Source organism: Paenibacillus sp. Root52 (assembly GCF_001426865.1).
GTDB lineage: Bacteria > Bacillota > Bacilli > Paenibacillales > Paenibacillaceae > Paenibacillus.
In genome coordinates this window covers 807,398-865,068 of record NZ_LMFO01000001.1, presented here as the reverse complement: position 1 = coordinate 865,068, position 57,671 = coordinate 807,398, and the positions used below count along the sequence as shown (strand labels likewise).

Sequence of the window (57,671 nt, the reverse complement as noted above, 5' to 3'; positions counted from 1 at the left end):
TGATAATATTCAGGTTTATTTCGTAGAGACACCGGAGAACCCGATCCCCGAAATACGAGTTTAAGAGGTGAAATGTGAAAAGAAAATTTCATGTTGTAGCTATTTCGGTTCGTATTGTCGTAAATGACTTTGGAGATCACGACCCTGAAGGGAAAATGTATGTATTGAAAGAGAATGAGGATAAGGTTCGTAGGCTTATTGCTAAGAATCCTTTTACTACGGTTGATCTGGTACAGCCTTTAATCATTCGTGCCAATGCAGGAGACGATATTGAGATTTTGTTTGAAAATAAACTGCATTATCCTTCATCTATTCATATACAGGATGTTGAATATGACGTTACTACATCAGATGGCGCGGCAGTGGGCTTTAATCCTAATACAACGGTTCAACCAGGGGATTGCATAACGTATAGGTGGCATACAACCCTGGAAGGAATTTGTTATTTCACGGATTTTGGAAACACGCTCTCTAGTGAACTCGGTACACAAGTTCATGGGCTATTCGGAGCGCTGATTGTGGAGCCCCAAGGTTCCACATGGACTGATCCTAAGACAGGAAAGCCACTACTTTCTGGTGTGTACGCTGACATACATAATCCTTTCCTGCCTTCATTTCGTGAATATGCCTGGGTATTTCACGATGAAATGGAGATTAAAGACCTGACAGGTGATACACCTTTTAGTCCACATACGTTTCAACCCGAAGCAACGCATGCCATCAACTACCGATCTGAACCGATGAGGAATCGACATCGTCTCATATTAGAAGGCGTTGTATCTCCGGAAACGGAAGGTGAAGAAGTACATCATGACTCATGGATGTTTGGTGATCCCGCAATGCCTATTCTAAGAGCCTACGTAGGAGACCCTGTGAAGATAAGGGTTATTCACGGCGGAGTTAAGGAAACACATGTATTTCATTATCATGTGCATCAATGGCTATTTGAGACGACGGATCTAGACTCCGAAATTAAGGATTCACAAGCCATCTCTCCACAGGCTTCCTATACAGTCTCACCTCTCTATGGAGCAGGGAGCATGCAAGGTGCTTTTGGAGATATTATTGTTCATTGTCACCTATATCCGCACTTTGAAGAAGGCATGTGGGGAATGCAGCGAATTTTTAATACTTTGCAGGATGGAACGCAGAAATATCCTAACGGTAAACCAATTGATGCTCTGATTCCCCTTCCGGGTCAGCCTGTTCCTCCGAAGCCGACCAAACAAAAGCCAGGCTTCCCTAATTTTATACCTGGTATTATTGGCAAAAAAGCTCCTAGACCACCACTCGGCATTATTGGTGGGCGTGAATCAACTCCGCTGGAAATAAACCAATTTGCACCGAATGCTGTTCCTGGTGCGGTATTTGTAAACCCGTGTGACCCTTTAATCAATCCAATCCGAGAATTTCACATCGTAGCGATACAGCTTCCAATTGTCTATAACAATCAAGGGTGGCATGATCCTCAGGGCAGAATGTTTGTTTTGGCTGAGGATGAAGAAGCTGTGTGCTCTGGACGTAAAGCACCTGAACCGCTAACAATTCGAGCCAATGGCGGAGATTGTGTCAGACTTAAATTTACGAATAAGTTCCCTGAAGTTATAGGGGGCAATGCTTTTCAATTGGTCAACCGTACGTATGAGGCAGGACTTCATGTTCACTTTGTGAAATTCGATCCGCTTGTATCGGATGGAGCCAACGTCGGCTGGAATTATGATTCAGGTATACTTCCTGGGCAGACGATTGAATATCAATGGTTTGCCGATGCTGAACTAAAAGCTACTTTTTTTCATGATCATCTGTTTGCCAACCAACACCAACAACATGGGGTTTTTGCCGGAATTAATATACAACCGAGAGGCTCCAAATACTTATCTTCACATACTGGGGAAGAGATTAGATCGGGAACACAGGCGACAATAACGAATCCATTTATTCCTGATTTTAGAGAGTTCACTTTGCTTGTCCACGACTTTGCACTCTTGTTTGATTCGGATGGTAATCCATTAAACCAACCGCCTTTTCCAAGCTCCCATGACGATCCAGGGGGGATGGGAATTAACTATAGAAATGAACCGCTACAATTTCGCTTGAATGAACCTCATATGGATCCAGCCTATGTGTTTAGTTCATGGGTACACGGAGATCCGGTGACACCTCTACTGCAAACCTACAACGGTGACCCTGTGCGAATTCGGCTTCTTCAGGGTGCGCAGGAGGAATCCCACTCCTTTAATCTGCATGGGCAGCGTTGGAGGCGGGAAAGGGGAGACCTTGAATCAGATCTGGTCGATCAGCAGCACATCGGATTATCCGAGTCGTTCACACTGGAATTTGCTGTTGAAGGATCAGGAGATTTCGATCTGTTGTACCATTATGGCTCAATCGATGATCTTTGGATAGGGAATTGGGGGATTATGCGTTCTTATGAGAAGCTTGTACCCCACTTAATTCCCTTACCTGATCGAAAAGCACCTAAACCTAGAACAGAACCATTGCCTGTTCCTTCAGGGGAAAGGCCACCCAGAGCAATAGAGCGTAATTTGCCTGGCCCTAAGGGCGCGCCTATTCGAAGTTATGATATTGTCGCTATACAGACACCTGTGATCTATAATCACTTTGGTGATCAGGATCCGTACAGCATTATTTTTGCTTTGAAAGAAAATGTTAAGGATATACTCACTAAAAAAATGAATCCAGAGCCCTTGATTATAAGAGGCAATGTAGGTGAAATCGTTGAAGTTCGACTATCAAATCAGCTGCATCATTTGAAATTTCCTCCAGATGATCAATTCTACCCTGGATTACCTGTTAACTTTAAACATAGACCCTCCAAACGAATATCGTTACATGCACAACTGCTTGAATATGATGTTCTAAGTTCAGATGGAGCTACGGTTGGATTCAATCCGGATCAGACCATCGCACCTGGAGAACACATTACGTATCACTGGTATATTGATCAGCAGATTGGCAGCGTGGGACTTACCGATATGGCAGACATTCGTAACCATCGACATCATGGAGCATTTGGACTTTTGGTCACAGAACCTCAAGGCTCCGTCTACCTTGACCCTGTTACAAGAAAACCTACAAGCACAGGAAGTCAGGTCATTATAAGCAGTGGAGGTTTAAGTCTTAGAGAATATTGCGTGATTATGCATGACGGAGTTCGATTATATAATCAGGATGGTATGCTCATTATAGACCCTGAACCTGTCATAACGATAAATCAAGAGGTAGAAGAAGAAGAGACAGAGGATTTTGAGGATCAAGGATCGCGAGGTTTCAATTACCGTGCAGAACGTTTCAAAAATAGACTTGCGGTAAATCCGGATGTTTCCCTTATCTTCAGCTCTAAAGTTCATGGTGATCCTTCAACACCTGTATTTCTTGCGTATGCAGGCGACCCTGTTGTGATCCGAATGATGTTTATTTCTGATCGTGCTAGAGCTCATACCTTTGTGCTGCACGGTCACCAGTGGCTACGAAGTGATGATGACCTGAACTCATTGAGTGTATCCTTTCAAGGCCAGATAAGCGTGGGACATACAGACGACTTCTTGCTCTTATATGGTGCAGGTGGCTCACTTAGCATTCCTGGAGATTACTTGTATCGTTCAGGAAATATAAGATGGGACATTGAACTCGGCTTATGGGGGATTTTAAGAGTATTTGATCAACAGACTCCAGAGCTCGCGCCTTTGAATGTTAAACTTCCCAAACAGAATAAGAAGTGAAAAATAGAAAAGACACCTTCTCATAACATGATGAGGTGTCTTCCCCTTCGCATGATCTTATTATCATATCTATTTCAGATAAAACGTTGCTTTTCAATCCATAAAATATCAGTCCACGGTACTGAACGTTGGTGGTTTTTCTCTTTCAATAGGATTTCCTGAGCGTTGATATCTAACAATCTGCTTCGGATTCGAGCGGTACTTGTTTCGACGATTAATTTGTCGTTCTTTAGAGACTTGATATGACCAGCTAAAGTTTGCTCGAAAAATTGCTGTTTCAGAAAATCTTTTTGGCTTACGGTTTTACCGAATTTCAGAAGTATTTTTTGTTTAAGATCTTCATCATAAACAACCTGCTGATGTTGTTGGTGTGGAACATTCACTTGGTCATAAGGTTGTTCGGCGGTAACAATTGAGCGAAAGGGGATCCAATATTTGGTTAGGAGAGTAGTCAAGTTGACAAAATCTCGACCTACGGCCTCTGTTTTGGCCATCATTTCAGTGAACTGATTGCGACTATGAACCTTAAGTTTCACAGTTTGATTTTTGTGAGATTTGAAAAAGTTAGATAACATAATCTCTTTACGACGGAGAGGATTGATTTCACCAATGATTTGAACATTTTGATGATGAATGTATTCCTGAAGTATTCTCAATTCATGAGCAGGAAGCGGACTTGCAGGTGAGCTGAACTTGCTTGAGCCTGGATCCAGCATGAGTGTTCACCTCCATATGTATGATATACACCATCTTATGAGAAGCGCTCGTACCTTATTCAGTTGATAGGGGGAAAGTGATGGATATCGTCTTATTTATCATAACGAATGTAATGTTATGTGTAGGTATTTTTGCAGGATATATGCATTTGAGAAAGTTGAGGAACTTGATTGGCTATCATTTGGGCATGAATATTTCTATGACTGTTAGTACGGTAAGTGCTATCGCTTTTGGCGGATTATGGGGATTACAATTCCCTTACTATGCAACCTGGGTTACGATCATTGTCACCATCTTCGCCATGCTTGTGGGCATGATCTTTGGGGCGCTTGTGGATTATCAAACGATTGTTACCGGCGTATCCGGCGGAATTATGGCTGGTCTTATGTCTCCTATGATTGTAATGCATAGTCAGCATCCAGTACCTATCCTTATATTCTGTATATTTTTGTTTTTCTTCGCCATATTCATGCTATGTACTTCGGTCAAAGTATAAGAGTTGTGTAACTCCTCTGATTCAATTAAATTTGCCGTGTTTATGATATATATAACATTGCTTCGTTATGTGTATGATATGCCACTACGTTCATAAAAAAATAAAGAGTCTCTATTAAGAGTTATGTCATCTAACGATTCTGTTAAGCCGTTGATTAGAACAAAATCAACGGCTTATTATATGAGAGTCTGTTGGATATTAAGTGTCACACAGCGGAGTTTAATTGATCCTGTTTGGTAATAATCTCCTGTATTAGCTGCTTTGGTCATATGCTACAATTCTCAGATATGCCAATTATTATCCACGGTAAAGGTATATGAATACGAATAGAAATGGCAGATGAAGGATGAATAAAGCAATGATTAAACGGTATTTGATATTTATCGCCATACTGGTAATCGTGTTCTTTTATTATGAGCACCGATTAAACGAAGCCAAAGCAAACGAAGATATCCTAATGGAGCTATACCAATCCAAAAATAATAGTGGTTACATCACACTTCTAAAAGAAGGCCCCTCCTTCAAGCCAATGGCACAAACGCTGGAAGAACTTAGTCAGGTGACAAATCAGGAAGCACCAGCAAAGGTTCAGAAGCTGCTTGAACAAGCAAAGGTGCAGGCGAAGGATGCGACTCAATATCTAACGACACTTATTGAGTTCAGTGATGATTACATATCTACATCAAAACCTCGGTATATGAGCGATTACTCTGTTATGACGTCAGCGAAACAGGAGGAGGTGTATCAACTCGCCTACGGCAGTGGTCTATATGGATTAATGTATGGAATCAGTCATCATTATTGGAAGGATAAACCGAAATTAATTCCTCAGGCTACCCAAACCGCACTTGCATCGATCGCCAAAGAACTGCGTGCATTGGATAAGACACTTTCTTCATACAAGGAAGGTGTAGATCATCAATTACAATGGGGGGATGAGAGAAGTATGGAGCAGCTTAAATCCATCATTCTAAATGAAGTAAAGCCTCATTTTGAAAAGATCGAGGAGCTCAAAGATGAAATCAAGCTTTAACCTACGCTGAACCATTCTAATCGTAAGCCTTATTGTTCCCTGTATATGAAGCCTTCATATAGGTCAGATTAACTTTACTTGAACCATTTGGTCAGCCATGATGTAGAAATGCAGTTGTTAACATACGATCAGCTTTAGAAAACAATAAATACTTAAAATTTTATTTTCTCAATATAAAATAATATGTATAATGGGCAATATGTCTGACAAAAAAAGTGTAACACTGACACCAACTCCAATGAATACTAAAGATGATTCGGAGGAGACCGAGAAGAGGAGGACATATGAAAACAACGAAGGTCTCATTTTTTGTACTTACCCTGGTTTTGCTCCTAGTGACAGGGTTATCTGGATGGGCAGGGGGAGCATCCGCAACAGAAGCGAATTCAGGCAAAACTTATGTCATCGGTACAGACATTACATTTGCCCCATTTGAATTCCAGGATGCGAATGGTAATTTTGTAGGTATTGATATGGATCTAATGGCCGCCATTGCCAAGGATCAGAATTTCAAGTACGAGATCAAGGCTCTCGGATTTAACGCAGCCGTTCAAGCGCTTGAGTCGAATCAAGTTGATGGCGTCATCGCAGGGATGAGCATTACGGACGAAAGAAAGAAAGTATTTGATTTTTCGGAAGCTTATTATCCATCAGGTGTCGTTATGGGAATTAGCGCGAATAACGATACAGTGAAAAGTTATGAAGATCTCCGAGGACAAAAGGTTGCTGTAAAAACGGGAACGGCTGGATATAACTTTGCTGAATCCATCGCCTCCGAGTATGGATTTACCATCGTACCTTTTGAGGACTCTGCACAGATGTATCTGGACGTAATAACAGGTAATTCTATCGCATGTTTCGAGGATCAGCCTGTTCTTGCTTATGGGGTTAAACAAAATAATGGATTGAAAATTGTAACCAAGAAAGAAGAAGGAGACTCTTACGGATTTGCGGTAAGTAAGGGGAAGAATCAAGAATTGCTTCAGATGTTTGATGCAGGACTCGTGAACATTAAAGCAAGTGGTGAGTATGATCAAATTCTGGAGAAATATGTTGGTGACAATGCTCCAACTGCTGGAGAAACAAGCCGGTGGGAGAATGTTCAGAATTCACTGCCAGCTCTGTTTAAAGGGTTAGGTAATACATTGCTGTACACAATTGTATCTCTGTTCTTTGCCTTTATCATTGGTCTGATCTTTGGATTTATGAAGGTAGGACAGAATAAGATCCTTCGTGGAATTGCGACCGTTTTTGTTGACGTGTTCCGTGGTATTCCATTGATTGTTCTGGCTTTCTTTATTTACTTCGGGATTCCGCAAGCATTCGGCTTTACGATGCCACTGTTCCTCGCAGCCATCCTAACACTTAGTTTGAACGCAGGAGCTTACGTAACCGAAATTATTCGGGGCGGGATTCAATCAATTGATCCAGGACAGCTGGAAGCAGCTCGTTCATTAGGCCTGCCTTATCGTAAGGCAATGATGAAGATTGTTATTCCACAAGCAATTCGAGTGATGATTCCTTCATTTATCAACCAGATGGTAATCACATTGAAAGATACGTCGATCTTGTCTGTTATCGGTCTTGTTGAATTGACTCAGTCGGGCAAGATTGTTATCGCTAGAACGTTTACCTCTTTTGATATCTGGTTAACGGTTGCGGTTATGTATCTGATTGTTATTATCACATTGACCAAAGTTGCTGACTATCTGGAGGTGAGGGTTCGCCGTGGGTAAAATTAGAGTTGAAGGATTGAAGAAAAGCTTCGGAACGAATCATGTTCTGAAAGGAATTGATATGTCCGTCAATGAGGGTGAAGTGGTATGCGTCATTGGCCCCTCTGGATCAGGTAAAAGTACGTTTTTGCGTTGCATTAACCAGCTAGAAGAAATAACTGAGGGTCGAGTGATTGTGGATGATCAGGATCTCAATGATTCCAAAACAAACATTAATAAGGCGCGTGAAAATATCGGTATGGTATTTCAGCACTTTAACTTGTTCCCTCACTTTAATGTACTGAAAAACATTTCATTTGCACCAAAAGAACTTGGTTTGTTAAATGAAGCTCAGGCACGCGAAACTGCTCTTAAATTATTAGACCGTGTAGGTTTATCTGATAAAGCGAACAGCTTCCCGAGCCAGCTATCTGGAGGTCAGAAGCAACGTGTGGCAATTGCTCGTGCGCTTGCTATGACGCCAGATGTGATGTTGTTCGATGAACCAACTTCGGCGCTTGACCCTGAGATGGTTGGTGAGGTACTTGGTGTAATGAAGGATCTCGCTCGTGAAGGTATGACGATGATGATCGTTACGCATGAGATGGGATTCGCACGTGAAGTAGCCGATCGGGTGATCTTCATGGATGGTGGTTACATCGTAGAAGAAGGAAGCCCTGAAGAAGTGTTTGGGAATCCTAAGAATGAACGTACAATTAGCTTCTTGGAAAAAGTGCTCTAATAGAGGTTGTTCAAAAAGTCCGCTTTTGATTATGATAATGCTAAACCTTCAAGACATTGCTCTTGAAGGTTTTTTAATATGAAGATAACATAATGAAGGATAGGAGGCGCAAATCAGATGAACTTATTTTACATCCAATCCTCCATAAGGGGAATGAGTTATGTAGCTTCATTTTTAGAGGATAACTTTATTGGTATGACATGGCCTGGAACAGGAAATTTGGAAGAGATGTTACCAGAGGAATGGAATGAGCGGTTGAGGGGACATTACAAGTTAGAAGAAACAGAGCTAGCAGGTGTGATGAAGGATTTTGATGCGTTTGTACATACTATGCAGGACGGGGACTACGTCGTTATCAAGGATGATGAGTGGGCGTATGTAGGAGATCTGGGCGATTATTACTACGATGATTCCTTAGGAATAGAAGAAGACTTCATATGCCATCGGCGAGGTGTTACCTGGCTGGGAAGGATACCCTTGGAGGATTTAAACGACAAAGTACAAGCTTTAATTCATCAGACTGGTACACTGGCTAAATTTGAACATCCAGTATCACAAGCACAGTTAGATCGTTATCTCACAGGTATGAATGAACCAACGGAAGGAACGGAAGGGAAGAATTCTCCAGCTACGAAGGTCGATAAAGCTACAATTGATGCTGCCCTGCATGTGATGAGACAAGCTTTAGACAGTGAGGATATCAACATACGTGTTCGTGCAGCGGAGGCGATCTTACAATATGCCAGATCGCAATGATTGAACTTGTACAGACTGAATAAATATGGTCGTTTGGAGCAGTTCGTGTAACTATGCTGTAATTTAATGCGTTTATTACTTGTAGGGACGAGATATGACACGCATTATTAACCCAAACGTACAAGGAGAACCTCATTATATGAAGAAACTTTCCCGTGGTATTTTATCTATCTGTGTAAGTGGAGAATAACCCAGAGAAATTTAAGGAGAACCTGAATAAGGAATCTGCAGCAACCAATAAGTATTATTTCTACTACACAAGCGATAGTGAAGAAGGGCGAGAATTTATGTTTTACGATCTAGATATCCTTGAGAAAGTAAACATCAATCAGCGCGAACAGATCCGGGTAGGTGTACGATTTGCTCAGAAAGATCCGGATGGACGTGTCGACAACACAGGAATCACGTACTTTTTCACGAAGAATCCAGATGGTGAATGGGGGATCGAGAATATAGACTAATAGAGACCATGAACTGATTCATGGTCTCTCCATAATCTACTCAAGATTGAATGATAAATTAGTCTCGATTCAAATGACGTTGAGGTCAACCTTTAACTGCACCAGCCGTCAATCCGCTGACAATATATTTCTGGCCAAATAGATACAATATAAACACGGGCAGTGACGTAAGCACAAGATTAGCAAAAATTAAATTCCAATCTCGGCTGTACTTGCCATAGAAGTTATAAATCGACAGCGGCATCGTCCACGTCGAGCTGTCTGTCAGGAAGTATACAGGAATGGTAATATCATTCCACACCGACATAAACACCATAATAGCAACCGTAGCATTAACAGGTAGGATTAGCGGCGTGACGATGCGGAAGAACACACCGAACACACTTGCGCCTTCTAGAAAAGCGACCTCGTCCAGCGCCCTTGGAATTGTTTTGATAAAGCCACTGTACAAGAACACACTAAAGGCTGTATTTAAAGCAGCATAGATGAGAATAACGCTTGTGATACTGCCATAGAAGCCTAAGCCCTGCACCACTCGAATGGTTGTAATGATCGACATCGGTGCAATCAGACCCATGAAGAAATACATATAGAGCGTGCCTGATAATTTCGTTTCCCGACGTGCTAGAATGAATGCTGCTGCTGAAGAGGCAACGATGTTGATGATAGACGATATACCTGTAATCCAGATACTGTTAAGAAATGCCCGTGATAGACCGCCTTCTTGGAAGACTCGAACATAGTTCGAGAACTGCCAGGTGTCAGGTAAATGTAGAGAGAAGCTGAGCACTTCAGCGCTGGTTTTGAATGATCCTAGGATCAGAATGACAAGCGGCAACAATACGATGAGTGAGGCCAGAATGAGGAACCCTTCCACGATATAATTGCGGATGGCAAGTTTGCGTGTATAGCCCATTTTATTCCGTAACCTCCTTACGCCGCATGAAAATCAATAGCGGTATAGCGATAATGGTAACAACCACGAACAGCAGTGTATTCACTGCGGTACCCAGACCCCAGTTACCTTCACCGAAGGAACGCAGAATGATCGTACCTACAACCTGTGATGCATTACCTGGCCCGCCGCCTGTCATGACGTATACTTCGGAGAACACTTTCAGACCACCAATTAATGTCAACATTAGGTTAATGTTAATCGCTGGCAGGAGAAGAGGGAGTGTAATTTTGAAAAAACTTCTCCATGAGCTGGCTCCATCAATCTTGGCTGCCTCGTAATATTCCTGCGAGATAGACTGTAGACCAGCCAGATAGATGGCCATCTGAAATCCAGCGCTCTGCCAGATCGACACAATAGCAATGGTCCAGATAACAATGGATGGATTCGTTAACCATGCTTGGCTTAAGGAGTGCAAACCGACAGCTTCTAGCAGCTGATTAATTGTACCTTCGGTGCGAAGCATAGGGGTAAACAGAATGCTGATTACAAGTATGCTGAGTATGGAAGGCGAGTAGAAGATGGCACGTAGCAGATTTTTGGTTCGCAGTCGCATATTAAGGCCTACTGCGAGCAACAAACCAATAACGTTTTTGCCGACCACGGTAACAATGGCGAAGATCGCCGTATTTTGCAGTGCCAGTATAAGCGTTTTGTCAGAGAAAATTTTCTTGAAGTTATCCCAGCCGATGAAAGTCAGCTCTAATCGATCCAACCGCCAGTCTGTGAAGGAATAATAGAAGCCCGCAATGGCAGGTACAACGAAAAAGATAGAGTAGATGATCAGTGCGGGAAATATCATGTAGTACGAATATAAATTTTTGGTTCTTTTCATATCTCACGCTCCGTTATAGCCAGGCAGCATAACCTCTAATCGGTTTCATACGACCCTGTCATACTGCCTTATATTTCAACAATGGTGTATTTCTTAGAATCCAGCTACACCTTTATCCTGCATCAATTGGCTGAATTTCTCATCCCACGATTTAAGTACTTCTTCCGGCGTTAAGCCACCTGCGAATTGATCCTGCAACAAACGGTACAGTTCGCTGCGATCCACTAACATGTATGCATCTGTCGTCAGAACTGTTTTCTTCGGCGTAATATAGTTGTCTACAATATCTTGCTTGTATGCCGGCAGTTCCGGTGTTGTCACATCATTGAAGTTTGATACATAGCCTTTGGAATCTACGATCTGTTGAGCTACATCTTTGGAAGCGATAAAGTCGAGGAACTGTTTAGCCTCTTCCAGATGTTTGGATTTCTTCGGAATAAATAATTGTCCGCCCAGTGGACTTGCCCCTAGACTTGCGTCCTCGGTCGATGGAATCGGGAATACACCCAGCTCCATACTTGGATCCTGCTCAGCAACGCCTTCAATCAACCAATCGCCCATAAACATCATAGCCACTTCTTTGTTCAGGAATTTACCCACGGCCATATCATAGCTGTCGCTGAGCACATCGGTGTTGGTGTACCCCTTGGTGTACACTTCGTACTGCTGTTCCAAGAAGGTTTTGAATTCTGGAATGTCAGACCACTTCTTCTTGTTGCTATTCAGGTCATCAAAAAAGGTCGGTTCATTCTTCGTTACAAAATCAGCAAAAGCGGCAGCAGGCCAGATGTTGGCAGCCCAAGCATCCTTGTACGGCATGAATACAGGTGTAATGCCGCTAGCTTTGATTTTTTCGCAGACCGCGAGAAACTGCTCATAGGTGGTTGGGATTGTTATACCAAGTTCTTCAAAAATCTGTTTATTATAAACGACGCCTTGCATCCCCGTATCTTGGCTGACATGGAAGCTGTAGATATGACCACCAGCCGAAAGTACATCCTTATTTACAATACGGCTCGCCCATGGCTCGTCATCGAGAACCTCGAAATTGCGTTCAAGATTGAGATCGGTCACTGCACTGGCTAGATTGTATTGGATGATATCAGGCGTTTCGTCTACCGCAAGCTTTGTCTGAAGCACAGTAGTTGTCTGCTCTGCAGGGATTAATTGTAGATTGACGCGTACATTCGTCTGTTTCTCGAACTCATCAAGGATATCTTGTTGGATAAAAGCTGAATCCTGAGAGCTCTTGGAAATGGCTAATTCCAGTGTGACCTTTGCTTTATTGTCCCCACCCGACGAACTTCCCGTGCTGGAATCACCAGCTCCACAAGCGGTTAATGAGATGGTTAGTAAACTAGCCAGCATCACCGTAGCGATCTTTTTTCGTTTAAGTATCTTCAATGTAAATCCCCCTCGATTACTTATGATTGAATCCGTTTACATCCCCGATTATAAATTTTTCCTTCCCCCAGGTACATGTCTGTGCTTGAAGGTTGATGTGTAATATCCTGAACTTGAAATCGCTATCATTTCATATAATCCCATGATACAGTTAAGCGTGAACGAATGAAGGGACATCTAGATGTGAAAGGAGAATCGCAATGAAAATGACAAAATTCATACATAGATCCACGCAATTCAGTTTGCAAACCAAGGTTTTTCTAACTTTTTTGGCATTACTTTTGTTTGTTCTATGTTGTTTTCTTGTATATGTTAATGTCGTTGTCATTCGCCCGCTGAAACAAAAAACAGTCCAGGATACACTGGTGACTACGACTAAAGTGAGAGAACAAGTAGATCTATACATGGATCAACAGAATCAGCTCTCGCAGCGGATCTTGTCCAGCAAAGACATCTTTGCCACGATGGACAAGAGTTCTTCTGCACATAGTGATTACGAGCGGCTGAAACAAATTCGGAAGCTTAAAGATATTATTTTTCAAGCGATTGGGCCGAGTATGAATATTAAGGACATGTCCATATATGACAAGCAAGGTATACTTCTTACGTCATACTTAGGTTCAGGTCAACCGCCAGTATCTATTCACACATTGCTGGGAGATAGTAAGGTTGGACGAGGGTGGGTAGGAAGCGGTTTTGTTCTACTCCGCCAAGGAGATACGATCTCATTTGTTCGGACGGTAAATGATCAGAATGGTAAAGTCTACGGTTATCTGTGCATCCAGATGGATCAAAGGGTGATTCAGAGTTTTACCGAAGGCATCTCAGCCGGTGAAGTTTATATCATGAACCAGCAAGGGGAGCAGATGACAGGTATTGAGCTTGGAACCAAAGCGATGCAATGGACAAAGCCACAATTGGAGGAGGGACTGGAGGTGGATGAACGTAACAATTACATCACGTACTCCACATCTGCTAGCACCGGTTGGGTTACATATATTGTTACGCCTAGCAAGTCGGTATTTGGCTCGATCCAGAAGGTTCAGACCATCTCAATTATGTTGATTACAGCATTAATGCTTATTTCTTTCGTCTATATTTACTTATCTACTCGCAACCTGTTGCTTCCGATCCGTAAACTTCGCAGTCAAATTTGGCGTATCAATTACAGCAATCTCAATTTAAAGGTCGATGATCGGCCCAAAAACAATGATCTCCTGTTGCTGAATGAAGCATTCCAGGATCTAATGGAACGGCTACAACAATCGATTGACCGTGAGAAAACAGCGTTGCATGAAGAGGTAAAAGCAAGAAATTCAGCACTTCAGGCTCAAATAGCGCCACACTTTATCCATAACGTTCTTTATTTGATCAGCATTGCTGCTCAAGAGGGCAGAACAAAGGTGGTGTCGGATATGTGTAAACATCTCTCAGAGAGCCTGCGTTATATCGTATCTTCTCCTTACGCACATGTGACCTTATCCGAAGAACTTGAGCATACAAGACATTATCTATCACTGGTTCAGCAAAAATATGAAGACGACCTGGAGTGGAATATCGATGCGGATCTATTAGCGAAAGAAGTCCGTTTACCACGCCTGGTCATCCAGCCTTTTGTAGAGAATTGCATTGAACATGCCTTTTGCCATACATCTCCGCCATGGCATATCCAGATTACGGTGAAGCAATATAACGGATTATGGGCGCTAGAGATCAGAGACAATGGAGATGGCTTCACGCCTGAGAAGATTCAAGAGATTCTCGCGAATATTCAGCAATCCCGCTCGGGAACCAACATGATGAATAACCAAGAGACCGGACTCGGCAATATGGGTATTGTTAATAGCGTTAATCGGCTCAAACTGATGTATAGCAACCGGCTATTTTTTAATATTTTCAATAATCAAGGGCATGGAGCAAAGGGAGCAACGATTCAAATCATCGGCTCGTTAACCAAGGATTTTTATTAAATGGGGAGGGCAGACACCAATGTATAACGTTATGATTGTCGAGGATAGTAAACCGATATTGCGCAATATCAGAACACATCTCGACACATTGAATTTACCGCTTCAAGTGACGGCTACAGCAACTAACGGCGAGGAGGCACTGGCGATCATTCGGCAGGAACCGATTCATCTGTTGTTAACGGATATCAGAATGCCTAAGATGGATGGCTTATCGTTAATTGAGCAAGCCAAGCTTGCGAACCCCTATCTCAAGGTGGTGTTGATCAGCGGCTACAGCGATTTTGAGTATACACGCAAAGCATTGAACTTGCAGGTGTTCGACTATTTATTAAAACCTATAGAGCGAGAGGCATTGGAGGAAGTGATGGGAAGGATCGTGGAGCAACTTGATCGGCTCATATCCAGAAGCTTACAAGAGTTGCAAGAGATCGTTGACCCAGAATGTTATGCTGAACTTACGTTTGGCGAGGAATTCCCGCTATACTCTCATATGATAATCATTCTACGCAAGCAACCTTTCAGTCTGGGAATGGATCGTTGGACTTCGGAGACATTAGAGCGAAGTTTAGCGGAATTTTTCCGTGCTCAGCCATGCCGGGTACTACTCACACAAACTTCGTACCAATATATTATTTTGGCTAACAGAGGAGCACTGGATTGGTATTCTTCCATGCATGAATGTCTTGAATCATTACGGCGGCACCTGTATGAAGAGGGGCTGGATGGAATCATTGGGGGACAGCTGATATCCGCTGATGTGGATCAGTTACCAGAACTCTATTACCGGATCACTTCAATATTAACGACCCAGCAGCGATTAAAGCATGGGCTAGCGCTGGATACGGGAAATCCGGTCTCGATGGCAAGATCGGAAACAAGCTGTTTGGACTCCTTGTTAGAATCTACTTTTGTACACATGATACAAGCTTGTCGGAAGGAAGCATTTGCGCTCAAGCTGTCTGAACTGATGAATCGATGGGCTGAGGAGAATGCACACTGGACAGAGATTGAGCGTTTTGTAGCGCTCGTGGTGGACACCTTCGCACATCTCTATGAGGAACGAGGATCAGGCATGCGATTAGCTTTGGAGCTTAGAGCCAAACAATGTTTTGAAGTGAAGACGTATGAGGACTTTGGCCGTGAGCTACTTGAATGGACAGCTCAATGCTTCGACATGCTGCAATCCCAAGGGCGGAAGAGTGGTGAGCTGCTGTTCGAGCAGATTGACGAATACGTTAAAACCAATCGTTATGCCTCGTTATCCATTAGCGATATTTCAATGAAATTTCATGTCAGCCCTTCATATATCAGTAGGGTCATTAAACAGGTCACACAACGCACTTTCGTACAATATTATACCGAACTTCGAATGAAGGAAGCTTGCAGATTGATGGCCAGTCAACCCGACATGAAATTCAAAGAATTATCGGAGCTGTTGTCGTTCAGCGATCAGCATTATTTCTCCAAAGTATTCAAGGAATATACAGGCGTTAGTCCGACGGAATATAAGGAACGCTTGCTTAGCACGAATCCCGAATGACAATGCAGTGATGAATAAACAGGAGTATTTCGTGACCAAATGCCTTGAAATTTGGATAGAATGCCTTAATATTAAATAAGGTTCGATAATGAATATAGTTTAATAACTAAAAAAAGCAACCTGGTTAAGGGAGACTGGAATTATGCGAAATGCATTGGATCTAAAACGTTTTTATATGGGAGCTTGTTACTATCCTGAGCATTGGGATGAATCGTTATGGGCAGATGATCTAGGAAGAATGAAGGAAATGGGCTTTGATCTGATTCGAATCGGAGAGTTTGCATGGTCTATTTTTGAGCCACAGGAAGGGCAGTTTAGTTTCGAATTCTTCGACCGCTTTCTTGAGCAAGCGATTACATTGGATATGAAGGTGATTATGGGAACACCGACTGCTACGCCACCAGCATGGCTTACACATACGTATCCTGAAGTGTTAAACGTTTCAATGGAAGGCACTACATATCATCATGGACAGCGCAGACACTATAATTATAGTAGTCCTATATATCTAGAGCTTTGCGCGCGGATTACAAGAGAAATGGCTCAGCACTACAAGGATCATCCTGCGATTATTGGATGGCAGATTGATAATGAACTGAATTGTGAGACAAACGTATTTTATGCAGAAGCGGATCATCTTGCATTTCGGCGGTGGCTGCAACAAAAATACGGCACATTGGAAAGCCTGAATCAAGCGTGGGGCACAGTCTTTTGGAATCAGACGTATGATCATTGGGATCAGGTGCACCTCATTCGTCCAACTGTATCCGATTCACCTAATCCACATCAGGCATTGGACGAGAAACGCTTTATTTCGGATAATACGATTTCATTCGCAAAACTTCAAGGCGACATTCTAAGAGCAGAAGCACCTAACCAATGGGTTACAACCAACGGCCTCTTTGGGCATCTAGATAGCCACCGAATGTCCGATGAGATTTTGGATTTCATGTCGTATGACTCTTATCCGCAATTCAGCACCATCTATCCTGATTCGGGAGAACAGCCGTTGCTTGATCGGAAATGGAGCCTTTCCCTGAGTAATGTCAGAGATATATCGCCGAATTTTGCTGTACTAGAGCAGCAATCGGGTCCTGGTGGCTGGGTGAACCGAATGCAAATGCCATCCCCACATCCAGGGCAAATGCGTTTGTGGACGTATCAAAGTATTGCTCATGGTGCTGATATGGTATTGTACTTCCGCTGGAGAACGGCTACGATCGGTACCGAAATATATTGGCATGGAATTAATGACTACCATAATCAGCCGAATCGTCGGGTTGCAGAAGCTGGACTTGTGGGTAAGGAATTGCAAAAGGTGGGAGAACGTATTGTTGGCAAGCGTTATGTTGCGCAAGTAGCCATGCTGCGTGATTATGATAACGAATGGGACGGGGAGCTGGATCAATGGCACGGATCATTAACGAGACCAAGCGAGTTAAGTTGGTTTAAAGCGCTTCAATATGCACATATCCCAACAGACGTAGTGACCGTTCGTCCTGGAGCTGAAACAGAACAACTGCAGGATCTTACCAAATATCAACTGTTGATCTACCCTCATCCTGCCATTTTACGAGAGGATACAGCCGCAATGCTTCAGAAATATGTAGAGGGTGGTGGGTCGGTTGTATTTGGTTGCCGGACAGGGTATAAAAATGAGTCTGGTCATTGCCGTATGCAGCCGTTGCCAGGTCCCGTTGCAGAACTTAGTGGCATACAGGTTGAGGATTTTACAATGGTTAACGGTACAGCTAGTCCAGTTAGTGTACAGCTGAACCAACATACGAACCTGTTTGACGCTCCAAGCTTCAATGATATCCTGCGGGTACACGCAGATACAGTTAAAGTCTTAGGCACGTATGCTTCTAGTTATTATAAAGGTAAACCAGCACTAACGGTTAATCGGGTTGGCGAGGGCAAGGTTTATTATTGGGGAGCTGCCTTTGATCTGTCGATAGCTGCCCAGCTGTTAAGTGAGCTTCAGATTGTGTCTCCGCTCAAAAACTGGTGCGAGCTACCTGATACGGTTGAGGTCGCTATACGTGCAGATGATCAGGAAGAACTCGTATTCTTACTGAATTACAGTAGTGAAGAGGCCGAGATTAAACTCCATGTGCCAACAGAAGAGTTGCTTCAAGGCAGCCGGCTTCAGGGGACGGTTACACTGGAGCCTTATGGAGTATGGGTGCTGAAAAAATAAATATCTTAATACCTTGAAGCAGTTCAAGAGCATTTCTTATGATAAGAAATGCTCTTTTTGTGTTTTGGTGTGAATAGTGAGTGCAAGAGAATAACAACAATAATATAATGATGTATAATAAATATTTATTGTAAAACGATAAATTAGCTGTTACATTTAGAATATAATTATGTGTGAGGTGCTAAAGATGAAACGAGGTTCTACTTTTTTGTTGAAGATCGCTGTATTTTTTATTGGAATGCCGGCGCTTGCTCTATGTGTACTAGGCATACCTTGGTTAGCTAACCACCCTGTGAATCCAGTCTATGCCGGGTTACTGTATCCTATTGTAATCATCTTGTTCGTAACATTAGTTCCATTCTTTGTAGCGTTGTATCATGCATTCCGCCTTCTGATTTATATTGATAAAAATAATGCGTTCTCGAACAACTCTGTGCAGGCGTTGAAGAAAATAAAATTCTGTGCAACTATAATTACCGCATTGTACGTTGTCATACTACCATTCGTTTTTCTCGTAGCAGAGAAAGACGATGCTCCAGGACTCATTATTATGGGGATGGTACCGATTTTCGCTTCGATGGTCATTGCCATTTTTGCTGCAGTTCTACAAATGCTTTTACAAGAAGCGATCGAGATCAAATCAGAGAATGACTTAATTATTTGAGGTGAAATAGCATGGCCATTATAATCAACATTGATGTCATGTTGGCGAAAAGGAAAATGAGCGTAACAGAACTTTCTGAGAAGGTTGAAATTACCTTGGCTAATATGTCTATCTTAAAAAATGGTAAGGCAAAAGCGATTCGATTATCCACTTTAGAAGCCATTTGTAAGGCGCTTGATTGTCAGCCGGGTGATATATTAGAATACCAAGCTGATGAAGGCGAATGAGAAATGTGTGCAAATGGAAAATAGTGCTTTAAGTATTTGGAGGATGATGCCTATAATATTAGGAATCATCCTCTTTTTTTATTTACAGAAAAGCGATATATCACCTGAATGAAGTGTAAATCAATTAGACGCATCCTGTTTTATCCTCTATAGTAGTAGATAGTAAAGGCAAGCATTAAGGAGTCCTTATATGAGCAAACAAGCCATTCCTTTGAATTCGTTGACTGAGGTCACGAACGGGGGACATATTATTTATTTTTTCGAGGATTTCAATTGTTATATTGATAATGCGGTATCTTACATCATGACGGGGATCGATCAAGGTCATCATATATTGCTTATTGAGCAAACTGCCACATACCATAAGATTCTGCAAAAGCTTAAAGGCAGCGTACCTCATGAGCAGCTTCACTTTCTTCATTATGCTAACAATTTAGAGTACTATGGAGAACATGGTAATTTCGAATTCCAACACATTCTTGCTCATTTTGAAGATATCATGGGCGACATACAGGAGCAAAACAAGCCTGTGCGGACGTGGGCAAATGTGATGACATGGGGAGATCATCCGGAAAAGCAGATTCTAGATAATTTAGTCACCTATGAACGGCAAACGACATGCGTTGTTCAAGACTATGGAATGTTATCGGTCTGTGCGTACAATACGGAAATGATCTCTTCTTCTCTACAGACTAAATTGATGAGAGAACATGAATACATGATGACAGATCTGGAGTTCGTGAAGTCACCTCTGTATCATTATAAAGCTTCGGATGACGTGATTTTTCCGTCGTTATCGGTACAAAGTCAGTTGTTATATGAACAAAAGCATCTGATGATCGAAAAAGAAGCCGTTGAAACGGCTAGTCAAGTTAAAAGTGATTTCATAACAACGATGAATCATGAGATTAGAACACCAATGAATGGGCTGCTGGGCATCTCGGAGTTGTTAGCAGCTACAGATCTGAATGCAGAACAGAGAGAGTATGTCACCACGATACAAAGCAGCGGGAAGTCTCTACTTCGTTTCGTAAATGACATCTTGGATTTTAATAAGTTGGAATCAAGCTATGATCAATTACTGATTGAGCCTTTCAATCCTCGTGAATCCGTTAAAGAAACTTTGGATATCCTTCATACCGCCATCTCGGATAAAAATCTTCAAGTGAATATTTCCATGGATACTCGAATTCCGCAGATTGTTGTTGGAGATGATGGTCGATTCAGACAGGTATTGCTGAATTTATTAGGAAATGCCGTGAAATTTACACCGGCAGGAAGCATCGACATTGATGTTGTGCTTCTGAATACCGATGACAACAAGCTTAAAATGCAAGTCACCATACAGGATACGGGGACTGGAATCCCCCAGGACAAGCGAAGCCAGGTGTTTCTACCTTTTTCCCGAGTGGATAACAGTGTTACCCGACGAACAGAAGGAACAGGTCTTGGGTTAGCGATCTGCAAACGGATCATCGAACTGATGAATGGGGAAATACGCTTGGAAGACGAGCACAAGGACATCCCAGGTACCACAATCACGTTTACAGCGGAATTCAATGCATATCTTGAGGTTGATCTCTGAACTGGCATCACCATACTTTAAAATAACTAGTTACTTCGGAAAGTAGGATGCCAAATGTTGACTTTGCAGAAAACTGAGCTTCAGGGACACGATGTATTCGAACTCATGCAAAGGCGTCTTCAAGACACACATTGGTTAGAGAGTTCCATTTACTTAACGGAAGAAGTAATTAATGAGACTGAATTTGTAAAGTTATGTACCCATTGTTTAGTGAATTTTAACTATTACGGTCCTACGGAAGTCAACCGTGCTGAATGACAACAGATGAAACAAATGGCTGAATCATCCGAGTCCGTGAGAACTAGGCAATTGATAGCGGAAATGGATGCTTGGGCAATCGTATGCTTCCAAAATCATTCGTGCTTCACGATCTGCGGTATATAACTTGCGGAGATGACATTATATAGATATTTCATACTAGTTTAATAGAGGAAAGGCAGTCGTTCTTAGAGAACGAACTGCCTTTTTGTTTGGTGATGAGGCTCATTGCGACGCTAGTTAGGGTGTTCGTTTAAGATCAGCAAGTGTGATTTTCGGAAATATAGGAGGGTTGGCTGCACCTATTAAAATGGGATTCTGATATTAGATCAGACGGTAGCCAGGGGGCAAGTTGCCTGTACGTCTAATTTTGCGAATCTGAGCCAGTGTCAGTCGCTCATTGGATGCGATTAGAGATTCAACATCTCCTCTGCGCAGAAAGTCATCCAATTCTCGAATGCTGCGGTTGCCACGCAGTACAACAAAATTATCTCTGAAACTAGAACGATCGAATAAGACAAGAGTAGCGTTCGGATTGGTAGAGAAGAAGCGCAAACTCTCAATACCTGTCAGAACTGAATCAATATCTCTAATGCCAAGGTTGCCACGGTACACTCTTCTTAATCCCCTGAAATTCTCTTCACTAAACACGGTTAAGCGGGGATAGATGATCTGAGAGATTGATGCATTTTTGTTAGTCATATTGAATACCTCCTTAACATAGTAGGCACGCATCCTGGATATAGGAGATGCCATGAGACATCCTATGTAAGAGAGATGACAATCGCGTGGACTAATCTAACCTGTCAAAAGCATAGAGATAGATAGAGTAATAAACTTAGAATGATATTTGTTAACAACATAATTATTATGTAAACTAATATCAATTTTTTTATTATACCTTATAAAAAAATACTAGAGTGTGATTTTATGTAAAAATGTAAAATAGGAGGGTGAGATAGTTTGATTTTACATCTTGCCTATTTCAATTTTCCAACATACTCATAATCCGATTGATAGGTCATTGACCGCATCCCATTTGAGTTCTCATTTGAGTTCTCATTCCATTTCTCTAGGAGCTTACAGACAAACTAAGAATAACTTGTAGATATAAATAAGCTACTACAATCGCTTTAACACGATTGCAGCAGCTTATTTAATAGTGAGCCAGTAACTTCAATAACCTTAATAACTTCAATTAAGTCAACTCTAATCAGAGATCATGAAGGAAACAGCGGGTTACCTTCCATGCCAATCCAGATATCGGATGCCTCAAGTTGTCCAGCAAGATGCAACAGCCAGTCTTCACGGCCTTTGGTGGCCATTACCTGAACACCCATCGGTAAACCTTCAGGTGTCATATGAACAGGCACGCTCATAGCAGGCTGACCCGTTAGATTTGCAAGCTGGGTATAAGGAGTGTACGTAAGACTTGGTTCGAACATTTCATAGATCAATTGCTGCTGCTCTAGCTTGTCCAGATCGCTTATTCGCATTAGATGCTGAATCTGCTCCGCATGAGGCGTGAGCTCTCCAATCTGAGGTGCTGGATAAGCATTAACTGGCGTAACATAGAAGTCATAACGGGTGAACAGGTTAGACATTTGTGCCGCCGCAACATCCCATTCCGCTAAACTATGCACAAACTCCGCTGCAGATACTTTTTTGCCCGCTTCAGCGAGAACCCATGACTCGATCTCCATATCGTCTGCCGTGAGCTCTCTACCCATAGCGTGCTCCATAGAAGCGATCATCGCAGCCATTTCACCGCTGTTCATCATATAATAGTTTTCCATCAACCGTACGCCATTAACTGGACTTAACTTCTCTTCAACCTCATGACCTTGCTCCTCCAACCAACGAACGACCTTATATACGGCTTGTATGGCTTCCTCACTTACAGAAGTCCCTACTGGAGAATCGGTAGTATAAGCAATTTTTAATTTGCGTTGATGAGGATAATTCAGATCTGCCAAGTAACTGCCGGGAAAGAGGGGAGCATGAAATGCAGCTTCTGGTTGAATAACTTGCAACGTATCTAGCAGCGCAGCGCTGTCCCGGACAGTTCGAGATAATGCAAAATCAATCGAAGCGCCTTGCCATTGACGACCAACACCTGGTCCTACTGGAGTACGTCCACGTGTTGGCTTCAGACCAAACAACCCGCTGAAGGAAGCAGGGATGCGGATAGAACCACCTCCGTCACTGGCACCGGCTAGAGGTACAATTCCGGATGCTACTGCCGCAGCGGCGCCCCCGCTTGAACCTCCAGGAGAATGATTCGTATTCCATGGATTGCGTGTAGGTCCGTGTAAACGGGGCTCGGTAATATTTTTCAGCCCGAACTCTGGCGTGTTCGTATGTCCGATAATAATAAAACCAGCTTCACGTAATCGAGAGACAAAGTTAGAACTACGTAACGCTCGATGATCTTTAAGAAGACGGGAGCCTGAAGTTAGGATCTGACCCTCTAGGGATTGAGAGATGTCCTTAAGTAGCAAAGGCACACCAGCAAAAGGTTGCTCTCCTGGGCGAATCATGCTTGCTTCCTGACGAGCTTGTACTTCATATGTACGAATTACCGCATTAAGCTGTGGATTCACTTCTTCGAGTCGTGCATATGCTGCTTCAAGCAGTTCAATTGGAGATACTTCTCGGGAGCGTACAAGCTCTGCTAAACCAATAGCATCGTAAGATGTATATGAAAATGAAGACATTAAGCATCTTTCCTTTCTAAGATGGATATCTAGTGTTCCATATGTCATCGTACCATCGGATTGCTGAAAAAACAAAAGCACTGTTCATCCAGTGGGATAAACAGTGCTGCGTTCTTTTATATAATGTTTGAGAAGTTGACATATATGTTAGGAATGCATCCTGCGAGGTAATTATTCTGTACGAAGCTTAGGGGCAGCATCAGCAACACTTGCCGACCGCTCCTGCTGTCTGGAAATCGCAAAGAGTGCAATCCATATTAGGATAAAACCAACGAGCTGTTCCCATGTAATCAACGTACGGAAAGCGATCCAGTTCACCAGAACACCCGCCATCGGGAAACTAAGTTCCGCTAGCGTAGCGACAGAGGCTTTTGTAGAGGATAAGCCTTTATAATATAACAGCAAGCTCAATAGTCCAGGCAATAAAGCTTGACCCAATACATTAAGCACGACGGCCGCTTGTTCACCTGTTCCGGAGGGGAATGTCCATGCTGCTCCTTCATGCCATGTCATCAAGAAGAGGAGCGGCAGAGCGACTACGAACCGGAGAGAAGTAACGGTCTCATATCTTGCTTGCCCTAACATTAATCGTCCCATCACCGTAGATCCGCCCCAGAGAGCAGCTGCTCCCAAGGATAACAGGCTACCTGCATGAATCCAGGTGTTCCAGTTTCCGAGAGGAAGTGTGAATCCAAACGTGAGCAAATAGGTTCCTGCAAGTGCAATAAAGAAAAGTCCGCCGAAGCGACGTGGTAACGTTTCTTTCAAAAGCAGCTTCGCGAGCACAATGGCGAACAAGGGTTGCATTTTTTGCAACAAGAGAACGGTATTGGGATCGTTATTGGTGAGCGCCATGGTGAATAACACCGTTGCTAGTGCTGATCCTCCCCAGGAAATGAAGATTACAGCAACCCAGTGTCTAGCACGTAGATTTTTCAGGTCTGCGCGGAATTTCCATAAGACAGGAATGGCGACTAGACTTACAATGATGTGCTCAATAAGTACAATTTGAGTTGAGGTCATCGTCTGAAGCAAAATAATACGGAACAACGGATCTACGCCCCATAACGCAGCACCGATTACAACAAGCCAGAATCCAGTGTTACTTCGTTCTTTCCGATAGACCGTTGAGGCAGTTTGATTCTTTTCCATATTCAGGACTCCTTCGTCAGAACACGGAATCTTCAGTTGGCAAAATCGACAAAAGCCCCCGTTCTGGTGAATCACCAAATAAACGGGGGCTCATCCATGCATATGTCGTCAGAGAAGAGGACTTCCCGTAGAACGGCATGACATGTGTTGATCTTCTCTCATCCGGACTTTACCGTCGGCCTTGGAGTCTCACCAAGTCAGTCGCTGATAACTATATCAGTCAGCGAGTCGCGGGCTGGTTCCGAGGAACATCACCGCCGGTTGGGAATTGCACCCTACCCCGAAGATCCTATTCAATTGTTAGTGTGTTGAACAAGTTGTAACATCAATGATTTCATCTTAATCTTGTAAGCGCTAGCAGTTCAAGTGTTTTTTTAGAAGACGATATTCCAGTTTCCTTGCTGTCTGCGAAGAAGAACAATCTGCCCGGCATGATATGCATCATGTAGTATCCATTGGCTAAGGGTATGCCCCCAAGTATCCTCAGTATTCATATATTGTGCATCAAGATTAGACTGTTGCAAGGTTGCAAGCTGAGTTCGTAACTGTTCAGCAAGTTCTGTAGTGCTCCTCACTAAGTCGTTCCATCCTGCCTCGTCTGTTGCATCGCCCGTACCACCAAATGTCGCAACATTGCTCTCTGCGGCTGGATCAGAGGTTATACCCTGCATACGTTGGAAGATACGATGGTTGTAATAATGCATGTGGTTTACCAGTTGCCAGATGCTAAGTCCACCTGAAGGTGGAACCCAGGCAGCTTGTTCAGCAGAAAGCCCCTCCAGTGCTTTTGCTACAGGTACAATCCAATTACATTGATCCCATGTGTTATCCTTTTGCGTTAATAAAATGTCGATTGCAGATACACTCATATTTCGTTCCTCCTAGTTATCGTGGTCTCGCTAATCAATCTGGTTGAAAGCCAGCACACATCAAATATTGCCCTTTACGTAATTACACTTTCATTCATTATAGGAAACAATAGGATGAATATATCACAACAGAACGATGTTGTGATGATATGCCCTTCATAGACGGTGGCTTATCTGATTTTATCTGATTCTCTGGATGTCGTACGATTGCTCATGAAAAAAAGGCTTCAAACATCTTATGTATAATTATGTTAAAATTACAATGATACGTAGTAAACTTCTAACGAATTGGATCAAGCGAGCAACATTTATCGTTCGGGAAGCATTTAATATGTAGCATTCATCTGAAATGCATTACTTATTATTAATTATTATCTCATTGTATGGAGGGGTATTTTGCGAAAAGGATTAATTATAGTTGGTCTATGCTTGCTTGTTATATTAGGATTTGGCGCGATGCAAGGGTTACATGTGAATGAAATCAACGCATTGCCTCATGATGGTCAGATTGTAAAATCCAAAGAAATTAACGGTTACGGCCAAGTGGTATTGTTCGTAGATCATCAAGACCAGAGTTTTGGCATAGCCAAACTTGAAAAGAAGTTCGGTTTCTTACATCGTTATGATGGAAGCTCATATGGTCGTACGGTCGAGGAAGGCAAGCCATTTGAGGCTACTGGTCTAGGTGATCCTAATCGCTTTGTAGTTGGGGTAGTAACAACCATGGAATCCAACATCAAATACATAGCGGTGGGCAATCATCTGAAGGATGTTTCGTCTTCGCAATCTTACGAGCTCTCCCTTGAAGAAGTGAAAGCCAAACCGGATGACTATCAACTTGAAGAGATTGACGATCTGTATGCACTGTTTGTATTAGATGAGTATACCGAGGAGAACTGGACAATAAGAGCTTTTGATCAAGATGGAAATATCGTTGCAGACAAGATTTTTGGCGGGGAAGTAAGATACATGAATGAGGAGAGAGTCGATTGAAAAGAGTCATTTTTACTTTGATTGGGATTGTTATCATTAGCTTTGCATTATTAATAGGGATTAACCTCATCGGTTCACCTTTTCCCATTGTTGTTGAGGAACACTCAGTGATTCCTGGAGAGCGCGAAGTGAAATATCATGAAGGAGACCATTCACTGCTTCAATTAATCTGGTGGAATGATTAGATTGAAAGGATTCATAAAACCTTGCATAGCTACTTGCTACTCAAGGTTTTTTTGATTCCAAAATTTGCAAATCTAGAGATGCAACTATATAATACATATATACTTTATAAAATTAAGTTGTATAATAATGTCGTTCAGCATTGAATCATACCATCATGCAAGCCATATCCAAAACATAATGATTGGAGATGTGTCTAATGGGGAAAAGTTATTTGCTGAAAAATGGTTGTGTTATTTCAATGGATGCCTCGGTTGGTCAGTACAAAAGAGCCGATGTCTTAATTGAGGATTCTATCATTATAGCTATTAAGCCTGATCTGGAGTGTGCAGAAGCCGAAGTTATCGATGCATCTGATATGATTGTGCTCCCGGGACTTGTAGATACCCATCGCCATGTGTGGGAGTCATTGGTTAAAACAACAGGCACGAATTGGTCACTGCCCGTGTATTTGCAGAATCTCTATTATGGAGCTATGGGGAGCAAGCTTCGTCCTCAAGACAGCTACATCGCGAATTTATTAGGATCTTTGGAAGCGCTTAATGCAGGGGTGACAACTGTATTGGATTGGAGTATGCCGTATTCGCCAGAGCACACAGATGAATTGATTCATGGACTTCAGGATGCGGGAATCCGTGCGGTATTCGCTCAGGGTGTACCTGGTGAAACGAATTACTGGAATAGAGATAGTCTTCTTACATACTCCAACGATGTACGCAGAGTGAAGCAGCGATACTTCTCATCAAGGGATCAATTGCTGGCGTTTGGGCTTGCCATTCGAGGGCCGGAGTTCAGTCATTGGGATACAACGGTCAAGGAGATTCGTCTTGCAGAGGAATTAGATGCCATTTGTTCCATGCACGTAGGATTCGGGACTTGGGGCAGTGTGGATCGCTCAGTGACAAAGCTACATGAGGCAGGTCTACTGAGTCCACGAATAAATGTGGTTCATGGCAATACGATGGGGCTTGATGAATACAAAATGCTCGCCGATCAAGGTGCGTCACTTTCGATTACGCCTGAGATAGAGATGATGATGGGGCATGGATACCCAGCGACCGGCCATTTTCTGGAGAATGGAGGCACGCCAACACTCGGTGTGGATGTGGTGACATCCACGGGTGGTGATATGTTTTCTCAGATGAAGTTTGCGCTGCAGGCAGAGCGGTCGAGAGCGAATGAGCAATTGTTGCAGCAGGGAGAAATGCCTGGTGAGCTGAACTTACAGTCGAGTCAGGTATTGAGATTCGCCACATCGGCTGGCGCACAAGCGTTGGGACTAGGGCATAAGATTGGCACACTAGCACCAGGCAAAGAGGCCGACCTGATTATGATTCGTACGACGGATCTGAATTTGTTCCCCGTTCATGATCCGATAGGGGCCGTTGTACAATTCGCTAATCCATCAAACGTGGACACTGTATTTGTGGCAGGTCAACCGGTGAAGAGAGAAGGTAGGTTGTTGCATGTAGATTTAGGTGCGGTTCGCCGTCAGGCATTGGAGAGTACCAGCTACCTTCTAACGCAATATCAGATGTCTGATGCAGATCGGATCATATTTTCGTAACCTTGGGATATTAGAGAAATAAAGATTAAACCAAGAGCCGCATGGGATCATGCGGTCTTTTTTTGTTCCTTGACGAGCATTAATCAGACAGGATTCGTGAGAGATGGACAGCGTAAATAAACGAAATAAGCTGTTATTCACACGAATTCATATAACAACGTATTTAAACAATTTTATGGTGAGGAAAAGTGAAATAAAAACTGCGCATAATATAAATTATACGTAGTTTTCGTTTAGATCGATTTTTATTATCTTTCACGGGCAAGATATCATGATAATTTCCGCTTAAAAAGCACAACATACGACATCTCTCTAAATAAAAATTTAATCAAGCAACGCGATAACGTGTAGAATCGACTAGTTTTTTATAGGTGGTCGATAAGATAGAACAAACCACTTTTTTATAGAACAGATGAACAGGTGATACTTTCACGACGAGAGGAAATTATGTATGAGCAGAAATGAGTCACAATCTTCATTGTTTCGCAAGAAACCCATTGCTGTAAGTGGGGAAGAACGTAGTGCACTGAAAAGAGTGTTAGGGCCGCTGGATCTGATGACACTTGGTGTAGGTGCGATTATCGGAACAGGGATATTTGTTCTTACAGGTGTGGCTGCTGCTAAATACGCAGGGCCTGGTCTAGTCCTTTCCTTTTTGCTGGCAGGGCTAATCTGTGCTTTTGCTGCACTGTGTTATTCGGAATTTGCCTCAAGTGTACCCGCTTCGGGAAGTGCCTATACTTATAGCTATACTGCCTTTGGTGAAGTAATTGCTTGGATTCTTGGATGGGATCTGATCCTGGAGTATGGTTTTGCAAGTGCAGCAGTTGCTAGTGGATGGTCTGGTTATTTCCAAAGTCTATTATCTGGATTCGGATTGCACTTACCTCATGAGCTAACGAGTGCTTTTAGTCCAGAGAAGAGTACGTATTTTGATATCACAGCAGCGGTCATTACGTTAATTATTACCTTCTTGTTAACCCGAGGAGTGAAAGAAGCGGCTCGTGCCAATGGGATTATGGTTGCGCTGAAAATAATTGTTGTGTTGATATTTATCGGTGTAGGTGTGTTCTATGTTCAGCCTGATAATTGGCAGCCATTTCTGCCTTTTGGCATTTCGGGTGTAACCGCTGGAGCGGCGACGGTATTCTTTGCGTATATTGGATTCGATGCTGTATCTACCGCAGCGGAAGAAGTGAAGATGCCTCAGCGCAATTTGCCGATTGGCATTATCGGTTCGCTCGCGATCTGTACCGTGTTATATATTGTCGTTTCACTAATCCTTACGGGGATTGTGCCGTACCATATGCTGAATGTTAGCGATCCAGTAGCTTTTGCCTTTGAATTTGTTAACTTGCATGGCTTATCTTGGATTGTAGCACTAGGTGCCATTACAGGAATTACTACCGTATTACTTGTGATGATGTATGGTCAGACGCGATTATTGTACTCCATGTCAAGGGACGGATTGTTATCTCCGGTATTCTCGAAAGTTAGTGGCAAAAGCCAGACTCCTGCCCTGGGTAGCTGGGTTGCGGGAATCGTTGTAGCGTTATTTTCTGGTTTCATCTCCCTCGGACATCTGGCAGAGTTGACCAACATCGGCACGTTGTTTGCATTTGCAGTGGTCAGTCTGGGGGTTATCGTGCTCCGTAAAAACAATCCTGATCTCAAACGTGGCTTCCGCGTCCCGTTCGTCCCATGGATTCCAATCCTCAGCGCAATCGGCTGTGTGTATCTTATGACTCGACTTGCGATGCTCACTTGGATCACGTTCTTCATCTGGTTGCTGATTGGTCTGGCGATTTATTTCTTATACGGACGTCATCACAGTCATTTGAACTCGAAGTCATTCGAAGAGTAAGCTCAATCTTTAGATCAAATGGCAACAAAATAGTTCATACCTCCTGAATTTTCGCTTGTGCGAAAAAAGTAAGGGGGTTTTTTATTTGTATTTTGGAGTTAGGAATTCTAAATGAATCATCTGCATTTTTTTTAATAATTCTAGTAAAATTAACGGTTCCTAAGACCTGTATAACGGGTATGTATTAAGGTGCATGTAGACTCATATCGTTGAACTGGGGTTGCGGGTTCATCCAATATGACATATATTTGGGGTTGTGACATGCCATCAGACAGAGGAGAGGGGATGTATCATGAATACATATTTACATACGAACCAGGATTTGAATCCGAATTTCGGGTTTGCTTTAACAGATTCTGCTGTACTTGCAGAGGCGAAGTTGATCATCACACAGAAAGCCGAAGTTGAGCATATAGAACTTGATATTGATCCACAACGTTGCTTGAAGGACGGACGCAAAGTCTCGGTTGTTGCTCAGCAGCTTGATGCTCCTATCGTAAGACAAGATGCTTCTATTATATATGGTCAAGAACTGAGCTTCGTACAATATACAGTAAACTTACATCCCGACACGAAGTTTTCCGTAGGTTCTATTGAAGGTATAGACTATAGTGTAGACTTCGGATGGTCGGATTTTGTTGAAGGAGAGTATGAGCTATGTATATCGATTCATAGGAAAACACCTCGGATTGCAGAAGTTCCATTGGAGCCAGAACAGATGGCTATGGTCAGATATGCTCAGGTGGTTACGGTCGTTATCGCACTATTCCCAGCGCAACCTACGCAAGAGCAACTTGCATCAGCACCAGTATGGACGAGAGACCATCATGTATTTGACTCCTATGGCAGTGCGGGCTTTATACTTGCAGATCTACCACGCATGGTTCCGCGTGTAGACGAGTTACTTGGAGCCGGGGATCACAATTTAGTTGAACGTTTTAATGAGGGTGATCTGTCCGCTCAGCTGTTAAATGAAGGCTTGATGGCCACTGCATGGGGCATTTCGCCTTGGTGTTATTCCATCTATGCAGCTCCCGATGCGACTGCACAGGCTAAGTTGCCGGTGGACAAGCTGGGAGAAGAACCTGTATGCACGGGAATTTACCGTATTGCTGCTGAAACAACACAGTTAAGCATTATTCCTGCCAATGAGCTTGCGAACTGGCCGGCTTGTACGAAGAAAGAGTGGCCGCAGATTCAAGTTGCTGGTTCGGGAGAAACACTACGAATGGCATTGGTTGTGCAAAATTGTGAGTCTGTAAATGGGCTACATGAGAACCCACTACCGTCTTTTGTAATTACGCGTAACGAAGGTCTCCCAGAGATCGTCGAACCGTTGATAAATATCGTTATTGTTGACTGACGAACATTACCAATAGAATTGTGGTGACAAACATAGATGATATCTGAAGAAATCAGGGAGCAATATGCAGAGGAGCTTGAGGCTTTTCATATATGGATGAAGGATGCCGGCTACACGGGATATACCGTGAAATCCTATACTGGTGATGTGGCTGAATTTCTCGTTTCGATTAAAGGCAAACCGGTAGATCAGGTCAAAAAACTGCATGTGTTATCTTACTTGTCCCAAGCCCGGGAAAGAGGAGTAAGTGATGCTACAAGAAATCGAAAACATGCAGCAATTCATTGCTTTTACAAATCACTAATTGAATTAGAGCTTGTAACAGCGAATCCTGCCTTCGGAATCAAGAAGTCCAAAACCGAGAAGAATCGTGCGCCCGTTTTCCTAGATGAGAGTGGGTTGGAACGTTTTCTGCAATCGGTTGAGGGGAAGTATCGAACACGGAATTTGGCTATTTTCCTGCTGATGGGGTATATGGGACTACGGGTTGGAGAGGTGCACGCCCTTAACTGCAAGGATTATAATGCTGACAGGCGTACGTTGGATGTCTTCGGGAAAGGCCGGAAGTGGCGCACATTGCCTGTTCCTGAGATGGTTGCGGATCTATTGTCCCAAGCTTTAGAGGAACGTTTAGCTCCATGGCGTTCGAAGGAAGAAGCGCTGTTTGTTTCGCAAAAGGGTAAACGACTGTCTATTCGCAGTATTCAGCTCATCTCCACCGAAACCTTTGAACGATTCCAGGAAGAATCGCCGTCCACGCAGCGACAGAACTATTCTAGTCACAAGCTGCGGCACTCATTTGCTACGATGATGTTACGCCGAGGGGCTGATTTACGAACGGTTCAAGAGCTGCTTGGTCACTCATCTATCCAAACTACAACCGTCTACACGCATGTCACCAGTCGGGAGAAAGAGGAAGCGATGGCGCTGCTTGATGTAAAAATACCTACCTTTAACGCTCAGCCGATTCATGAATAACGAAGAAGCCGCAGATCGAAGGAGATGCGGTTTTTCTTGTTTGAGTGAGGGGGAGTATATAATTTCCGTAATTAATATTATGTAAACTAAAATAGAGAATTACTCAATATACCATAGATACATTAAACTTCAAAATATATAAATATCATATTAGAAGATCTAAATTATACATTTTTTTCTATCTCATTATAAAAAAGCAGTAAAAAACCATCCAGATCTCACTGAAAAGTAGATCCAGATGGTTGTATTAGATTATGATGATTATTGTTTAACCGCCAATAATAATAGGGGATATGATGCCTTCAGGCTACTATTCTAAACCTGCAATTTGTTCTTTTAATTTGTTTGCGGAAGCCTGGAAAGCGATTTTTTCTTTCTCATTCAATGGCAGTGGTAGGATTTCGCGCACGCCGTGACGATCTACGACACACGGAACACCAAGATAGACATCAGATACGCCATTGTAATCTTCAAGCAACGTAGATACATTCAGGACAGAGCCTTCATTCCCGAGGATTGCTGCAACGATACGATCAAGTGCTAGCGCGATTGCATAAGAAGTGGCACCTTTGGCATTAATAATCTCATAAGCTGCATTCTTGGTGCGATCAAAGATATCCTCTTGCGTTTCTTCATCCAGCTCTAGATTCGTTCCTGCAACGTTGGCAAGACTCCATACAGGTACTTCGGAATCCCCGTGCTCGCCGATGATATGGGCGTGGATGCTGCGCGGATCAATACCTTTATTCTTACCAATGAGGTAACGGAACCGTGCACTATCCAGCAATGTTCCTGATCCAATAACACGGGACGCAGGCCAGCCACTTTGCTTCCAGGACGTGTAGGAGAGGATATCTACAGGGTTAGTAGCAATCAACAAAATACCATGAGAATTAACGGCTGTAATCTTCTCAATAATCTCTTTGAAAATGCTTGCATTTTTCTTCAGCAGATCGATGCGTGTCTCGCCAGGCTTCTGGGATGCGCCGGCTGTTATGATAATAATGTCAGCGTCTTTGCAATCCGAATAATCGCCAGCCCATACTTTTACGCCCCCGGTAAAAGGAAGACCGTGGTTCATATCGAGCATTTCGCCTGTAGCTTTGTCATGATTCACATCCACAAATACCAACTCGGATGAGCGCTGTCTTAACATCAGCGTGTATCCCGTTGTTGTTCCTACCGCACCCATGCCTACAATAACGACACGACTGGGTTTAAGGTTCGTACTATTTGCCATGTTTATATCCTCTCCTTTTTGGATGTACTTCCATCCATATTAAGGGATATCTTCCGGAAAAGCGAGGGATGTCTATAAACTTTTTCACACGAGATGTCTTTTTTAGAAATATTTCGTCGAAATGACTCGTGGTGCAGAGCACATAAAAATCAGACAACGGATTTCATTCAGTTAACATAGAGTCTAACGTCATAGAACACGTAGGAGCCTTTTCGACAAGATCTGTGGTAAAATGGGTGAAGTGGAATGGTGATGAATCGTAAAAAGACCCGAATAGATAGGCATGCACGCCTGCTTGTGGGATAAAGAGAGGTGAAACCACTTGCGTTTGCATTGGATTAAGATTGTGCAGACAGCATTGCTGACTATAGGCTTAGCAGCAGTACTCGCAGCCTGCACTGATTCAGAAGTAACACCGGTGGCACAGCCACCTCAGGAAACGGATGAGACGGGAAATACCGGACAAACCTTAACCGTTGTTCCCCCAGTTAACAGTACAGAAGCGGCTGATATGGCCAAGTATCAGATTCAGACTCGTTTGACCGATTTTCAGCTCCTGAATTCGAACGGTGGTTTGGCATGGGGAGTAACAAGAAACGCACTACGATTGTATTATACGCAGGATGAAGGAGTCACCTGGACGAATATTTCACCTTCAGAGAATGTGCAGTTTCCAGCCAATCCACAGTACGGCCAAAGTATATATTTTGTAGACCGTACACACGGATGGATCGTTCGTGAAGGCATGGGTGGAACGGATACTATTGTGCTTCGTACCAACAACGGTGGGGCAAGCTGGAGTTTATCCTCGTTATCTAAGACTGATAAGGTAACGGCAATTTCTTTTGTTTCTCCGGAAAAAGGATGGATTCTCACTACGGTAGATACCTCGATTGGTAAACAAGACAAAAAGCTGTATGTTACCGAAGATGGCGGAACTACCTGGAAACCGATGTCTGAGAGTGATAATGACGAACAGACTGGATTAGGAGAGATTCCTACACGTGGATATACAACAGGATTAACGTTTTCGGATGCGAATCATGGATTCTTGACTGCACTTGATTTTGGGACACCGAAGTTATACGTTACGACGAATGGTGGAGAGGATTGGAAGGTGGGTGCTTCGTTCTTCGATCGTGATAAATTCAGTGGATGTGGCAATTTTGGCATCAACTCACCCCAATTTTTCGGACGAGAAGCCAAAGGAGCTTGGATGCCATTGTCCTGTTCGACAGGAGATCGTACCAAGTTCAATGGATTTTTCACAGACGACGGAGGAAAGAGTTGGAGCTTGTCTACGTTCTCGCTCAATAAGCAGACGGGTCTGAATCGTAACCTTGCACCCACGTTCCTTAACGCAAACGATGGATGGACGATACATGAAGGTATAACCTACCATACAGAAGATGGAGGGAAGACCTGGAACGCACTTCCGAGAAGTAAAGTGTTCGATCAGATTCAGGAAGACTATCCGGAGATCGTGAAAATCCAGATGGTGTCAACGAAGCTGGGGTGGGTGCTGGTGGAAAATACGGATACCAAACGATCCTTATTGTTGCAAACGGAAGATGGTGGCGTCCGCTGGAAGGTACTATAATCACCAGGTACAATACACATTGTAAGATGGAAACCTACGGGTTTCTTTTCTTTTTAGTTACTTTGTGAAATAAATCACAAAACTAATGTTCAAAGGATGTTATATTGAATTCAAGAAGAGATGGGAGTGATGAAGATGAGAACAAACGAACAAACTCAATTCACGCAGGCGGACGAATTAACCAGATACATGCTTCACTTATGCTACACTTGTGATGATGCCAATCGTTGCACAACCGAAGAAGCCGTGAAAGCTTGTATGGCAAATAACGCACAGGCAGACCAGCCAGAACCGGCTGAAGGTGCAGACGTAACTCGTGGATTTATGGATCTGATGTACGCCTAGGCAACAGGTAAGCTTGGAATAACATTCAAACATTCAGTCTAGATCACAAATTTCAACCGGAACGCTCCTTATAAGGGCGTTTCTTTTTTTGGTGAGAAAGGTTATTTTATCCTTCTGCGTACTTCGCAAATAAAACAGTATGCGTTATCATGTAGATACTGAACGTTTAAATTGTCATAGAGGGAGTAATGGATTACAGGTAATTGCATTTGGGAGGGGAGGCTGAACTGCAATGGAGCTCATATTTATTCGTCATGGGCATGGGGAACATCTTAATGACTATCCCAATCAACTAAATAAGATCCATCCAGGACTTACGGAATTAGGTAAGATGCAGGTAAATAAACTACGAAATGAATTAAGTTTTAATTCGGATGACGTGATCCTTGTAAGTCCGACCAAAAGGACGATAGAAACCGCTCTAATTTTAGCTGTAATCGCAATATCATTGTTACACCTCTAATTGGCCCGAGAATGTTTCCAAAAAACCCGAAATTTCCTTTCTTGAAGTGTGATTATATATATTCAAAGCAAGAGATTAGGAATCAATATAAGAATCTAACCATTCTTGATTTGGATTTAGATTGCTGGGACGAAGGGATTAATAGAATTGACGAGGATCTATTTAAAGCGTTTGGAAATCAAATAATAGGCTGGATGAAACAGAACAATAAAAGGCATTTTATCATATCTCATGATGGAAGCATAACCAATTATCGGATACTATTAGGAGAAGTTGGACTGACAAAATCGGATTTTTTGGGAGAAGCAGGCATGTATAAGATGATTTTATAGGAACTTGAAGAGCTAATTTAAGGTTTCAAGGAACTCTAGGATTGAATAAAGAGAGCGGGTGAAATCATGAAGTTCAGCTACAAGAATTTTTCCTGTGATGTAGAGATATATCATAAAGATGATGACTTTACTGTACGATTCTACGACAAAAATAAAGAACAGGATGAGCATGAAATGATGAATTTGGTTATTGTTGATCCTGGGTACGGCTTTCTTTGCTTGAAAAATAAAGGGGATTCAGCGTTGTTAAGCGGATTCCTAGATGAAGAAGTGTTCATTTCGGAGGATTATGTAGATGCAGCACTTAGTATCATTGAGGACCTAAGTCCAACGTTCAAGGAGGTATGCACTCCGTATCATATTAGACTTTTTAAACAAACTAGCTTTGCTGAGTACAACGGGGAGTATTGAAATTGACATGTTGATCGGGCTCAAACCAAAGGGATTTTATCGAAAGGGTGTAAGGATGAATATCCAGGATATTCCAAAAGAGATCATTCAGCAGGTTGGTGAAGTTAAGAACATTACCTTTCCCAATAAGCAAGGGCATACTTCGATCGTAGCTATTTTGCATACCCCAGATAAGAAGTACATCGTCAAAAAAACAGAAAGCCTCCTCTACAATGAGTCGTTATCTGAAGAGTATGAAGCACTTCAACATCTCCGCCTGTTAGGGTTACCTATCCCGAAAGCGTATTCAATACATAGGCAGAATCAAAAGAAATGGCTACTAATGGATCACATAGAGGGGATAACGCTCAGGGAATTTCTATCTAAAGAACCTGATCCCAAAGATAAAGAAAGAGCGATAGGTAACTTTGCGCGTTGTCTCAAGCAGATTCATGAAAGCTCATGTCCTACGGCATATATGAAGAGTGATACGACTTGGTTAGATCACATGTTATCTAAAGCTAATTATAATCTACAGAATTTTGTAGTTGACGGTACAGATGCTCTTCTCAAACGGATCCAAGAAATAAGGCCAGCACCAATAACAAATACGTTAATTCATGGTGATTTTACGATAGACAATGTGTTAGTTCATGATGGTAATATTGTCGGTGTAATTGACTGGTCAGGCGCTGCTTACGGCGATCCTAGATATGATGTTGCATTAGCGATTAGACCGAAACATAACGCTTTCGAAGATGAGAGAGATAAGGAAGTATTTTATAACGCATATGGCAAGCTAAGATTAACGGATGAAGAGTATGACTACTTTGAAGACGGTCTATATAACTTCTTCTAATATTCTATTTACGGGAAGAATTCATGGTAGATAACTTAGGATAGGTGTCGTTTCGGAATTGTAAATAACCCCATTTTGCGCATAGGATGTCAATATAATTAAATAAGCAGGAATGGAAATGTAGGGAGTGTCATGATGCAATACATTGTAAGGAATGCTACTGTGAACGATATGGATGGACTTTGCTCTATTCGGAACAATAAAGGGCTTTTCACGAGATATTTTACACAGCAAGAGAAACAAGAGGCAATACTAGTCGTTGCTGCAACAGATCATATCATATTAGGATTCGGTGTTCTAAAATTAAGAGGCGAATCGGCTCCGAAATTAAGTGATCTATATGTTAAAGAGGCGTATCGCGGGAACGGCATAGGATCAGCGTTGATAACGTATAGAGAACGTCTTGCGAAGCAGCGAGGTTGTACAGAAATGTACGTGAGTGTTGATCCTATTGAAAATCCCAAGATGATTAAACTTATTACTCATCACGGATATCATGCTATTTCAGCACCGTACTCCAAAGAAGCTATTTATTTCAACGAAGATGGTACTAGCTACGAAAAGACGTATACCAGGATAGATATGAAAAAATTACTGAGCTAATGTGGCTTGGTCGAGATTGGAAGATCAACAGATCCCCGAAAAGGATCAAGGTAACAAAGAACAGATTACAGCTAATTTCAGAAATATCGAACAAGGTGAATTTTACGAGCAAGGTGAACACGAAGGATATATAGAATATGAGAAAGAAGCAGGAGCAAAATCATTTTTTCAAATGATTAAAGATGAGAACAACATATGGAAAGTAGCATTTATGCCGTTACAGTAGAGTGAATAGGATGGGATGATTTATGGAGATCGTAACATCACGGATGGATCACATCCGTACACTTGTGAATGAAATGATATTCAATATGAATAGTCCTGTTCAACGACATCAAGCTTCGGTACACCTTTATGGAGTGTCGTCATATGCGTCGATTCTTGCACTAAAGAGAGGACTAGAGCCTGAGATTAGTGCAATCGCAGGGTTGCTCCACCAATTTTATTATTACAAAACGAGAATTGCTCATTACCCTGGCGTGAATAGTGCTGAGACTGTAAGACCTATATTAAGAGACTTGCGGATCTTCTCTAAGGAAGAGCAGCGCAGCATTCTACGAGCGATATTCTACCAAGATCACCTCATGCAGGTTCATGACCCTTATGATGAAATCATCAAAGATTCTGTTATCTTTCATCAGTATGTCCAACATATTGACCAATCTGTATCGCCGTCATCTGCACTTAGGCTAGTAAATACGCTTAATGAACTATCCATTTCAATCAATCATATAGGCATAGATGAGATAACTGCTACGGATAGCTGTATTCACAGCAATATCATTGATAAACGTCAAGGGTTAGTCAATATAGCGGAAGAGTTAGCAGGACAAGTTATTGTTGGCATCTCGGGGGATCAACGCTATCGTGATATTTGTCAGTATTGGCCCGATCAAGATATACATAAAGTTTTACAAGGCAATTGGTGTGCGGCGTTTGTATATCATTGCTGTATGTTAGCAGGGATTGTACTACCTATCCGTTACCCCAGTGGAAAATATCGTTTAGCTGGAGTTGGTGCAATGTTGGAATGGTCACAGCTACCTGAAACAGGTTTTTTTCACCATGATAAAGAGTACGGTTTTAAACCTGAACGTGGGGATATCGTTATATATGAGAAACTGTTATCTGACGACTCGCATGATCATGTAGGGATTGTGCTTGAACTTGACGATGACACTATACTAGTCGCCGAGGGGAACAAGGATAACGAGAACTGCTCTGACATAGTGAGGAGGAGCAGAAGTCATTGTATTTTAGGTTATATCCGAATCGATAATGAATATCTATACAGTTTTAATGGCATATACGATCCTATACTTTAACTATAACTGACAGCAACAATTCAATTGAAGAGAGGAAGAGATGTATGGTAACGATCTATGATTGGTTTGGTTATGAAGTATCGATGAAGGAACGTTATGAGTTAATTAAAGAAGCTGGATTCGATGGTGTTCTATTATGGTGGAGTGAACATTTTGGTCGAGGGGACTACTGGAGCGGGCCGCAGCTTGCAAGAGAAGCAGGACTTATTATAGAAAATATCCACGCGCCAATCCATAATGAACATGATCTTTGGACTGATAATTTGAATGGCGAAAGCGTTACCAATAGATACTTGCAGTGTATCGTGGACTGCAACGCGTATGAGATTCCAACAATGGTTGTACATCTTCCGAGTGAAGATCATCCGTACAATACATTGGGAGTAGAGAGAGTGAAGAGAATAACAGAACAAGCGGAGCAATTTAATGTAAATGTGGCGTTTGAGAATTTAAGAAACTTTACTAATTTGTCGCAGGTACTTGATCAAGTGGATTCCAAGCGGATCGGCTTCTGTTATGACTGTGGACACCACTATCGCTATTATCCTAGCAAAGATTTGTTATCTATGTATGGTTCTAGATTAATGGCAGTGCATTTACATGATGACAATGGAAGTTGGGAACAACATGGGCTGCCTTTCGATGGATCCATTGATTGGTCTACAACCATGAATCAAATTGCAGGTACAGGTTATACGGGTGCAACTGCATTAGAGCCTATGAACTGGGATTATGAAGAGTTGTCCATTAGAGCATTTTTGGAGAAAGCGTTTGTGAAAGCGAAACAGCTTGAAGAATTGCGATTATCTAATTCATAAAAATAAAGAAATGAAGCAAATTTTGAAGCATCATATGTATGAAAGAGTACAGTCAGATGAGCATTCTTTTCTAGAAAAACGGGGGGACAATAGGTTGAATAAGCAGAGTGTACACCAAACGAACACCTTATATTGGGATACCCAAGCAAATGATTTTTTAAAAGCAATCGTACTTCCGCTATATGGAGCATTTGTATCGGAAGAAAAACATCAGCTATTCGGAGATGTCTCTGGCAAAAAGCTGTTAGAAATAGGCTGTGGCAATGGCCAATCTTTGCAGTACCACGGAGAGCGCCAAGCGGCTGAGCTATGGGGAATGGATATTTCTAAGAATCAAATTGAAAAGGCGGAGCAGCATCTAACAGCATGTGGTCTTTCAGCAACATTAATCTGTTCTCCGATGGAAGAAGAATGTGGCGTACCTATCGACTATTTTGACATCGTTTATTCGATCTATGCAATAGGCTGGACAACCGACCTTGAAGCTACCTTCAAGAGAATCGCCTCGTATTTAAGAAAAGACGGAGTATTCATTTTTAGTTGGTCTCACCCTATACATAGATGTATAGTGCAAGAAAATGATAGATTCGTATTGAACAAGCCCTATCATGATGAATCCTGGTATTTGGTCAATCCCGATGATGTTCAAGGCGAATTAACCTTATCTGATCGCACGCTTTCCACTTACATCAATGCGCTGGCTACAGCAGGGTTTGTCATTGAGCAAATGATCGAAGAAACGGATCAAGAAATCCTTCAACAGCACGCTGAAGAGAATAATCTCGCAAAAAGAGCAAAGATGTTTCCAGTCACCTTTGTAATCAAGGCAAGAAAACTATAAAAGACAGATATGCTAGGTGTTTACCTCATGCAAAGGAGCAAAATAGAGAATGAGTTATTACGGAGAACTATGCACTAGAATGTATGAAGTGGATAAATCGATCGCAGAAGGCAAAGAGCTTGATTTCTACCTTTCTTTTGCTGATCGAGAAGATATTCGTGTACTTGAACCCATGTGCGGAAATGGGAGAATGCTGATTCCTTTTATGCAACGTGGCATTAACATTGAGGGGTTTGATATTTCAGAGGATATGCTTAAGGTATGTAGGGAAAAAGGTAATGCATTAAACTTAACACCTCAGGTCTATTTCCATAAGATCGAAGAGTTTGTTGCAGCTGATCTGTACGATCTAATTATGATTCCATTTGGTTCTTTCTCATTATTGCCAACGGAACTGATTCATCCAAGTTTAGCGAATTTGCGAGGCGCACTAAAGGAAGATGGACGTCTCCTATTAACGATTATGTTAAAAGGTAACGAGATTGAAGAGATTGCAGACTGGAGAGAAGAGAGCCAAAAGAAATTGAACGATGAGACGATTGTTTTATATAAAAAAGTTCATTACGACCAGGAGAAGTCAACACTTATCACGAGGTTAAAGTACCAACTGATTAAAGATCAAATCATCGAGAAAACCGAGATTATGGATTTTCCTGTTCGCCTTTATGATATGGAAGAGTTTGAGCAAATCCTTAAAGCCAACGGTTTTCAACATATCCAGTTACATGAGGTGAAGGATGGCTATGGGGAAGGTACTTCTTTTCATGTGTTTGAGTGTTCCTAAAATTCATAGTTTGGGGAGAGGGTGGCTACATGGTTAAAATCAGGTTTGCTGCAAATGAGGATATCCCTTACATTCAATCGATAGCGCACGAGACATGGACGTATACTTATGGTGAGATCTACACTGAGGAGTACATTCGTGATTTTATCAGTAGAGCGTATTCCAGTGAAAATTTACGTTTATCTATTGAGAGAGATCTTCAGAGTGCGAAGCGAAGTTTCTTAATTGCAGAATGTAATGAGAAAGCTGTTGGTTACGCTCAGACCAGACAAGTGTCTGAAGAGGAGTATGAATTGTTACGAATTTATGTAAGACCTGAGTTTCACAAAATGGGCATTGGTAATGGTTTTATTCAAGAGTACATTCAAATTCTACAACCTATTCATCAATTATTTGCATGGGTAGGCAAAGAAAATCAGGTAGGCAGAGCCTTCTATGAGAAGAGAGACTTTGTAGTAGTTGCAGAAAAGACTGAAACGATTCAGGGACAAAATAAAACGCAAGTGAAGTACGTATTGCACATATCCTAACCATGAATAGGACTGAAACGATGGGTAGAAATATTATTGTTACAGGTGGAGCCATTATCCAAGACGATTGTGGAAGAATACTATTACAGAGACGATCAGATTATGGTGATTGGGGATTGCCTGGTGGCGGAATGGAAGCCGGTGAGACTATTGAAGAGACCATGATTAGAGAAGTAAAAGAAGAGACAGGTCTTACGGTTAAGCAATATCATTTACATGCAATTTATACCGGCGAACGAATGAAGTATACATATCCTGACGGTAATAAAGTTGTATTTGTTATGTTTTTGTTTAACGTAGAAGCTGACTTAGAAGGCAAACTCGCTGAGGATGGCATTAATCTCACATATAGAGATCCACAAAATGAATCCTTACAGCTTATGTTTAAGAGCATTGAAGGCATTGTCCTAGACGACATTAATATTGTACAAAGACCTATTTTTGTTGATTTGAAAGAAGAAGATACTAGCCTTTTAAGAACATGATAAAAGGATAAGAGAAATAGCCAAGATCATAGTAAAGGTGGTTCTCGATATGAATGAAGCTCTCCAAACATACCTAAAGGATATACAATTTTCAGGTGATCTCAAGAAAGACATCGAAGCTTTTTTTGCAGCGTATGAAGATGATGAAACTCTGGGACATACACTCTCGGTTGCTTCAGAAGCCAAACGTGTCGCTACGCTTTATGGAGCTGATCCTGTAAAGGCGGAACAGGCTGCATTACTTCACGATATTAGCAATGTTGTTCCTGTTGCTGAAATGTTGGATTTAGCGAAGAAACTCTCTATTGAAATCATGGATGAAGAGTACACCTATGGTCGCATCGTACATCAGAAACTGTCCAAAGCTATGGCGAGGGAAATCTTCAACATTACCGATCAAGAGATATTAGACGCAATCGAATGTCATACAACTTTGAAAGCAGAAGCTTCTCTCATGGACAAGGTTCTCTTCATTTCAGACAAAATTTCTTGGAAACTTCCAGGGGATCATCAATACTTACTTGATGCTAGACACAAAGTAGATGAAATGAAATTAAATGAAGGCATTCTGATATATCTGAATCAGGTATGGGAGAATCGTTCCAAGCTAAAATTGATACATCCATGGCTAATTCAAGCGCGATCAGAGCTTATGTCTACGTTTCCTGAATTAGAAACAGAACGATTTATCCTAAGACAGATCACACATGACGATGCGAAAGATATATTTCAGACCTTTTCGCTGGATGAGGTTACGAAATACTACGACGTGGAGAGCTTTGCGAATATTGAACAAGCAGAGCAACTCATTCAAACCTGGCATCAGAGGTTCGAGAACAAACAGGCTATTCGCTGGGGGATCGCTCTGAAGTCTGACAACCGAGTGGTGGGGACATGTGGGTTTCACGGTTGGGCGAAGAATCATCATAAGGTTGCAATCGGGTATGAGCTCACGCCACAATTCTGGCGCCAAGGGGTTATGACAGAGGTCTTAGAGAAGATCATGGAGTATGGGTTCGATACGCTTGAATTAAACCGAATTGAAGCCTTTGTTGAACCTGAGAATGTAGGCTCAAGAAGGGTGCTTGAGAAGGTAGGCTTCCAAGCAGAGGGTTTACTGAAGGATAATTACTACTGGAAGAACCGATTTGTAGATAACGTCATCTATGCTTTGATTAAAAAAGACTTTAAGAAGATGACAAGATGAGTTTCATAGCGAGATGAAACGAACACTGGATAATTCTTAGAAAAAGAACGTGAAATTGTACGATATAATAACCGGAGATTTTATTGCGCATAAATCAATCGTACTTATAAGGAGATACACCTATGTCACTTGGACTCATCATTGTACTTGTCGTGATTTGGTATTATTATAAGTTTCCGAGGAAAGATCAGATTGATACTCAGGCAGTCCCGAACGCTTATTTTATCGAATCTAACAACGAGATGCCTATGCAAGACCATTATGAATGTGCAGCATTTTCTAGTGCCTTTGTTCTGCGACACTTTGGGGTCGAAGCCGATGGTCAGAAATTATATGAGAAGTATCCGAGAAAATTGTTGGATGGAACCATTAGTCCTAAGGGGATCATTGTCTTTTTCAAAAGATTAGGGTATGATGCATCCTACCTTCGGGGAGATGTTAACACGCTAAAGAAGCAAATAAGTCTAGGTAACCCTGTGATTATGTTCATCCGAGTGAACCCGAAGCAACGATATCTGCATTTTGTTCCAGTTGTAGGTTATGATGAAACGCATTTTTATTTAGTAGATTCATTAAGTCATACCATTAACTGTAACGAAGCGCATTATAATAGAAAAGTTGCAATTCGTGAGCTGGATGGCTTATGGAGAACCTGGCTTCCTTTTTGCCAAAATTCGTATATCGTCGTTAAGCCCAAGTAGAGAAGGAGAAGTAAATGATTGTACTAGATATGGTTATGAACCTGTTAATTGATAGTTGCCCTTCTTATAAGGAACGATCAGAGAATTATATAAAAGAAAATTACGAAGAAGGCGAAGAAAGGCTACTTTATATGGAAATGTCTGATTTGGCTGAACATATTGTTGCTATGTATAAGAACAATCAAACCGATGAATTTGATAAGCTATTCGAAACGATTGAACTTCTACATACTGAAGGAAACCATGAGGTTAGAGCGTTAGCATCCGTAGGTCTTTTGGAGGATATTCAGAATCATATTCTACGCGATGAGAAGTTGACATTGTCAGCATTTGAGACACATCTTGGATCAGTGTCACTTGAATGGTGGACACATTTAATAAATGCTTGGGAAGGCAAAAGTGACTACCTCGGTGGACCCATTAAGAATTAGAAGCTATTCAATAAGTGAAAAACCTAACACATCATACAACAACTAGAGGTGAACATATGAAAGAGAAGTTAATCCTCGATATCAGACTGCTAGTTCCGCCGAAAGATGAACGTTTATGTTCATTTTTCGGCTCTTTCGTTTTAGTTACTCAAATATTTAATCCAATGAACAAGTTTTATGCCTGGCCGCATATACATTACTGAAACAGGTCAAGACTTCGGCTTTCCTAGGTCAATGTATATGAACGGAGGGAGAGACATGGGCATTGAATCATCATGGATGTTTGATTTGTTTGGAACGGTCTTTCCAATTGTGTTTGTACTGATTATAGGTATCGTATTGTTATCCGTGGGCAAAGAAGTGTGGAGATGGGGACGTAATAATACCGAACCCTTACTTACGGTCCCTTCACGAATTACAGGCAGGAGAATGCAGGTTAGTCAGTCGCACGCTGAATCTGGCAGTTCAGCCCGTACATTATTTTACGTCACTTTTGAAGTGGAGAGCGGGGATCGTCTCGAGTTCAAAGTGAGGGGAGAAGAGTACGGTCTATGCTCGGAGGGGGATGAGGGGCGTCTTTCCTTCAAGGGCACACGTTATGTAGGCTTTGAGCGTAACAATCGACGGTATACAGAGCGTGTGCACGGATAATTCGACTGGCTTGCGCCATCACGGCGTAAGCTTTTTTTAATGTCTTTTTGGTGGACAAGCGTTTCTTAACAGGGTAAACGTGTTTTTATATATAAAAGAGATTCTTTTTCCTAATCACTGATGCCTTCATTCGACATAGGTTTGTCAGATAAGGGTCATCCTAATTCATAGATTATAGAGGAGGAATAGTTATGTCATTCACAGATCAAGTCGTCGTTGTGACAGGAGCTGCTCAGGGGATTGGCCGGAGTGTGGCTGAGGCTTACGCTGTTGCAGGCGCAAAAGTGGTATTAGCGGACTACCAGGAAGCAGAGGGCGCAGCAGCAGCGGCTTCCATACGCAATGAAGGGGGCGAAGCCATCTTTGTTCAGTGTGATGTCCGGAAAGAGGAAGAAATTACGAACCTGATCAACACAACGCTTGAGGAGTACGATCAAATTAATATATTGATTAATAATGCAGGCGTCGCTAGATGGAAATCTCCTTACGAACTCACGGTAGATGAATGGGACGATGTGCTTAATACCAATGTAAGAAGCACCTTTCTTGCTAGCCGTGAAGCGGCGAAGCATATGAAGAATAATGAACATGGAGGTGCCATCATCAATATGGCATCGACAAGAGCATCGATGTCTGAGCCTGAGACGGAAGCTTATGCAGCATCCAAAGGAGCCATCGTCGCTCTTACACATGCTATGGCAGTCTCACTTGGTAAAGATCATATTCGGGTCAATTGTATCAGTCCAGGGTGGATTGAAACAGGAAACGTTGATGAATTGAAAAAAGCGGATCATGAGCAGCATCCTGCTGGACGTGTGGGCATTCCTTCGGATATCTCCCGGGCATGTTTATATTTGTCGGATCCGAGCAATACCTTTGTCACAGGGACCAACCTGATTATTGACGGAGGTATGACTCGAAAAATGATATATGAGGACTAAAACCGGGATTTATTCAATCGGGTACGTCCACGTCACGATATAGCACACTTAAGCCCAAGTTAAGCACTTGGGCTTATTTGATTTTAATAACTCGGTTGCTATAATGAATGTGATTTTATAACAATCTACGAATGGAGGGAGTTTATGTTCGGGAAATCATCCCGGAGGCTACTTTGGCTCTTACTGCTGATTGGAGGGATCATAATGACTGGCTTTGAATCGACTGCTGAGGCTAGTCCTGATGTTAGAGCTGCCTGGGTGTGGCAGGCGAATTCGATCCGTGACGGAGGAGATGAGCTGCTTGCGAATGCAGCTAAACATAAGATTAACAGACTCTATGTAAATGTGAATATGAACCTTTCAACTGAGATATATCGTGAATTCATTGCCAAAGCGACTGAGGCGGGCATTACCGTGGAAGCTCTCGGAGGCGACCCATCTTGGGCGATCGAAGGTCGTGAAGGTCCTATGCTTCGATTGGCTTCATGGGTGAGTGAGTATAATCTAGCGGTGGAAGCTGCAGAAAGGTTTGACGCGATTCATCTAGATGTTAAGCCTTATGTTCTACCAGCGTGGAATACGGATGCGTCAGCATTAGTGCAATCTTGGATGAATAATATGACCTTGTTACAGAAACAGGTAGAACAGACTGGAAACGTTCAGGTGAATGTCGATTTACCATTTTGGCTCAATTCTTATACAGTAACAGGGAAAAGAACAACCCAAGATGCAGATAACGAAACGTTATCGCACTGGTTCATTGAGCGGTTTGATCATATTACTTTGCTCGTATACCGTGATACTGCTCAAGGCAATAACGGAATTATTCGCTTAATTGAAAAGGATATGAACGAGGCAGATGCCCAAGGCGTATCTGTAACTGTTGGGGTGAACACCAAACCAATGCCTGGTGAAGAGTTCACCACATTTGCAGATAAAGGAACAGCCGAGCTTGAAGCTGTATTGAGTGAAGTAGCAGATTCGTTCCGTGACCACACGTCTTATGCTGGAGCAGCAGTGCATGATATTGTGTACTGGAGCCAGTTAGCTCCAGAAGATGAACCGGCACCTGCTCCAGAGAATCCAGTGAGTCCACCCGAAATCCGTGGAACTTACATCTGGGAGGCTTCTCAGGTAACTAACGATGGTGGGGAGCATATTCTCGAATTTGCTAGAGAAAAAAATATTAACTTCTTGTATGTACGCCTTGACCTGGAGCAGCCGTACTCTAGCTACCGATCATTTGTGAAGCGTGCTGCGGCACAAGGGATCGAGATTCATGCTATGGGCGGTCATCCGATCTGGGGGAAAGCCGAGAATCGCCCACGTATTCAACGTTTAATTGATTATGTAACGAATTATAACGCTGAAGTTGAAGCTGATGAACAGTTTAAGGGGATTCATCTCGACATTGAGCCTTACACCTTGCCTGAATGGCAATCAGATCGGGATACGCTGTTAAGCGAGTGGGCAGCCAATATTGCTTATTTCCACGAAGAAACGAAAAGACATGGCGATTTGGAAACAAGTGCAGATTTGGCTATCTGGCTTGATACATTTCCACTGCCAGGTAAGGACGTCTCGGTCAGTGAGTTTATGATTGACACATTAGATCATGTGTCACTTATGGCATTCCGTAATTCAGCCGAAGGCTCCAACGGCATAGCGGCTGTTGTTAGCCAGGAGATGGAGATCGCTGATCGATTAGGCAAACCGTTAATGATTTCGGTCGAAATGAAGGAGAATTTTGAAGGCAAGCACATTTCCTTTTATGAGGCAGGCGCATCAGAGATGGAACGTCAATTAGCTTTATTACCTAACCTTCTGTCTGACTTCCAAGCTTATCAAGGTAATATTGTACATGCATATGATTATTGGGTAGAAGCCAAGCCTTAAATAGGCGAGTTATATAGGAAATTTGATCTCCTGGAATCTCACACTTGCTGAGGTTCCGGGCTTTTTTTGTGAAAATCCGATATCATCTTGTCACCGAATAGGCTCCTGCACAATACGATATACGGTGATGAAGAGCTGATGCAGAGGAGGAAGCAGAACATGGCTGTAATCAAAGCCAACTCAGAAGATGTCAAGCTGCTTGCAAGGCTGTTGAGAGCAGAGGCTGAGGGCGACGGCGAGCAAGGCATGCTGTTAGTCGGTAACGTTGGCGTAAACCGAGTTCTGGTGGATTGCTTGGATTTTCGGGATATCCGGGATATCAATCGCATGGTGTTCCAGAACCCCGGTGGATTCGAGTCTACGCAGAAGGGATATTTTTATCAGCGAGCCAGACAATCCGAGATTCGACTAGCCCAGCGCGTAATTAACGGGGAGCGCATTTGGCCAGCCAGCAATTCGCTATGGTTTTTCCGTCCTGTAGGCGATTGCCCGCCAACGTGGTATGACCAGCAAAATACCGGCCGTTTCAAAGCACATTGTTTCTTTAGTCCTACAGGGGAAGACTGTCCGAGTGTCTATTAATAACAATTTTTGGGAGGAATCATCAATGATTAATCAGCCTTATCAACCAACACAGGTATTGGGTCAACAAGCGAATTCGCAAGTACAAGGAACATCTTACAAAATCGGTAACGGTGCACCTTCTATGTCTCCAACACCTGGAATGGTGTCGCCAAGCTCCACAACTGTTCCTCCGCTCGTGTCCAGTGGCAGTCCAATGACGCCTACAGGAACCGTTATAACAACAACAGCGCCACAGTTTGAACAATCTTACATCGAGAATATCCTGCGCCTTAATCTGGGTAAATTCGGTACATTCTATATGACGTATGAAGGAAACAAAGAATGGAATGCACGGATCTTCCAAGGTATTATTGAAGCAGCAGGTCGTGACCATATTATCATTAGTGATCCAAAAACAGGCAGACGTATTATGTTGCTGATGGTTAACTTCGACTACGCAACATTTGATGAGCCGCTGTTGTACCAATATCCAGGTGTAATTGGTAACTATCCGCAAGCACCGAGCAGACGTTAGTCCTTAACCTATAGGACGATAAGTAACATACCTAGAACATAGTTCTCCATAGGCTGCTTCTGAGTGTAGCGTGAATTCACATTCAGAAGCAGCCTTTTATTTATTGCATGTCTTAAATCTCTCGCTTCGGCGTTCTAAGAAACGCTCCAGTTTAAACTCAGACATAGCTCTACCTCGTTTTATTGATCTATACTTAGAATCGGATAAAAGGATTAAAGCGTTACTTTCAACTCGAATGTCTCATCTACTACAGGTTTGAAAAATTTAATTCAATGAAGTAACCTTACGATCAAGTTGTGGCACTTATAGATAAGACATGAGCATTGGAACGGAAGATGCATCATGTTTGAGACTGACAGATAGAAGATTCAATACGTTCGACATAAGGAAGGAACTGATTAGCAGTGAAATCATGGATTGAAGGTGCTGTGCGCGGTGAGCCTGATGCGTACGAGCATCTGGTTAAGCAATTCCGGGGGATGGCTCATACGGTAGCGCTCCATATACTTAAGGACGAATTTTGGGCTGAAGATGTCGTACAGGAAGCTTTCACCGAGGCGTTCTCGAATTTGACTCGTTTGGACAAGCCTGAGGCGTTTCCTGGTTGGTTCAAAGTGATTGTAGAGAGACAATGTTACCGCTGGTTGCGACGTAAACGGCATGCCACCATTCCTGTAGAGGAGCTCTCGCATATACACAAAGAAGATCAGACGAACGATCCCGAACAGCTAATGTTGCTGAAGGAACAAAATCGTATGTTGTATGATTTAATTGGGAGTTTACCCTCATCGATGCAGCTTGTTGTAGATATGTTTTATTTCAAAGGGTACTCTTTGAACGAAATTTCGGACTTTTTGAATGTATCTATCTCGGCGTTGAAAAAAAGATTGTTTGATGCCCGTAAAAAGCTTAGACGCTACATCCCTGTGGCAGACGTAACTTCTGTATTTACCAATCTCTACGAAGGAGGAGAAGGCATGCTTCATATTACAAATGGCGACCATGCAGCAGATCGCATCAGGCAAAGTGGAATTCAGGGGGACGTTCTCGTCTGGAGAGAGTTATACCCATTTGGGCCTGTCTCTAGAGACATGACGGAGCCGAAGGAAAGGAGTAGACGTGCAGCCTATCTAGAACGTGAACTAGGTATCCCCCAGCCCGTATATTTACAGATTGCCGAGCTGGAACGGAAGCTTCAATCTTTGCATAACGAAAAGGAGATTGTTTTGTGGTTTGAGTATGACCTGTATGATCAAACGATGTTATCTTACCTGCTTTACTTTTTCGAAGGACAATCGCTAGGAGACACTACCCTGCATCTGTTATGCATTGATTCTCATCCCGAGATTGAACATTTCAGAGGGCTTGGACAGCTCACACCCAAACAAATTGGCCGCTTATCCGGAACATGGCATGTCATAGGGACTGAGGAAATGGAAGCTGGCCGTTTGTTCTGGGAAGCGTACACCTCACCGAACATCCAGGATCATATCGAGTTCTTAACCAAAGACACATCTGCTTATCCCTTTGCACATACTGCATTTCAGGCGCATCTGTCCCGACTGCCTTCGATCAAGAATGGATTGGGGATCATCGAACAGACTACCTTAGAGGCGATCAGAGAGGGGATCGGCCATCCTTATCCACTATTCAAGCATGTTGGTGACCAGCTTCATTGGCTTGGGATGGGTGATTTGGAGTATTGGGCTCATCTACGCAGAATGTCATCTGAGCCATATGCTTTACTTTCGCTAACGGATCCAACGAGCTTTCCTGATTTTCAACAGCATAATGATGAGTTCCGGGGTGCAGTTCTCTCTTTGACTCCCCTCGGAATGCAGGTGTTAGATGAGGAAGTGGATTGGGCAAGCCTTCGAAGAAAAGAAGCTTGGTTCGGCGGGTTAAGGAACGAGGAAGGCAAGCAGCCGCGCTGGCGCTGGGATGTTAATTCCAAGAGTGTAATTGTATTAGAATGATTGAAGTTGAATGCGAACATCAACCCAACGCAAAATAGTGCTAGAATGCTCAAATAAATTAAGGAGTATCCATCATGTTAACCATGATCGGGATACTTCTTTATTTATAAGAACTGTGGCGTCCATCTCATGATTGTCTATATTGAAGGTCTGCCTGTTCGTTCTAATCAAATATGTTAAAGAAATGGCGTTTTCATGTTATTTGTAAAAGAAAAAGCTAGTTTACGTCATTTCAGTGTCATAGGACACGGATTGACTGTGTAGTTTAGAGTTATATAATAAAAGAAGCATATCCTTGTTATTCGACACAATAAGGGCGGAGGTGGAAGTATTGGGAAGTTGAAATTGCATATGAGCGGCAGAATGGCTAATATCCTACATTTTCGAAGGAGGTGGACCTATTTGCCGAAGAATAACGGCGAATAGGATGAACATTTGAGTGACCCCTTACCGAGTATTTTAAACTTAGTATTAATCGGTTTACTTGTATTGATGAATGGTTTCTTCGTGTCGGCAGAATTCGCGATGGTAAAAGTTCGCGGTAGCCGCATCGAAGCTTTGGTGGAATCAGGCAATAAAAATGCAATTTATGCTTCCAACATTGTACGTAATCTAGATGCTTATCTATCTGCGTGTCAGTTAGGGATAACGCTAGCTTCACTGGGACTTGGGTGGCTGGGAGAACCGGCAATCGCTCACTTGCTTGAGCCAATGTTTACAGCATTAGGATTAGGTCCTGTTTATGTGCATGGCGTTTCGATTGCCATTGCTTTTGTTATTATTACGATTTTGCATATTGTACTCGGGGAACTTGCTCCCAAAACGATAGCAATCCGTAAATCGGAGACGGTCACGTTATGGTCTGCGGCACTGCTTACGTTTTTCTACAAATTAATGTATCCCTTTATATGGGCTTTAAATGGAATGGCGAACAGCCTTTTGCGTATGTTCCGGATGGCACCGGCCTCCGAACTGGATGAAGCGCATAGCGAAGATGAAATACGCATTCTAATGAAAGAAAGCAATAAGAGCGGTTTAATTGACAATACTGAATTGGCGCTTGTTGATAATATATTTGATTTTACGGCAACGACCGCCCGTGAAATTATGATTCCGCGGACGGAAATGATCTGTCTGAACGCCAATCAGTCGATGCTGGAGAATCTGGAGATCGCCAGTGAAAGCATGAGAACCCGTTATCCGGTATATAACGGTGACAAGGATCATATCATCGGTTTTATTCACATTAAAGATCTGATGAAATCTCAATTAACCGATACGATCTCAGTCATTCGTCCAATTCTTGCCGTTCCCGATTCAACACCAATCAGTGACTTGCTCAAACGCATGCAGCGCGGTAAGACACAAATTGCGATTCTGATTGATGAGTATGGAGGAACCTCAGGACTTGTAACGCTTGAGGATATTATGGAAGAGATCGTTGGTGAGATTCAGGACGAATTCGATCAGGAACGTCCTGCGATTGAGCAAGTGGATGAAATGGAATACTCGATTGATGGGCTTATGCTGATTGAAGAAGTAAGTGAGCGTTTCGGATTAGAGATGGATCGATCGGATTATGACACGATTGGTGGATGGCTATACTCCAGAGTCGAAACCATTCCGCCTGAGGTGGGACAATCGGTAGAGTACGATGGACATCTCTTCGTAATCCAGGAGACAGAGCACAAACGAATCTCCCGTGTAAATGTGATTAAGTTAGAGATGTTAGTGGAAGAAGAAGGGGCTTGATATAAGCTCTAGAAACAGTGTGCATTTATATTAAAAGTCATCTATCCACAATAATAGAAACCGTACAGTGTTGTCATTCACTGTACGGTTTTTCTTTAAGAGATGAAAGTGCATGGTAATTAGAATGCTGATTTAATTATCAGCCCGAAATTCTTTTAAAAAATAATTGGAATAAAGGGTTTTATTTGAAACCAATCACCATTAAACTTCGTATATCAACTGTGGAAAGCTAAAATTTTGAATTGGAGGGTTAATTAAATGTTGAAGAATAATATGAAGAATGTCACTAAAGTGACACTAGCAGTCGCATTAACTTTACCTTTGATCCTAGCCATACCTAACGGTGAAATTCAAGCAGCCTCAAAAAGTCCTACCGTCGAATCAGGAGCGTTGACACCACCTCCACCAGAAGTGCAAAGCATCCAGAGTAATGCTCAACTAGATAATATTTATTATGCAAATGGATCGGTCATTCCAGGAGGAGGCCTCACTGCAAAAGTAAGTATAAATACGATCACTTACAGTCAGATGAACTATATTCAAGTAGATTATCGTCTCGAACGTTGGACTGGAACAGCATGGGTCACCTATCGTTCGAATTCTGTCACGAAAAGTAATATTTCTGCATTGAGTGCAGAAAGCAGTTGGACAGTTATAACGGGTTATTATTATCGAGTTGTGAGTGTTCACACTGCAAATGATGGTTCAACTGCAGAAAAAACTACGCACACATCACCAAGTATACTCTTTTAGCGAAGTCATTAATTGTTAAAGTGAAACTTTTGTTTCTGTAGATCGTTTGCAATTGCAAGTAATTCCGTTTTGCTAACGGTACCGTATATGCTAACATTGGTGGATCCCATCATCCACTGAAAAGTATTATAAGTAGGTCCTGTTGAGAAAAACGCATCGCTACCGTCTTTTAAAGTGACTGTGGTAGTCTCACGAAGTACAGGATTTTCAATCACTTGACCAGGATGAATCCAAATAAAATCAAATTGAATTATTTCATCCTGTACATTTGTGCTTTCTATTGTGTAAAGAACTCGTAATTGGTCTGATTCAAAGTCACTATCCAGAGGGCGAGCCCCATCTATATCAAGCATAAGCTCGAACTTAATGTTATTAAATCGCTCAGGGATTGCTTTGGAGAGTAAGAAGTCACCATTAAACCCTGAGCGTGCTTCTTCCTCAGTGACTTTTACAGGAACTAGTGTCTGTGTGAAATCTCTTTCGAATTCAGACGCTTGTTCAACAGTCTCTTCTGAAAAAACTTTTGGGGCATCCTCAATACCTGGATTGGGTGGAGGTGGAGTTTTAGCAGTTGAAGGATCTGCACCAAGCATTTTTTCCGTACCATCTTTGATGACGATGGATTTCATCCCATTTCCCCAATCTTTTATCGTTTGCACAAAAGGAGATACCGCTTGTGTGCCGGCAGGGACACTAAACAGCAATGCACCTAGGGTAACGGATGCTGCCACAACACCAGATAACCAGAAGGTCTGTTTACGTTTTCTACGTTTGCCTATTCTATTAATCTCGGTTTGCACCTTGAGCCAAGATTCCTGCATGTTTTTGGTTTGTTCGTGACTCGGGGTAGGGGAGGCAGAAGCTGCCCGATGGAATGCTTCATCAAAAACTAACTCGAAGGCATCATCAAAAAAGTCATCTTCCAACTCTTCGTATGACTCCTGATCATGCTTATCTAATTTGCCTTTGCTCAATGCTTCCACCCCATTCCTTATGTAGTTGCTTCTTAATGTTTCCCCGAGCACGGAATAACCGCTGTTTAACAATCTCTTCTGATGTATCCAAAATCTCAGCCATCTCCCGATAAGAAAGTCCGTCTTTCCACCGCATCTCGATCAGAACTCGGTATTCAGGTTTGAGCTGGCTAAGGTAAAACTCTATAGATTCTTGCATCATTTGCGTTTCAACTGTGGTCTCGACAGAAGCTGAAGTCTGATTAATCGTCTCCATATCTATAAAAACACTATCCGTGTCCAGTTGGTTACGGTTATTTTTATTTTTTCTCAAATAATTAATGGCTGTATTTCGTGTTACGACTTTAAGCCATGCTCTTAGTTTGACTTCACTCTCGAAAAGAGGTTTGTTTTTAATGATTTTGATAAAAGCTTCCTGAATGATGTCTTCAGCAGCAGCTCGCTCTTTGATAATATAAACGATGAGGCCATGTACCATATTATAATATTCATAATACACTTCTTCCTGAAGTGCAGGGCTCAAATTATGGAAATCTGAGGCTAAGAGTAATTGGAGCCGATTAGCCATGATGTTCTCCTTTCTGGTGAAGAATCCACAAACATTGGTATCATTTCATTTTACAGCATTATATGGAAGTCTCACAATATCATCGTTTTACATATAGAGCGAATTGAATAGAAAGAAGACCGCCCCGTCTAACCATAAATATGGTTAATTAGGCAGTCTCTTATAGTAGTTTCAAATATAAATGCTGTTGCTAGAATTCATGCGTCCTATTAGAACGCCCAGTCACCTTTCAGGAAGATCGCTTCACGTTCACCACTTGTCGTAATACCGTAGATATCTGTCTCGGGCGAACCCATCATGAAATCTACATGAGTGATACTCGTGTTCATACCACGTGCGGCAAGCTCTTCTGGGGACATCTTTTTGCCACCATCAATATTAAAGGCGTATGAACTACCGATTGCAAGATGACAGGATGCGTTCTCATCATAGAGTGTTGTGTAATATAAAATGCCGCTTTCGGAGATAGGGGAGTGGTAAGGTACCAGAGCAACTTCACCCAAATAATGAGAGCCTTCGTCCATATTAATCAGACGTTCAAGCGTATCATGTCCTTCCTCCGCATGAAAATCAACAATCCGCCCATTCTCGAACGTCAGCGTAAAACGATCAATAATGCTTCCGCCATAACTCAATGGTTTCGTGCTGGATACTGTACCATTAACGCCGTGCTTTGCTGGAGCTGTGAACACTTCTTCTGTTGGGATATTAGCTACAAAAGGAGTACCTTGTTCATTCACACTTCCTGCCTGAGCCCAAATATGTCCTTCTGGAAGCTCAACGGTTAGATCGGTACCAGGTGAGATAAAGTGCAGTGCACGATACTTTTTGTTATTAAGTGCAACGGCCTTGTGTTCTAAACGCTCGATGTGCTGATCCCAAGCTTGGATAGGATCTTCTAAATCTGCCCGTACGGCAGCGAAGATGGCTTCCCACAGCTGTTCCATCTGTTCAGAGGCAGGAAGTTCTGGGAATACTTTGGCAGCCCAGTCAGGTGAAGGGCAGGCTACACCTGTCCAACTCATTTTATCTGCCTGCTGATACTGACGGTATTTAGCAAGTGCCTGACCATATGTTCGTTGATGCGTAGAAATACGTTCCGGATCAATTCCCTTCAACA

56 protein-coding genes and 1 riboswitch (2 of these 57 running past the window's edge) are annotated in these 57,671 nt (G+C 42.4%); of the genes, 44 read left to right on the top strand and 12 right to left on the bottom strand.

What is annotated here, in order from left to right; translation table 11 throughout:
• Positions 1 to 64: the 3' end of a hypothetical protein gene (locus ASD24_RS03690; protein WP_056691650.1), read on the top strand. It extends 221 nt beyond the left edge of the window; only the last 64 of its 285 coding nucleotides appear in the window; its start codon lies beyond the left edge, outside the window; it ends in the stop codon at positions 62 to 64.
• Positions 65 to 74: 10 nt separating this feature from the next.
• Positions 75 to 3,743: a multicopper oxidase domain-containing protein gene (locus ASD24_RS03685; protein WP_056691647.1), complete on the top strand. Its 3,669-nt coding sequence runs from the start codon at positions 75 to 77 to the stop codon at positions 3,741 to 3,743.
• Between the two features lie 74 nt (positions 3,744 to 3,817).
• Here the strand turns inward: ASD24_RS03685 and ASD24_RS03680 are convergent, their stop codons facing one another.
• Positions 3,818 to 4,459 (bottom strand): hypothetical protein, encoded by a 642-nt coding sequence (locus ASD24_RS03680; RefSeq protein ID WP_056691643.1) that lies wholly within the window; start codon positions 4,457 to 4,459, stop codon positions 3,818 to 3,820.
• A gap of 80 nt (positions 4,460 to 4,539) precedes the next feature.
• Between ASD24_RS03680 and ASD24_RS03675 the strand changes: the two genes are divergently transcribed.
• The 6 genes from ASD24_RS03675 (at position 4,540) to ASD24_RS30895 (ending at position 9,663) form a co-directional block, all read left to right on the top strand.
• On the top strand, positions 4,540 to 4,956 hold the full coding sequence (locus ASD24_RS03675) for a hypothetical protein (protein ID WP_235540318.1): 417 nt from the start codon (positions 4,540 to 4,542) through the stop codon (positions 4,954 to 4,956).
• Between the two features lie 358 nt (positions 4,957 to 5,314).
• Positions 5,315 to 5,989 (top strand): hypothetical protein, encoded by a 675-nt coding sequence (locus ASD24_RS03670; RefSeq protein WP_056691640.1) that lies wholly within the window; start codon positions 5,315 to 5,317, stop codon positions 5,987 to 5,989.
• A gap of 284 nt (positions 5,990 to 6,273) precedes the next feature.
• Positions 6,274 to 7,725, top strand: a complete 1,452-nt coding sequence (locus ASD24_RS03665) for an amino acid ABC transporter substrate-binding protein/permease (RefSeq protein WP_056691637.1) — start codon at positions 6,274 to 6,276, stop codon at positions 7,723 to 7,725.
• On the top strand, positions 7,718 to 8,446 hold the full coding sequence (locus ASD24_RS03660; protein WP_056691634.1) for an amino acid ABC transporter ATP-binding protein: 729 nt from the start codon (positions 7,718 to 7,720) through the stop codon (positions 8,444 to 8,446). The genes ASD24_RS03665 and ASD24_RS03660 overlap by 8 nt, the downstream gene beginning before the upstream one ends.
• 117 nt (positions 8,447 to 8,563) lie before the next feature.
• Positions 8,564 to 9,202 carry a hypothetical protein gene (locus ASD24_RS03655; RefSeq protein ID WP_056691631.1) on the top strand — a complete coding sequence of 213 codons (639 nt, stop codon included), beginning with the start codon at positions 8,564 to 8,566 and terminating at the stop codon, positions 9,200 to 9,202.
• A 179-nt stretch (positions 9,203 to 9,381) separates the two neighbouring features.
• Entirely contained in the window at positions 9,382 to 9,663 is a 282-nt protein-coding gene (locus ASD24_RS30895) for a hypothetical protein (protein ID WP_056691629.1), read from the top strand.
• A gap of 85 nt (positions 9,664 to 9,748) precedes the next feature.
• Here ASD24_RS30895 and ASD24_RS03645 read toward each other — a convergent pair whose 3' ends face one another.
• The 3 genes from ASD24_RS03645 to ASD24_RS03635 form a co-directional block, all read right to left on the bottom strand.
• On the bottom strand, positions 9,749 to 10,579 hold the full coding sequence (locus ASD24_RS03645; RefSeq protein WP_056691626.1) for a carbohydrate ABC transporter permease: 831 nt from the start codon (positions 10,577 to 10,579) through the stop codon (positions 9,749 to 9,751).
• A gap of 1 nt (position 10,580) precedes the next feature.
• Positions 10,581 to 11,453: a carbohydrate ABC transporter permease gene (locus tag ASD24_RS03640; protein WP_056691622.1), complete on the bottom strand. Its 873-nt coding sequence runs from the start codon at positions 11,451 to 11,453 to the stop codon at positions 10,581 to 10,583.
• Positions 11,454 to 11,546: 93 nt separating this feature from the next.
• On the bottom strand, positions 11,547 to 12,821 hold the full coding sequence (locus ASD24_RS03635; protein WP_056692548.1) for an ABC transporter substrate-binding protein: 1,275 nt from the start codon (positions 12,819 to 12,821) through the stop codon (positions 11,547 to 11,549).
• Between the two features lie 236 nt (positions 12,822 to 13,057).
• On the opposite strand from ASD24_RS03635, the gene ASD24_RS03630 reads away from it, so the two are divergent.
• The 6 genes from ASD24_RS03630 to ASD24_RS03605 all read left to right on the top strand — a co-directional run bounded on the left by ASD24_RS03630 (position 13,058) and on the right by ASD24_RS03605 (position 21,043).
• Complete coding sequence (locus ASD24_RS03630) at positions 13,058 to 14,827, top strand: sensor histidine kinase (RefSeq protein ID WP_327205221.1); 1,770 nt, start codon at positions 13,058 to 13,060, stop codon at positions 14,825 to 14,827.
• Between the two features lie 19 nt (positions 14,828 to 14,846).
• Positions 14,847 to 16,367 (top strand): response regulator, encoded by a 1,521-nt coding sequence (locus ASD24_RS03625; RefSeq protein ID WP_056691619.1) that lies wholly within the window; start codon positions 14,847 to 14,849, stop codon positions 16,365 to 16,367.
• Positions 16,368 to 16,509: 142 nt separating this feature from the next.
• Positions 16,510 to 18,567 carry a beta-galactosidase gene (locus ASD24_RS03620; protein WP_056691616.1) on the top strand — a complete coding sequence of 686 codons (2,058 nt, stop codon included), beginning with the start codon at positions 16,510 to 16,512 and terminating at the stop codon, positions 18,565 to 18,567.
• A 187-nt stretch (positions 18,568 to 18,754) separates the two neighbouring features.
• Entirely contained in the window at positions 18,755 to 19,231 is a 477-nt protein-coding gene (locus tag ASD24_RS03615) for a DUF2975 domain-containing protein (RefSeq protein WP_056691613.1), read from the top strand.
• 11 nt (positions 19,232 to 19,242) lie between these two features.
• Entirely contained in the window at positions 19,243 to 19,458 is a 216-nt protein-coding gene (locus ASD24_RS03610; RefSeq protein WP_056691610.1) for a helix-turn-helix domain-containing protein, read from the top strand.
• Positions 19,459 to 19,648: 190 nt separating this feature from the next.
• Positions 19,649 to 21,043: an ATP-binding protein gene (locus ASD24_RS03605; RefSeq protein ID WP_056691606.1), complete on the top strand. Its 1,395-nt coding sequence runs from the start codon at positions 19,649 to 19,651 to the stop codon at positions 21,041 to 21,043.
• A gap of 582 nt (positions 21,044 to 21,625) precedes the next feature.
• Here the strand turns inward: ASD24_RS03605 and ASD24_RS03595 are convergent.
• The 4 genes from ASD24_RS03595 to ASD24_RS03580 all read right to left on the bottom strand — a co-directional run bounded on the left by ASD24_RS03595 (position 21,626) and on the right by ASD24_RS03580 (position 26,039).
• The gene (locus tag ASD24_RS03595) at positions 21,626 to 22,003 is read right to left on the bottom strand and encodes a hypothetical protein (protein ID WP_056691598.1); all 378 of its coding nucleotides are present in this window, start codon (positions 22,001 to 22,003) and stop codon (positions 21,626 to 21,628) included.
• Between the two features lie 518 nt (positions 22,004 to 22,521).
• Positions 22,522 to 24,018, bottom strand: a complete 1,497-nt coding sequence (locus ASD24_RS03590) for an amidase (RefSeq protein ID WP_056691594.1) — start codon at positions 24,016 to 24,018, stop codon at positions 22,522 to 22,524.
• Between the two features lie 171 nt (positions 24,019 to 24,189).
• Positions 24,190 to 25,170: a DMT family transporter gene (locus tag ASD24_RS03585; protein ID WP_056691589.1), complete on the bottom strand. Its 981-nt coding sequence runs from the start codon at positions 25,168 to 25,170 to the stop codon at positions 24,190 to 24,192.
• 146 nt (positions 25,171 to 25,316) lie between these two features.
• A riboswitch (FMN riboswitch) is annotated at positions 25,317 to 25,462 on the bottom strand.
• An 82-nt stretch (positions 25,463 to 25,544) separates the two neighbouring features.
• Positions 25,545 to 26,039 (bottom strand): DinB family protein, encoded by a 495-nt coding sequence (locus tag ASD24_RS03580; protein ID WP_056691586.1) that lies wholly within the window; start codon positions 26,037 to 26,039, stop codon positions 25,545 to 25,547.
• 396 nt (positions 26,040 to 26,435) lie between these two features.
• Here ASD24_RS03580 and ASD24_RS03575 point away from each other — a divergent pair, with 396 nt between their 5' ends.
• The 6 genes from ASD24_RS03575 (at position 26,436) to ASD24_RS03550 (ending at position 32,987) form a co-directional block, all read left to right on the top strand.
• Positions 26,436 to 27,032, top strand: a complete 597-nt coding sequence (locus ASD24_RS03575; RefSeq protein WP_056691583.1) for a hypothetical protein — start codon at positions 26,436 to 26,438, stop codon at positions 27,030 to 27,032.
• Positions 27,029 to 27,217, top strand: a complete 189-nt coding sequence (locus ASD24_RS03570; protein ID WP_056691580.1) for a hypothetical protein — start codon at positions 27,029 to 27,031, stop codon at positions 27,215 to 27,217. Before ASD24_RS03575 ends, ASD24_RS03570 begins: the two co-directional genes overlap by 4 nt.
• Positions 27,218 to 27,414: 197 nt before the next feature.
• Positions 27,415 to 28,782, top strand: coding sequence for an amidohydrolase family protein (locus ASD24_RS03565; protein ID WP_056691577.1), 1,368 nt, complete (start codon positions 27,415 to 27,417; stop codon positions 28,780 to 28,782).
• Positions 28,783 to 29,233: 451 nt separating this feature from the next.
• Complete coding sequence (locus ASD24_RS03560; protein ID WP_056691573.1) at positions 29,234 to 30,646, top strand: amino acid permease; 1,413 nt, start codon at positions 29,234 to 29,236, stop codon at positions 30,644 to 30,646.
• Positions 30,647 to 30,938: 292 nt separating this feature from the next.
• On the top strand, positions 30,939 to 32,009 hold the full coding sequence (locus tag ASD24_RS03555) for a hypothetical protein (RefSeq protein ID WP_056691569.1): 1,071 nt from the start codon (positions 30,939 to 30,941) through the stop codon (positions 32,007 to 32,009).
• A 36-nt stretch (positions 32,010 to 32,045) separates the two neighbouring features.
• Complete coding sequence (locus ASD24_RS03550; protein ID WP_056691567.1) at positions 32,046 to 32,987, top strand: tyrosine-type recombinase/integrase; 942 nt, start codon at positions 32,046 to 32,048, stop codon at positions 32,985 to 32,987.
• Positions 32,988 to 33,297: 310 nt separating this feature from the next.
• Here the strand turns inward: ASD24_RS03550 and ASD24_RS03545 are convergent, their stop codons facing one another.
• Entirely contained in the window at positions 33,298 to 34,227 is a 930-nt protein-coding gene (locus ASD24_RS03545) for an L-lactate dehydrogenase (RefSeq protein WP_056691565.1), read from the bottom strand.
• Positions 34,228 to 34,549: 322 nt separating this feature from the next.
• On the opposite strand from ASD24_RS03545, the gene ASD24_RS03540 reads away from it, so the two are divergent.
• The 24 genes from ASD24_RS03540 (at position 34,550) to ASD24_RS03420 (ending at position 55,009) form a co-directional block, all read left to right on the top strand.
• On the top strand, positions 34,550 to 35,827 hold the full coding sequence (locus ASD24_RS03540; RefSeq protein WP_056691564.1) for a WD40/YVTN/BNR-like repeat-containing protein: 1,278 nt from the start codon (positions 34,550 to 34,552) through the stop codon (positions 35,825 to 35,827).
• Between the two features lie 135 nt (positions 35,828 to 35,962).
• The gene (locus tag ASD24_RS03535; protein WP_056692540.1) at positions 35,963 to 36,172 is read left to right on the top strand and encodes a hypothetical protein; all 210 of its coding nucleotides are present in this window, start codon (positions 35,963 to 35,965) and stop codon (positions 36,170 to 36,172) included.
• A 232-nt stretch (positions 36,173 to 36,404) separates the two neighbouring features.
• A complete protein-coding gene (locus ASD24_RS30890; protein ID WP_235540314.1) occupies positions 36,405 to 36,635 on the top strand; it encodes a histidine phosphatase family protein in 231 nt (76 codons plus the stop codon).
• Positions 36,636 to 37,141: 506 nt separating this feature from the next.
• Positions 37,142 to 37,378, top strand: coding sequence for a hypothetical protein (locus ASD24_RS03525; RefSeq protein ID WP_235540312.1), 237 nt, complete (start codon positions 37,142 to 37,144; stop codon positions 37,376 to 37,378).
• Positions 37,379 to 37,433: 55 nt separating this feature from the next.
• Positions 37,434 to 38,216, top strand: a complete 783-nt coding sequence (locus ASD24_RS03520) for a phosphotransferase family protein (protein WP_162248917.1) — start codon at positions 37,434 to 37,436, stop codon at positions 38,214 to 38,216.
• 132 nt (positions 38,217 to 38,348) lie between these two features.
• Entirely contained in the window at positions 38,349 to 38,819 is a 471-nt protein-coding gene (locus ASD24_RS03515; protein WP_235540310.1) for a GNAT family N-acetyltransferase, read from the top strand.
• Between the two features lie 16 nt (positions 38,820 to 38,835).
• Positions 38,836 to 39,045, top strand: coding sequence for a hypothetical protein (locus ASD24_RS03510; protein WP_056691553.1), 210 nt, complete (start codon positions 38,836 to 38,838; stop codon positions 39,043 to 39,045).
• A 22-nt stretch (positions 39,046 to 39,067) separates the two neighbouring features.
• On the top strand, positions 39,068 to 40,144 hold the full coding sequence (locus tag ASD24_RS03505; protein ID WP_056691550.1) for a CHAP domain-containing protein: 1,077 nt from the start codon (positions 39,068 to 39,070) through the stop codon (positions 40,142 to 40,144).
• Between the two features lie 44 nt (positions 40,145 to 40,188).
• On the top strand, positions 40,189 to 40,962 hold the full coding sequence (locus tag ASD24_RS03500; protein WP_056691548.1) for a sugar phosphate isomerase/epimerase family protein: 774 nt from the start codon (positions 40,189 to 40,191) through the stop codon (positions 40,960 to 40,962).
• Positions 40,963 to 40,996: 34 nt separating this feature from the next.
• Positions 40,997 to 41,803 (top strand): class I SAM-dependent methyltransferase, encoded by an 807-nt coding sequence (locus ASD24_RS03495; protein WP_056692539.1) that lies wholly within the window; start codon positions 40,997 to 40,999, stop codon positions 41,801 to 41,803.
• A gap of 49 nt (positions 41,804 to 41,852) precedes the next feature.
• Positions 41,853 to 42,587, top strand: coding sequence for a class I SAM-dependent methyltransferase (locus ASD24_RS03490; RefSeq protein WP_056691545.1), 735 nt, complete (start codon positions 41,853 to 41,855; stop codon positions 42,585 to 42,587).
• A gap of 29 nt (positions 42,588 to 42,616) precedes the next feature.
• Positions 42,617 to 43,117, top strand: a complete 501-nt coding sequence (locus ASD24_RS03485; RefSeq protein WP_056691542.1) for a GNAT family N-acetyltransferase — start codon at positions 42,617 to 42,619, stop codon at positions 43,115 to 43,117.
• A gap of 2 nt (positions 43,118 to 43,119) precedes the next feature.
• Entirely contained in the window at positions 43,120 to 43,602 is a 483-nt protein-coding gene (locus ASD24_RS03480) for an NUDIX domain-containing protein (RefSeq protein WP_327205220.1), read from the top strand.
• Between the two features lie 49 nt (positions 43,603 to 43,651).
• On the top strand, positions 43,652 to 44,809 hold the full coding sequence (yqeK, locus tag ASD24_RS31390) for a bis(5'-nucleosyl)-tetraphosphatase (symmetrical) YqeK (RefSeq protein WP_082560257.1): 1,158 nt from the start codon (positions 43,652 to 43,654) through the stop codon (positions 44,807 to 44,809).
• A gap of 122 nt (positions 44,810 to 44,931) precedes the next feature.
• On the top strand, positions 44,932 to 45,510 hold the full coding sequence (locus ASD24_RS03465; protein WP_056691536.1) for a cysteine peptidase family C39 domain-containing protein: 579 nt from the start codon (positions 44,932 to 44,934) through the stop codon (positions 45,508 to 45,510).
• 14 nt (positions 45,511 to 45,524) lie between these two features.
• Complete coding sequence (locus ASD24_RS03460) at positions 45,525 to 45,941, top strand: DUF7674 family protein (RefSeq protein ID WP_056691533.1); 417 nt, start codon at positions 45,525 to 45,527, stop codon at positions 45,939 to 45,941.
• Between the two features lie 258 nt (positions 45,942 to 46,199).
• Positions 46,200 to 46,592, top strand: a complete 393-nt coding sequence (locus tag ASD24_RS03455) for a DUF2500 domain-containing protein (RefSeq protein ID WP_056691530.1) — start codon at positions 46,200 to 46,202, stop codon at positions 46,590 to 46,592.
• A 191-nt stretch (positions 46,593 to 46,783) separates the two neighbouring features.
• On the top strand, positions 46,784 to 47,533 hold the full coding sequence (locus tag ASD24_RS03450) for an SDR family NAD(P)-dependent oxidoreductase (protein ID WP_056691527.1): 750 nt from the start codon (positions 46,784 to 46,786) through the stop codon (positions 47,531 to 47,533).
• 204 nt (positions 47,534 to 47,737) lie between these two features.
• Positions 47,738 to 49,429, top strand: a complete 1,692-nt coding sequence (locus ASD24_RS03445) for a hypothetical protein (protein ID WP_056691524.1) — start codon at positions 47,738 to 47,740, stop codon at positions 49,427 to 49,429.
• Between the two features lie 159 nt (positions 49,430 to 49,588).
• Positions 49,589 to 50,011 carry a cell wall hydrolase gene (locus ASD24_RS03440; RefSeq protein ID WP_056691521.1) on the top strand — a complete coding sequence of 141 codons (423 nt, stop codon included), beginning with the start codon at positions 49,589 to 49,591 and terminating at the stop codon, positions 50,009 to 50,011.
• Positions 50,012 to 50,036: 25 nt separating this feature from the next.
• Entirely contained in the window at positions 50,037 to 50,528 is a 492-nt protein-coding gene (gerQ, locus tag ASD24_RS03435) for a spore coat protein GerQ (RefSeq protein WP_056691518.1), read from the top strand.
• Between the two features lie 404 nt (positions 50,529 to 50,932).
• Positions 50,933 to 52,504: a sigma-70 family RNA polymerase sigma factor gene (locus tag ASD24_RS03430; protein WP_056691515.1), complete on the top strand. Its 1,572-nt coding sequence runs from the start codon at positions 50,933 to 50,935 to the stop codon at positions 52,502 to 52,504.
• Between the two features lie 435 nt (positions 52,505 to 52,939).
• Entirely contained in the window at positions 52,940 to 54,256 is a 1,317-nt protein-coding gene (locus ASD24_RS03425) for a hemolysin family protein (RefSeq protein WP_056691512.1), read from the top strand.
• 258 nt (positions 54,257 to 54,514) lie between these two features.
• Complete coding sequence (locus ASD24_RS03420) at positions 54,515 to 55,009, top strand: hypothetical protein (protein WP_056691509.1); 495 nt, start codon at positions 54,515 to 54,517, stop codon at positions 55,007 to 55,009.
• Between the two features lie 8 nt (positions 55,010 to 55,017).
• On the opposite strand, the gene ASD24_RS03415 is transcribed toward ASD24_RS03420, so the two are convergent.
• The 3 genes from ASD24_RS03415 to ASD24_RS03405 form a co-directional block, all read right to left on the bottom strand.
• Complete coding sequence (locus tag ASD24_RS03415) at positions 55,018 to 55,983, bottom strand: hypothetical protein (protein ID WP_056691506.1); 966 nt, start codon at positions 55,981 to 55,983, stop codon at positions 55,018 to 55,020.
• A complete protein-coding gene (locus ASD24_RS03410; RefSeq protein WP_056691499.1) occupies positions 55,961 to 56,551 on the bottom strand; it encodes an RNA polymerase sigma factor in 591 nt (196 codons plus the stop codon). Before ASD24_RS03410 ends, ASD24_RS03415 begins: the two co-directional genes overlap by 23 nt.
• A 209-nt stretch (positions 56,552 to 56,760) precedes the next feature.
• A protein-coding gene (locus tag ASD24_RS03405; RefSeq protein WP_056691496.1) for an aminopeptidase crosses the window boundary here: on the bottom strand, positions 56,761 to 57,671 show its 3' portion. It continues 322 nt past the right edge of the window; the window shows 911 of its 1,233 coding nt (coding positions 323-1,233); its start codon lies off the right edge, out of view; it ends in the stop codon at positions 56,761 to 56,763.

What these genes read in the sequence shown, in the direction of transcription:
- ASD24_RS03675 (WP_235540318.1), top strand. Translation starts at nt 4,540, where the DNA reads ATGGATATCGTCTTATTTATCATAACGAATGTAATGTTATGTGTAGGT.
- ASD24_RS03455 (WP_056691530.1), top strand. Translation starts at nt 46,200, where the DNA reads ATGGGCATTGAATCATCATGGATGTTTGATTTGTTTGGAACGGTCTTT.
- ASD24_RS03620 (WP_056691616.1), top strand. Translation starts at nt 16,510, where the DNA reads ATGCGAAATGCATTGGATCTAAAACGTTTTTATATGGGAGCTTGTTAC.
- ASD24_RS03460 (WP_056691533.1), top strand. Translation starts at nt 45,525, where the DNA reads ATGATTGTACTAGATATGGTTATGAACCTGTTAATTGATAGTTGCCCT.
- yqeK (WP_082560257.1), top strand. Translation starts at nt 43,652, where the DNA reads ATGAATGAAGCTCTCCAAACATACCTAAAGGATATACAATTTTCAGGT.
- ASD24_RS03515 (WP_235540310.1), top strand. Translation starts at nt 38,349, where the DNA reads ATGATGCAATACATTGTAAGGAATGCTACTGTGAACGATATGGATGGA.
- ASD24_RS03550 (WP_056691567.1), top strand. Translation starts at nt 32,046, where the DNA reads ATGATATCTGAAGAAATCAGGGAGCAATATGCAGAGGAGCTTGAGGCT.
- ASD24_RS03625 (WP_056691619.1), top strand. Translation starts at nt 14,847, where the DNA reads ATGTATAACGTTATGATTGTCGAGGATAGTAAACCGATATTGCGCAAT.
- ASD24_RS03610 (WP_056691610.1), top strand. Translation starts at nt 19,243, where the DNA reads ATGGCCATTATAATCAACATTGATGTCATGTTGGCGAAAAGGAAAATG.
- ASD24_RS03635 (WP_056692548.1), bottom strand. Translation starts at nt 12,821, where the DNA reads ATGCTGGCTAGTTTACTAACCATCTCATTAACCGCTTGTGGAGCTGGT.
- ASD24_RS03450 (WP_056691527.1), top strand. Translation starts at nt 46,784, where the DNA reads ATGTCATTCACAGATCAAGTCGTCGTTGTGACAGGAGCTGCTCAGGGG.
- ASD24_RS03520 (WP_162248917.1), top strand. Translation starts at nt 37,434, where the DNA reads ATGAATATCCAGGATATTCCAAAAGAGATCATTCAGCAGGTTGGTGAA.
- ASD24_RS03560 (WP_056691573.1), top strand. Translation starts at nt 29,234, where the DNA reads ATGAGCAGAAATGAGTCACAATCTTCATTGTTTCGCAAGAAACCCATT.
- ASD24_RS03590 (WP_056691594.1), bottom strand. Translation starts at nt 24,018, where the DNA reads ATGTCTTCATTTTCATATACATCTTACGATGCTATTGGTTTAGCAGAG.
- ASD24_RS03670 (WP_056691640.1), top strand. Translation starts at nt 5,315, where the DNA reads ATGATTAAACGGTATTTGATATTTATCGCCATACTGGTAATCGTGTTC.
- ASD24_RS03585 (WP_056691589.1), bottom strand. Translation starts at nt 25,170, where the DNA reads ATGGAAAAGAATCAAACTGCCTCAACGGTCTATCGGAAAGAACGAAGT.
- ASD24_RS30890 (WP_235540314.1), top strand. Translation starts at nt 36,405, where the DNA reads ATGGAGCTCATATTTATTCGTCATGGGCATGGGGAACATCTTAATGAC.
- ASD24_RS03545 (WP_056691565.1), bottom strand. Translation starts at nt 34,227, where the DNA reads ATGGCAAATAGTACGAACCTTAAACCCAGTCGTGTCGTTATTGTAGGC.
- ASD24_RS03465 (WP_056691536.1), top strand. Translation starts at nt 44,932, where the DNA reads ATGTCACTTGGACTCATCATTGTACTTGTCGTGATTTGGTATTATTAT.
- ASD24_RS03485 (WP_056691542.1), top strand. Translation starts at nt 42,617, where the DNA reads ATGGTTAAAATCAGGTTTGCTGCAAATGAGGATATCCCTTACATTCAA.
- ASD24_RS03595 (WP_056691598.1), bottom strand. Translation starts at nt 22,003, where the DNA reads ATGACTAACAAAAATGCATCAATCTCTCAGATCATCTATCCCCGCTTA.
- ASD24_RS03480 (WP_327205220.1), top strand. Translation starts at nt 43,120, where the DNA reads ATGAATAGGACTGAAACGATGGGTAGAAATATTATTGTTACAGGTGGA.
- ASD24_RS03605 (WP_056691606.1), top strand. Translation starts at nt 19,649, where the DNA reads ATGAGCAAACAAGCCATTCCTTTGAATTCGTTGACTGAGGTCACGAAC.
- ASD24_RS03440 (WP_056691521.1), top strand. Translation starts at nt 49,589, where the DNA reads ATGGCTGTAATCAAAGCCAACTCAGAAGATGTCAAGCTGCTTGCAAGG.
- ASD24_RS03535 (WP_056692540.1), top strand. Translation starts at nt 35,963, where the DNA reads ATGAGAACAAACGAACAAACTCAATTCACGCAGGCGGACGAATTAACC.
- ASD24_RS03525 (WP_235540312.1), top strand. Translation starts at nt 37,142, where the DNA reads ATGATGAATTTGGTTATTGTTGATCCTGGGTACGGCTTTCTTTGCTTG.
- ASD24_RS03680 (WP_056691643.1), bottom strand. Translation starts at nt 4,459, where the DNA reads ATGCTGGATCCAGGCTCAAGCAAGTTCAGCTCACCTGCAAGTCCGCTT.
- ASD24_RS03420 (WP_056691509.1), top strand. Translation starts at nt 54,515, where the DNA reads ATGTTGAAGAATAATATGAAGAATGTCACTAAAGTGACACTAGCAGTC.
- ASD24_RS03630 (WP_327205221.1), top strand. Translation starts at nt 13,058, where the DNA reads ATGAAAATGACAAAATTCATACATAGATCCACGCAATTCAGTTTGCAA.
- ASD24_RS03655 (WP_056691631.1), top strand. Translation starts at nt 8,564, where the DNA reads ATGAACTTATTTTACATCCAATCCTCCATAAGGGGAATGAGTTATGTA.
- ASD24_RS03645 (WP_056691626.1), bottom strand. Translation starts at nt 10,579, where the DNA reads ATGGGCTATACACGCAAACTTGCCATCCGCAATTATATCGTGGAAGGG.
- ASD24_RS03640 (WP_056691622.1), bottom strand. Translation starts at nt 11,453, where the DNA reads ATGAAAAGAACCAAAAATTTATATTCGTACTACATGATATTTCCCGCA.
- ASD24_RS03580 (WP_056691586.1), bottom strand. Translation starts at nt 26,039, where the DNA reads ATGAGTGTATCTGCAATCGACATTTTATTAACGCAAAAGGATAACACA.
- ASD24_RS03555 (WP_056691569.1), top strand. Translation starts at nt 30,939, where the DNA reads ATGAATACATATTTACATACGAACCAGGATTTGAATCCGAATTTCGGG.
- ASD24_RS03665 (WP_056691637.1), top strand. Translation starts at nt 6,274, where the DNA reads ATGAAAACAACGAAGGTCTCATTTTTTGTACTTACCCTGGTTTTGCTC.
- ASD24_RS03505 (WP_056691550.1), top strand. Translation starts at nt 39,068, where the DNA reads ATGGAGATCGTAACATCACGGATGGATCACATCCGTACACTTGTGAAT.
- ASD24_RS03615 (WP_056691613.1), top strand. Translation starts at nt 18,755, where the DNA reads ATGAAACGAGGTTCTACTTTTTTGTTGAAGATCGCTGTATTTTTTATT.
- gerQ (WP_056691518.1), top strand. Translation starts at nt 50,037, where the DNA reads ATGATTAATCAGCCTTATCAACCAACACAGGTATTGGGTCAACAAGCG.
- ASD24_RS03565 (WP_056691577.1), top strand. Translation starts at nt 27,415, where the DNA reads ATGGGGAAAAGTTATTTGCTGAAAAATGGTTGTGTTATTTCAATGGAT.
- ASD24_RS03445 (WP_056691524.1), top strand. Translation starts at nt 47,738, where the DNA reads ATGACTGGCTTTGAATCGACTGCTGAGGCTAGTCCTGATGTTAGAGCT.
- ASD24_RS03495 (WP_056692539.1), top strand. Translation starts at nt 40,997, where the DNA reads ATGTATGAAAGAGTACAGTCAGATGAGCATTCTTTTCTAGAAAAACGG.
- ASD24_RS03490 (WP_056691545.1), top strand. Translation starts at nt 41,853, where the DNA reads ATGAGTTATTACGGAGAACTATGCACTAGAATGTATGAAGTGGATAAA.
- ASD24_RS03500 (WP_056691548.1), top strand. Translation starts at nt 40,189, where the DNA reads ATGGTAACGATCTATGATTGGTTTGGTTATGAAGTATCGATGAAGGAA.
- ASD24_RS03410 (WP_056691499.1), bottom strand. Translation starts at nt 56,551, where the DNA reads ATGGCTAATCGGCTCCAATTACTCTTAGCCTCAGATTTCCATAATTTG.